We start from the raw sequence: 57,671 nt of genomic DNA, 5'->3' as shown, positions 1-57,671 counted from the left end.
CGTCGCGAAGGTGGTGACGATGGGCTGGAAGCGCAGGCCGGATATGAACAGACCGTTGACCAGCCCGCAGATCAGTCCGACCGCAATTCCCGCTCCCATGCCGGCGACGACGGCACCCGCCGTTCCGCCAAGTGCGGCAATGACGCTGACGGTGACGACATTGGCGAGCGCCACGATGCTGCCAACCGAAAGATCGATGTCTCCCGCCAGAATGACATAAGTCTGCCCGATGGCGACCAGGATCAGCGGAAGAAACGTCGTCAGGTTCGACTGCAATACGGCCGGCTGCACGAAAGATGGCTGCAGAAACGTATTCACGCCGATGAGAACGGCCAGAACGACGAGGGTTATGATCCAGGGTTGCTTGCGCAGAAAACCGGAAGAGCTCATGCGGCGTCTCCATAGGCGGCGCGGGTCATGTTTACGGATGTCATGTCGGCTCCGGTCAGCTCTGCAGAAATGCGCCCGCCATTGAACACGAGAATACGGTCGGCATATTCGAGGATTTCCGCATCTTCCGAGGAGTAGAGAAGAATGGTCGCGCCCGCGTCAGCCTGCTGCCGCATCAGCGCAAAGAGATCGGCCTTGGCGCCAAGATCGATGCCCTTGGTCGGATCGTCGAGCAGAAGCAGTTTCGGCGCGGTGGCGAGCCAGCGGGAAATGAAGATCTTCTGCTGGTTTCCGCCCGAAAGCGTGCCGATCGGCATGTCCATGCCGGCAAATTTCGTCTTCATGTCGTCGGCGACCTTCTGCACACGCGGCTTCAGCGTCGCGGGCCGGACCAGCCGCATCTTTTCGCGCACCATGAGAGCTGCAACGAGATTTTCGAAGATCGACCGGCCCTGAAGCGAGGCATCACGCCCGCGGTCGCCCGACACATAGGCAAAACCGTTGTGAACCGCCTGCGACGGCTTGCCGATAACGACGTCCCGGCCCTCGAACTGGATTTGCCCTGCGGCAAAGGGGCTGGCGCCGAAAAGGCCTTTCAGCAAGGCCGACTGGCCCTGCCCCTGCAGGCCGGCCAGACCGACGATTTCACCCGGATAGGCTTCCAGAGTGACACCGCGAACGCCCTCGCCCGCAACATCCGTCACTTTCAGGCTGGGCGCTGCATCTGCACGTCCCTGCTGACGTGCGGGTGCGGCGCGGACATCGCCGACCATATCATGCACGACGGCTTCGCGGGTGGTGGTGGCGGTATCGAGTTCAGAAATGGTCGCGCCGTTACGCATGACGGTGATGCGGTCGCAGACCGCAAAAACCTCATCGAGACGATGGGAAATCATGATGGTGGAGATGCCGTCGGCCTTCTTGGCCCTGAGGATCTCGAAAAAGCGCTGGGACTGGCGGCCATCGAGCGCCGCCGTCGCCTCATCCATGATCATGAGGCTGGCATTCTGGGCGAAGACCTTGAGGATTTCGACGAGCTGGCGCTGATCGGGCGGCAGATCGCCGACGATCACATCCGGCTCCAGTCCTTCCCCGGCAACTCCGTCAAAAAGCGCGATCAGCTTCTGCGCCTCGGCTTTCAAGGCCTTGCTGTCGACGAAAACGCCGCACTTCGGCTCGCGACCGAGAAAAATATTGTCGGCGACGGAAAGCTGCGGAATGAGGCTGAGTTCCTGGTAAAACAGTGCGATGCCGGCATTTTCAGCGTCACGCGGGCTTTTAAAGCGCACGTCCTCGCCATTGAACCTGATCGTGCCGCTGGTCGGCGCGACCGCACCCGCAACGATCTTGCAGAGCGTGCTCTTGCCGCAACCATTCGCACCCAGCAGCGCATGGATTTCACCACGGCCGACGGTCAGCCTGCCGGCCGAAAGCGCACGCACGGCGCCAAAATTCTTCGTTATGCCGGCCGCCTCCAGAGCGTTCGCCATCGCATGTCCCCGAATTGTACTTGTCATTGTGCTTCGTCACCGGCGGACACGTGAAAGACGCGATCCGCACTCGAGTTTCAGGTTCGGGCTGGCCTTCGCCGCCAGCCCGAGACTGATCTTACTTGAAGAACTCGCCAGCCTGTTCCGGCGTCACGGTTGCCGTGACGGACCAGTAGCCCGGCTTGCCTTCGGCGGACTTGATGTTGTCCGCGAGGTTGTCGTTGCTGACGAAGGGGATCGGAATATAGATGGCGTTGCCGTAAGTGCCGCCGAATACGCCGTCCTTGAATTCCTTGCCCTGCAGCTTCAGAACCGCAACGTTGAGCGCGCTGGCCATGACACCGGGAGGATTGACCGAAGCGCCGGAATTGAACTTTTCCTTTTCCCAGCGCGTCATGAAGTCCTTGCGGATTTCACCTGTTGCGGCGATGTCCTTGGTCTTGCCGGCGGCTTCGATTGCGCGCCATGCGCCATCGGCCATGCCGTCCTGCACCCACACACCGCTGATATCGGGATAGGTGGCGAGAAGGTTCTGCATGGCCTGCTGGCCCTGCGCCTGGTCCCAGCTCGCATTGGCTTCGTTCAGCACCTTGATGTCGGGATATTTCTTGAACACTTCGCGGTAGCCGGCGACGCGGGCTTCGTTGGCGGGGTTGCCGGCGATGCCGTTGATGGCGACGACGCTTCCCTTGCCCTTCAGCGAATCCGCAAGCCATTGTGCGGACTGCGCCGCCCAGGCCTTCTGGTCGATGCCGACATAGATCGCGTCCTTCGAAGACACTTCCGCGTCGGTTGCGATGACGAGAATGTTGCGCGCCTTCGCCTGAGCAAAGATCGGATCGAAGGCCGTCGGGCTGCCGGGATTGATGAGAATTGCATCAACGCCCTGGTTCATGAAATTGCGGATGTGGCCGATCTGCCCCTGCACATCGACATTGCCGCTCTGAACGACGACTTCGACCTTGACGCCCTTTTCGCCCCAAGCTTTTGCGGCAGCCTGGGCTTCCTCTATCATCTGCGTGCGCCATTCGCTGCCGACGAAAGAATTGGAAAGACCGATCTTGAAGCTCTGCTCCTGGGCGTGCACGGACGTGCCGGCCGCAAGCACCATGGCGGCGGCAGCCATCAAATGTTTAAACATGAAAATTTGCTCCTCCAAGCACGGTTTTTAACTAATGAAACCGTTTACATCGATGAATGTAACCGGTTTCATAAATGAGTCAATCCCGAGAATGATTTTTGTTGCCGGGTCTGGACGGAAGAAAAACATGGGCTGCAAGCGCCAAAAAATGCTCCCGAGACAGCGAGATAATCCTCACAACCGATCGGGGTGCGGGCATTTGGAGAAGCGCCTTCAACCTGTCCGCCTGATCCGTTTTTCACTCCCCTGTGGACAAGGAGAGAATTCCCGCATCAAATCACCGCACGATCCAAATCAGGAGAATGACCATGGAAATATTGCGCGCTGGAGCACGGGCATCCGCCAAAGGCCCCGAGGCCTGGTTCACCGGTACGGTCCGCATCGATCCGCTGTTCAACCCGTTCGATGCCGAGCGGGTGCAGGGCGCGCAGGTCACCTTCGAACCCGGCGCCCGCACCGCCTGGCACACTCATCCGCTCGGCCAGACCCTGATCGTGGTTTCCGGCCTTGGCCGGGTGCAGCGCGAGGGTGGCCCGGTGGAGGAAATCCGCCCCGGCGACACCGTCTGGTTCGCACCGGGCGAAAGGCACTGGCACGGGGCCGCACCCAATGTCGCCATGACCCATATCGCGCTTCAGGAAGTCCAGGACGGCAAGGTCGTGGACTGGATGGAGCATGTCACGGACGACCAGTACGGCAGCTGACGGAGCTAAATCGAGAGGGCGTCGCCGCCGGCCGCATGATTACCAGCGCCAGGCCGCCCCGGAACGAGCGAAATATCTCGGAAGCATGATTTAAACTTTGACTTGCATCCGCAATGGGTGAAACTTCTATCCCATTGGGAACATGGTGGAGAATCGTGATCTTACCGGGTGAAAGTTTCCTTGCCTTTGTCACCGTCAATGCGGTCGCCACTCCATGCCCGTAACAGTAAACCGGCGCGATGTGATTGCGGGATTGTCGATTGCCGGCCTGATGTTGCCGGAAGCCATCGCCTATTCGGGCATTGCCGGCGTTCCGGCCCAGCACGCCATCCTCGCCGCCATCATGGGCTGCATCGTTTACGCTTTCTTTGGCCAGAGCCGTTTTGCGGTTGTCTCGCCCACATCCTCTTCCGCGGCAATTCTGGCGGCCATGCTGGCAACGCTTTCCGTCACGCCCGCGCAGAAGATGCTGCTCGTTGCCATTACGGTTGCTCTGGTGGGCGTGCTGTTTCTTCTTGCGGCCGTCACCCGGCTCGGCGCGCTGTCGAGTGTGATCTCGCGTCCGGTGCTGCGTGGTTTTGCTTTCGGCCTCGCCATTCTCATCACGATCAAGCAATTGCCGAGCCTGTTCGGAATAAAGGAAACGACCGGAGAACCGCTGGCCATACTCCTGCAAATCCTGTCTCATCCTCAGGACTGGAACCCTGACAGCATCGCCGTCGGCGTAATTGCCCTTGCCGTGCTGCTTCTCCTGCGCAGACGTCCGGCCATTCCCGGCAGCCTCGTCGTCATCGTGGCCGGCATCGCCGTGTCGATATTGCTCAATCTTCAAAGCCGGGGGGTCGCCGTCGTCGGCGCGATTGACCTTGCCGGCATATGGGCCGGACCGTTCTCGGTTTCGCTTGACGACGTCGCCCATGTCGCCCGCTTCGCGCCGCCGCTCGTCCTCATTCTCTTTGCGGAATCCTGGGGCACGGTGCGCAGCTTTTCGCTGCGTCACGGCGAGAGCGTCGATTCCAATCGTGAACTAAGAGCGTTCGGGCTTGCCAATATTGCCAGCGCCGCCGTGCAGGGCATGCCGGTCGGCGCGGGTTTTTCCGCAGGGGCGGCAAGCGAGGCGGTCGGCCCGCAGAGCCGGCTCGCCTCGGCCATCGCTGCAATCGGCCTTGCCGCCTTCAGCCTCGTCGCGTCCGGCTGGTTCGCTTTCATTCCGCAAGCGGTTCTTGCCGCCGTCATTGCCGTGGCGCTTCTGCACGCGCTCGATCCCACACCGATCATCCGTCTCTGGCGGCTTGGCAACGATGCCTATCTGGCGCTTGCGGCTGCGGCCAGCGTGCTTGCATTCGGTGTTCTCAACGGCATGCTGGTCGCGGTCGCCCTGTCCTTCGCCGTCTTCGTTCGCCGGCTGTCGCTGCCGCACGTCATGCATCTCGGCCGGCTGGGCGACAGCCACGACTTTGTCGACATCGAACGCCACCCGGATGCGAAGGATGTGTCCGGCATGATCATCCTCAGGCCCGCGCAGCCGCTTTTCTTTGGCAATGCGGAACCGATCCTCGCCGCCGTCACCAAACGGATCGCTGCCCGGCCGGAGCTGCGGGTCGCGATCTTGAGCCTTGAGGAAACATTCGAACTGGATTCCACCGCGCTCGATGCGCTTCTGGAGTTCGATGCCTCGATGCAGCATAGCGGCATCGTGGTTTATTATGCGCGGGTGCATGACCACGTGCGGGATCTGCTGCTCGCCGGCGGCGGAAACGACATGGTTGCCCGCAGCAATTTCAGCGTCGATGATGCCGTAACGGCGGCCATGCGCCGGGAGGAGAGCCATGCCCAACAACCTTGAACCGCATCTCAGCCCGGTTGAAATCCTCTCGCTCAGGCCAACACAGATGACAGTCGGCCTTCAGGAGGTTGAAACCAAGCGCCGGCAATGGGCCGCCATCCAGGCGGAAAAGGGGGCCGAATTCCTCGGCCACCACATGGTGCCCGTCGTTGTCGGCTACAAGCAGCGCCTTTACCTTGTCGATCATCACCACCTCGCTCTGGCCTTGCACAACGAGGGGGTGAAGCATGTGCTGACAAGCATCGTTGCCGATCTTTCCCATCTCGGCAAAGAGGAATTCTGGTCGGTCATGGACCACCGCAACTTCGTCTATCCTTTCGACGCGGACGGCGTGCGCCGCCCCACCGCCGATCTTCCGAAACAGATCGTGGACCTGGAAGATGATCCTTTCCGCTCGCTGGCCGGCGCCGTTCGTGACGCCGGCGGTTTTGCCAAGATCGAGGCGCCTTTCAGCGAATTTCTCTGGGCCGACTTCCTGCGTCGCCGGGTGGGCAAAAAAGAGCTGCGGCATTCCTTCGAGGACGCCGTGGCGGAAGCACTGGTGTTGGCGCGCTCGCACGATGCGCGGCATCTGCCTGGATGGTGCGGAGCGGACCGATGATCACCCTCACCTCACTCCTCAGAGCAATTGCGGCCGCAGCCGTCGCACTTTTCCTGCTGGGGACAGCCAGCCTTGGCGCACAGGAACTGCCGCCCCCGCCAAACCGCCCGCCCCGCAACAGACGACGGAGCAGAAGGTCGATCAATTGCTGCAGCTTCTCGGGCAGGATGACGTTCGTGCGCTGCTCACGCAAAAGCTTGCGGCAACGGGTGCCGAGCCGCCGCCGCAACTGACGCCGCAGAGCCAGTTGAGCGACCTCGACCAATGGGCGAGCAAACGGCGCGAACATCTGGCCCGTATTGCAGCCGACCTGCCCGTCATGTCGGCGCAGGTGGCCGCGGCGCTGGGAAGACTTGGCGACGAGATCGGCGCCTATGGTTCCCCCATCTTTCTGCTGCATGTGCTGATCCTGTTCGGCGCAGGTATTGCCGGCGGCATCGCCACGAACCGGATCATCGTGATGCAGGCATCCCGCAAAAACGGCGCGGATATCGGCAAGGAAGCCTCGGCCGTCGTGTTCCGAAAGCTCCTGCCCGTCTTCGGTTACGGGCTCGCCATCACGACCATGTTCCTTGCCATCCAGTGGCCGCCCCTGCTGAGCGCCATTCTGTTGCCCTGGCTTGCGATGAGCGTCATTTTGCCCCTGCTTTTTGCCTTTACCGGCCTGTTGCGCCAGATCATTGGCCGGGAGGCCCATACACGGCGCGATTTCTGGATCGTGCGCTGGACATGGCTCCTGACGCTTGCCGGAATTTTCTGGGCTCTGCTGAGGACGTTGGAAAATCTCGGCGTTCCCCGCGACACGCTCGGCCTTCTATCCGCCGCCATGGTCGGTTTCCTGTTCCTGCTCGCCGGCATCTGGATCTGGCGACGCCCCGGCGGCGAGCCGGGTTCGGAACGCACAAGGGCTATCGATGTCGCGCTGATCTTCGGCCTCATCATTCTCTTCGGGCTGCGGCTCGCCGGTGCCGGCGTCCTTTTCTGGATCGGGCTTTATGCGCTTGTTCTGCCCGGCCTTGCCTCCACACTCGGCGTCGCGGCGCGAAAGCTCGCAACGGATATGGGCAGCTACGGGGAAAGCGATCTGCGCCCGGTTCTGGCCGAGCGCGGCGTGCGGCTTGTCGTCGTCGGAACCGCCATAGTGTGGCTGATCTTCCTCGTTCGCGCCCATCCGGATTCCCTGCCCGACGGCGCTTTGCTGACCTCGATCGTCGTTGGCGTCCTGCACGGGGCGCTGATCCTGCTTCTAGCCGATCTCGTCTGGATCGCCATCAAGTCGATGATCGCGCGTCGGCTGGAGCTGAGCGCACCCGCCGTTGATCCGGTGAGTGGCCATCCGGGCAGCCAGCCGCAGGACGACCGGCTTTTGACCATTCTGCCGATCCTTCGCAACATGCTCGGCATCATCATCGCGGCCGTCGCGGTCATGACGGCGCTATCAGAACTCGGCGTCAATATTGGGCCTCTCCTGGCAAGCGCCGGCATCTTCGGCATCGCCATCGGTTTCGGTTCGCAAACGCTGGTCAAGGACATCATCAGTGGCGTGTTCTACATGATCGACGACGCCTTCCGCGTCGGTGAATATATTCAGAGCGGCTCCTATCGCGGCACCGTCGAATCCTTCAGCATTCGCTCGGTCAAGCTGCGGCACCATCGCGGCCCGATCTTCACCGTGCCGTTCGGATCGCTCGGCGCCGTCGAAAACATGAGCCGCGACTGGTCGATCGACAAATTCATGGTCACCGTCGCCTTCGATACAGACATCGCCAAGGTCAAGGCCATCACCAAGGAAATCGGCAGGGCGCTCAAGGAAGACCCGGAATTCGGACCGTTCCTGATCGAGACCGTCAAGCTGAAAGGCGTCGAGCACTTCGGCGAATACGGCATGACACTCGGCTTCGGCATGATGCTGCGCGCCGGCGGGCAATCCTCGGTAGTGCGCCGCAAGGCCTATTCGATGCTGAAGGACGCCTTTGCGCAAAACGACATCCAGTTTGCCAGCATGACGGGCGCTTACCCGGCCGCGTCACGGTCGGCACGACCATCGGAGCCTGAACCGGGCGGCGAGACGGGACCCGTGGAAGAATAGAGCCCCGCATCCCGCCCCGTGTGTCAGCCCGCAAGCGAACCCTGCTGATCGGTTTCAACGCGCACCGATATGGCGTCATGGCGCCAATATTCGAGATCGCAATCGATGATGCGGCCGTGCTGGTCCTGATTGACGCGCGTGATTTTCAGGCCGTAGGCCCCTTCGCTGCAGCCGAGATGCTGGGCCGGATATCCGCGCAAGGCGACGGGGTTGATTTCAAAATAGGCCGGGCCGTAGGTGATCGCATAGCTGTCCTGATAAATCGTCGTCAGGGACCGGGTAAGATCATGCTGCAGGATGTCCGGGAAAATCTCAGCCGAAAGATAATGCTCAACGAAAAGCACCAGCCGGCCGTCGATCCTGCGCTTTCTGCGGATACGCCAGAACCGCGTGCCCGGCTCGCACCGCATCAGGGCGGCGAGCTCTTCCGGCAACGCGGCGGCTTCGGCCTCAACCAGTATCGTTTCGGCAGACCGTCCCTGCTCAGTGGCCATGCGGTGGAAGTGCGACCGGTGCAGCGGGCTATAGACCAGGCGCGGCCCGGAAACAAACCAGCCGCGCCGACTTTCCCGAAAGATCAGCCCGTCGATTTCAAGATGAAAGAGGGCCTCGCGCAGCGTGATGCGCGTGGTGGAATATCGTGCAATCAATTGCCGCTCGGAGAGAAGGCGACCATCCTTCACCACATCGCCTGCGACAATGGCCTGCCGCAATTGCTGCTCCAGTCCACCTCGCCGGCCGCCGTCGATATCCACTCGGTCGCTGTTCGCTTCTTTGCCCAACATCATCGCCCTTCGTTCAGTGGCCGTCAAAAAAATGGCGGGCGCCTTTTACATCTGCGCTGAAAACGTCATTGGCCTGTCATAGCCAACGGATAATGAGCATGCAACTGGTCTAGACCAAGGAGCAAAGCCCATGAGAAATTCGATACTCTCCCTTTCCCTTCTTACCGTTTTCACCCTTCCCCTTTCAGCTCAGGCACAGGACCTTCCGGCCCTCGAAGCCGCCGCCCGCAAGGAAGGCGCCATCTACAGCGTCGGCATGCCGGATGGCTGGGCGAACTGGAAGGACACCTGGACCCAACTGACCGAGAAATACGGCCTGAAACACGCCGATACTGACATGAGCAGCGGCGAGGAAATCGCAAAATTCGCCAATGAAGGCGCCAATGCAACAGCGGATATCGGCGATGTCGGCCTCGAATTCGGCCCGATCGCGGTGGCCCGCGGCGTTACCCAGCCTTACAAGACGACAACCTGGGACCAGGTCCCCGACTGGGCCAAGGACAAGGACGGTCATTGGGTCATCGGTTATACCGGCACGATCGCCTTCCTGATCTCCGCAGACGTCAAGAACCCGCCCGCGTCCTGGGCCGATCTGCTCAAGGGCGACTACAAGGTTTCGCTCGCCAATGTCGGTTCGGGCGCGCAGGATAATGCCGCCGTGCTGGCGGCCGCCATCGCCATGGGCGGCGGCGAAGAAAACCTCCAGCCGGGCGTCGATCTCTTCGCCAAGCTGGCTGAAAAAGGCCGTCTGCTGGCCAATGGTGCAAATCCGGCTACCATGGAAAAGGGCGAAATCCAGGTCGCACCGATGTGGGACTTCAACGCCCTCAACTATCGCGACGTCGTCGGCCGCGAGAAGTTCAAGGTCGTCATTCCTTCGGACGGCTCGGTGACCAGCGGTTACGCAACCATCATCAACAAGTTCGCCAAGCAGCCAAATGCCGCCAAGCTGGCGCGCGAATATATCCTGAGCGATGCCGGCCAGAATAATCTGGCGGTTGGTTACGCCCGTCCGATCCGCATCGACCGCATCACCCTGACGCCGCAGGCCAAGGAACGCCTGCTGCCATCGGAACAATATGCCAAGGCACGCCCGATCAATGCCGCCGTCTGGACCCAGGCCGCCGGCAAGCTGGTCAACCTCTGGCGCGCCAGCGTCGCCCCGAAGATGTAATCGGGCGCGAACGACTGCAACCGAAAGAATATTCCGCGGGCTTCAAGCCCGCGGAACGCACTGTTAAAATGCCCGGTGCCCTGACCAATCACCAGACGAGACAAAAGCGATGCACAAGACGATCTTCATCCTGCTGGATGGCCTGCGATATGCGACGGCCCGTGACTGCCTCGGCTATATGGAGGGACTGGTCGCAGCCGGAAAGGCCGCAGCCTATGCGGTGCGCAGCGAATTGCCATCAATTTCCCGACCGCTTTACGAAACGCTGATGACTGGGTTGCCGCCGGTCGCCCATGGCGTCACAAGCAATGGTGTGGTTCGCCGGTCCCGTTTTCCCAATGTTTTCTCGCTGGCAAGCGCTGCCGGGCGCTCCACCGCCGCATCCGCCTATCACTGGTATTTCGAGCTTTACAATCAGGCGCCGTTCTCTCCGGAATTCCGCCATATCGAGAATTTCGACGGCGGCATTCGCCACGGCTCGTTTTATTGGGCCGATCACTATCCAGATGACCATGTCTTTGCCGATGCGGATGGTCTGCTGCGCCGGCACAGCCCCGATTTCCTTCTTATCCACCCGATGAATATCGACAATGAAGGCCACAGGCACGGCGGCGGCACGCGGGAATATCGCAACGCCGCCCGCACTGCCGGAGATCTTTTGGCGCGTTATCTGCCGGCCTGGCAGGCGGCGGGGTACAGCATCATCATCACCAGCGATCACGGCATGAGTGACGACGGCAACCACGGCGGACCGCACGAAACCGAGGCCTTGGTGCCCTTCTATACTTTCGGCGACGGCTTCACGCTCGATCCGGACGCAACGCTCTCGCAGACGGAGATTGCCGGGCTGATCTGCACGCTCCTCGCCATTCCCGACCACGGTCTGTCCGTGCCGCAGGGATTATTGACTGTATGAGCACGCAAAATCGCCAGATGCGGCTACTGGCGGCACCCTTTCTGGTGGTGCTCGCCATTCTCGTCGTCTGGCCGCTTGCGAGTGTCGTCAGCGACAGTTTTATCGCCGGCGGCGCGCTGTCGCTCGCCAATTATCGCACCATCCTCACCGACGCCTTTTACCTGCAGTCCTTCTTGACTACGACGATCATTTCGCTCGCAAGCACGGCGGCGGGCCTCGTCCTCGGCTTTCTGGTGGCGGTGGCGTTGAGAGCAAGATCGGGCGGCACCCGCCGCACCGTCATGGCCTTTGCCAATATCGGCGCCAACTTCGCCGGCGTGCCGCTCGCCATGGCGCTCATCTTCCTCTTCGGGCTGAACGGCATGTTCACGCTTCTCCTGAAGGAATTGGGACTGATCAACGATTTCAACGTCTATTCCCTTACCGGGCTCATCATCGCCTATTGTTATTTCCAGGTGGCGCTGGCGACGCTCCTGATCACGCCGGCACTTACCGCCGTCGGTCAGGACATCGAAGAGGCGGCGGCGCTGATCGGTGTCGGAAAGCTGCGGTTCTGGCTGAAAATTGGCATGCCGACCGTCGCGCGGCAGCTCGTGGCAATCTCCATTCTGCTCTTCGCCAACGCCATGGGCACCTTCGCGACGACCTTCGCGCTCACCGGCACCAGCATCAATGTCGTCACCATCCGCATCAGCGAACTGGTATCGGGCGATATCTTCTCAGACCCCAATCTCGCCAACGCGATTGCCATATGTCTGCTGCTCGCGCTCCTCGCACCCATCACGGCAAGCCAGATACTGGCGGGAGAAAAGCGCCGATGACGCAGCGCCATTCAAGAGGATCGAGCCTGTTTCTGTGGGTCATGGCGCTGGTAATGATATCGCCGCTTCTGGCGACCATGATGAATGCGGTTGCGACCGACTGGTCCGGAACCCTGCTGCCGGCGGGTCTGACCGCCAGCAATTTCGTCACCATCCTGTCGGACCCGCGTTTCCATGCGGCCCTCCTGCGTTCCACCCTGGTTGCAGCTGCCGCCCTGACGATTGCGACGATCATCATCGTCCCCGCGGTCGTCTCCGCCCATATCTACTGGCCGGCGCTCGACCGCTGGTTCGCACGGCTGGTGATATTGCCCTACGCAGCGCCCGGCATCATTCTCGTGGTCGGTTATCTCAGGATATTTTCCGCCCCGCCGCTGCAGATCGGCGGCTCACCGCTGGTGCTGGTGCTGACCTATGTGCCCCTTTGCTTTTCGATGTTTTATATCGCGGTGAAGAACGGTTTACGCAATCTCGACATCACCGAACTTCTGGATGCCGGCCGGCTGGTTGGCGCGAGCGACCTTGCCATCCTGCGGCGCGTCGTCCTGCCCAGCATCCTGCCATCCATCGCGGTTGCGATCGTGCTCAATTTCGCGACGCTGTTCAGCGAATTCGTCTATGCCAAGATGCTGGTCGGCGGCAATTTCGAAACCCTGCAGATGTACATGTTCGCGCAGCGCAGCCTCAGCGGCCGCATCACCAGCGTCATCGTCATTCTCTATTTCCTGCTCATCCTTGCCTTTACCCTGGTCGCCTTTCTGATGGTCCGGGACACGGAGCGTGCATCATGACCTATCTTGCGATCGACAATGTCAGCGCCACCTATGGCAATGCCACCGTTCTCGACAGCATCGAGCTTGCCATCGACAAGGGCGAGATGCATGTGCTGCTCGGACCATCCGGTTGCGGCAAGACGACCTTGCTGCGCTCCATCGCCGGTCTCGTCTCGCCTTCGTCCGGTTCCATCGCGCTTGATGGCCGGCGAATCGACACATTGGCGCCGAAGGATCGCGGCATCGGCATGGTGTTTCAGCATTATGCGCTCTTTCCGAACATGACGGTGCGACAGAACCTCGCCTTTGGCCTGGAACAGCGCCGGCTGGCGAAAAGAACAATCGACGACAAGGTCTTCGCAGCACTGGAAACCGTTGCTCTCAGCGACCACGCCGACCGGCGGCCACATCAATTGTCCGGCGGCCAGAAACAACGCGTGGCGCTCGCCCGCGCGCTGGTGCTGGAACCCAAGCTGCTTCTGCTGGACGAACCGCTGTCGGCACTCGATGCGCAAATCCGCAAGCGTCTGCGCGACGAGCTGAAACGCATCCAGCGTGAAAGCGGTCTCACCAGCATCCTCGTCACCCATGATCAGGATGAGGCACTGTCACTCGGCGATCGCATATCGGTGATGAATGCAGGCCAGATCGCGCAGACCGCATCGCCGCAGGAGCTCTATTACCGGCCGGCCAATCTGTTCGTGGCCGGCTTCATCGGCGATGCCAACATCATTTCCGCCGATGACATGTCACGCATCACCGGCAGCCGCTTCGAGAGGACCGCTGTCATCCCGCCACATGCCCTGGCGATCAGAGGCACGGCGGAAGGGGCGACCGTATCTTTTACCGCGGAGGTGAAGGACATCAGTATTGTCGGCCCGACGGTGCGTTATCAGATGGATGCCTCAGGCGTTGCGCTGAAGGTCGAACATCCGAGCGCGCAGGATGCCCAATATGCGCCACCCGGCCAGCGGGTCACACTCACCGTTGCCGACCGTCAGGTTCATTACATCTGACCGGTAGAGGCCAGCCAACACCGGAATATCTTCGAAAATCATGAAAAACGATATGGCCCGAAACACACGCGCCGGTATAAAGATTCTTATCCTGTTTAACGGAAACCATGGTGACATCGGATGAATTCAGGGCGTCGCGGCGTTCTCGCATTTCTGGGCGGTCTTGTGCTGACAAGGCCTTCTCTTGGCAGGGCGGCGGGCAAGCCGCCGGCATTTGCCGAGCCCCGCTCCGAGTACAAACCGCGCCATGTCCTTTGTTTTCTCGGTGCGGAAAATGGTCTTTCCGCACTTCAGCAGAGCGCTCGCGCCGCCGTCGACACCTTTGCCGCCGATTTCAGTCTCGACGAGGACTATTCGCAGGATGAGCCGGACGACCGGATGGAGCGGTCCTTCAATGTCTGCTGGGATCGTGTCGACCCGGAGGCTTACCAGGAGGCCGATGAGGACGCCGTCGCCCGGCACGGTTCGGTTCTTTATGTGCTTGGTCCGTCCATGGATGCGAACACCGCCGTGGCGACCTCCGCGAAAGCGCTGATGTTCGCGCAGCACATGCTCGATCACGGCGCAGTCGCGGTAAAGGGTGAAAGCGCCGGCGTTGCCCATGGCGCGCGGCGGTGGAAGGAACTCTTCGAGCAGTCGCGCCGTGAAGCGGCCTCCGATGATCTGATGGCGCTTGCGAGAACATGTCGTCTGGCTTTTGCGCGCCGTCCCATCGGCGGCGATGCGGATGGAATGGGGAGCGTCGGATTTCATCTGGTCGGATTGCCCGACGTGCGGGTGCACTTCACCCGAAAAGACGAGCAGCAGCCCTCAACCAATGCCGAGCAGCTGAAGATCGCCGCGCTGATTGACGAGATCGCCGATCAGATGACGCGCGACGGCGTTGAAGCCACCCTCAAGGGTCGTCTCACCGAACTGTCCGATGACACGCGATATGAGGAAGACGAGTATAAATTCAATCCGTTCGGTGTCGCCACCGTTCAAAACTACAAGCTTTGACGCGAGGGCGATCAGGCACCCCCGCGCGGCCAGCAACGGGAAAGTGAGCCGCGAAAACTTGCCATGTGCGGACCGCCTGCCTATGAAGGAACCGTCACCGCAAGGATAATTCATACCATAGAGAATGCTGCATGAGCCTGTTTGCGAAGACCACCCACGCGGTCGCCGTCATCCTGACACTGGCCTTGCTTCCTTCCCATGTGGTGGCGCAGCAGGTGACCGTCGTGCCTCCCGGAAACCGTTCGGTCGAGCAGCCGGAAATACCTCGAACGTCGGCAATCAGGACGAAAGCGTTCTACACGACCTATGAGGAAAAATTCCGCAAGACGATCGATCTTCTGAACAGCGAACCTGCTCTTCTCGGCAAAATCAGGAAGGCTGCTATCGCCTACGGCATCGACCCTGTCCACATCGTTGGCGCGATTGTCGGCGAACATACCTTTAATGTTTCGGCCGTGGATCGCTTGCAGACCTATTATATCAAGGCCATTTCCTATGCGGAACTCGATATAAAATTCAGCTATCAGGGCGTCTCCTTGAAGTCGTTTCTCGAGCGGCCGGAGTTCCGCTCCTGCGAAACGCTCGCCACCACGTCCGAGCAATGGAGCTGCCGGGACACGGTCTGGGACGAAGATTTCCGGGGTAAGGTGGTCGACGGCGTCAGTTACGAGGCAATATCGTTCCAGCGGGCCTTCTTCCAGCCTTTCTATGCCGGACAGACTTTCGGCCTTGGTCAGATCAGCCCCTTGACGGCCCTGCAGGTGACCGACCTGGTGAACAGGACCAGCAGCCTGCCGAAACTTTCTGCGGAGAAACCGGCGGATATTTACCGCGACGTCATGGATCCCGACCGGAGCATCATCTACATCGCCGCCATTTTGCGCGACGCGATCGACGCCTATCGGGAAAAAGGCTTCGACATTTCCGGCAATCCGGGCATTACCGCCACCCTCTACAATGTCGGCCAGCCCCGGCGTCGCGCCGAACGCCTGCGCACCGCTGTGGATGCGGGCGCGAAAAACCGTCTGCCGGTCGAAAACTATTATGGATGGCTGATCAACGACCGCCTCGACATTTTGAAGAATATTCTCGACGGCAAGGCGATTGACCGACGGACGACCTCGGATATCGGCGAAAAAACCCGGTAACCGCCTGGTTTTTCTTGATGATCGGCAATCGCATAGAGAGCGCCGTACATGGCATCTTTGCACCGGATATCACCTTTTTTTGCACGCAAAGATTGCCATCCCCTGCCGACACACGGCTAAATCATGCAAAAACACTTTTCCATCCACTGAAAACCTGCTAGTTCCGGCTGCACAAGAATTGACTGATAGTGGGATAATTCCGCGATATGCCTGACGAAGGCGACAGTAGCGACGATAGTCGACACCGAACGAGGCTGGCTTGCGTAAAGCGAAGCCAGCCTCGTCCTTTCTTGTTTTCCTCAACGAAACGGGTTTCAGCCTCGGATGTTCAGTCCGGGGCTTTGCGCGTTCGCACCCGTTCCCATAAAGGCCCCTGACCATGGAATTCCTCGCAGATCCGAACATCTGGATCGGCCTCGTCACCCTTATCGTCCTCGAAGTTGTTCTCGGCATCGACAACCTCGTCTTCATTGCGATCCTCGCCGACAAGCTGCCTCCGCACCAGCGCCACAGGGCGCGGCTTATCGGCCTGTCCTTGGCGCTTATCATGCGCGTCCTGCTGCTGTTTTCGATTTCCTGGATCGTCACGCTGACAAGGCCGCTCTTCACCATCGCGGAATTCTCCTTCTCCGGACGTGATCTCATCCTCATTCTCGGTGGCGCTTTCCTTCTCGCCAAGGGAACGATGGAACTGCACGAGCGGCTGGAGGGTGACCACAAACCGAAACAGGGCAAGGTGGTCCATGCGGTCTTCTGGCAGGTCATCGTGCAGATCGTCGTGCTTGATGCCGTCTTCTCGCTGGACAGCGTCATCACCGCCGTCGGCATGGTCAATAATCTCTGGGTGATGATCACCGCCGTCTGCGTGGCCATGGCCGTGATGATGGCGGCATCGAAACCGCTGATGACATTCGTGTCGAAACATCCGACCGTGGTCATTCTCTGCCTTGGTTTTCTCCTGATGATCGGCTTCAGCCTCATCGTCGAAGGTTTCGGTTTCCACCTGCCCAAGGGTTATCTCTATGCGGCCATCGGTTTTTCCGTGCTGATCGAGGCGGCAAACCAGCTCGGCAGGCGCAACCGCGAAAAACGCATCACCGCCGGCGACATGCGCGAGAGGACCTCAGACGCCATTCTCCGGCTTCTGGGCGGCCGGGTCGGCGAACAGCCACTCGGCGACACCGCCGATGTGATTGCGGAACAGGCGGCGCGAAGCGATCTGTTCAAATCCGAGGAAAAAGACATGATCCGCGGCGTGCTGACGCTTGCCGAACGCCCTGTCGTTTCGATCATGACGCCACGGACGGAAATAGACTGGCTGGATGTCGATGCCGATCCCGACACTCTGAGAAACCGCCTGCTCGAACTCGACCATTCCCGTCTGATGCTTGCACAGGGCAGACTGGACTCCTTCCTCGGCGTCGCCGCCACAAAGGACCTGCTGCGCGATCTTCTGCGGGACGGAAGACTGAACCTCGAAAGCTCTCTGCGGCAGCCGCTTGTCGTACACGAGAGCGCCACCGCCTTGCAGGTCATGGAACAGCTCCGTAAATCGCCGCTGCAGATGGCCGTCATCATCGATGAATATGGCACGCTTCAGGGGATCACCACCCCGACGGATATTCTCGAGGCGATCGCGGGCGAATTCCCGGACGAGGGCGAGGAACTGCTGATTTCGGAAAAGGCCGAAGACGGTTCCTGGCTTATCGACGGCGCCGTCGATGTCAGAAGGGCATCCTACCTTCTCGACATTGACCTTGTGGACGATGCCGATCGCTACTCCACCGTCGCGGGCTACATCCTGTGGCGTCTCAATCGCCTTCCGGAGGTCGGTGAGCGTGTTGCCGGAGACGGGTTTGAATTCGAGATCGTTTCCCGTTCCGACAGGAACATCGAGAAAGTCCGGGCGTGGAACAATGCGCTTCATGAGGCGTGAGCCGGGGGAACCCGGAACTCAGATCGAGGAAAGTCTCTCTTCCGTCATGCCGGGCTTGACCCGGCATCCAGTCACGGCGCGCCTGCGCCGTGAGAAACAAGTCTTTTGCGATCAAGGACTTGATCGCACTGGACCCCGGATCTAGTCCGGGGTGACGGGGTGCGGATACTACGGCTTTGCCAAACGCATGAGTCCTGCTGAACCTAATCAGCAGTCGCCGCCATCTTCAATGCGCGGCATCGATCATGGTAATCCACCCGGCGGCACGGCGGGCGGCATCCGCAAGCACGGGCTTCGGCGCCTTGTACCATTCGTTTTCCGGCAATTCGCGCTTCACGCGAACGAAGCTGATGGCATCGTCGAGCGTCGGGAATTCCACCGGCAGCGTCAGGTGCAGAAAGAGCGCAACGACGGCGACGGAGCGCGAACGGCCGCCGCGGCAATTGATCAGCACGTTGCCGCGCTCCCGCCGGGGATAAGACGGCTTGTCCGGCAGAATCTGTTCCAGCGCCGCCCGCAGGATGTAATGGGCCGCAACCATCTGGGTATCGGGATTTCCATCGCCGTCGATCAGGCCGATCTTGTAATAGCGGATTTCACCCGGCCCATAGACACTGCCTTCATGATCGGAAACGATCTGCGGCTGTTCCACGAAATTGAAATCCAGATTGACGGCGCAATTGACGACAGTGGTGATGCCGTTATCGCGCAGAAGCTTGAGATCACTGGCGCCTTCCTTGCCCGAGATGAAGAGATCGACGCCATAAAGCGGATGCCGCTCATAGATGCGACTGAGCTTCGGCAACTCGCCGGTTTCCTGTTCTCGGGATAGGGTCTTTTTCGGTTGCGGCATGTCATGTCTCCATCGGCGCCGATATGGCCGCCGTCATGTCTTTGCTTGTTCAGGCGTTGGCAGCTGTCTGGCTTTGCCGGATCGCTGCTTTGGCGATGCGGTTTTCGGATATGGACCGCGCCACCCGCTGCAATGTCGGGTAATTCGCCCCCTCGCCCGTGGCGATATAACCAGGGCAGAGAAAATCGGCAGAACCCTCCGCCACCTTGCCGAGCGTCAGCGGCTCATAGGTTCCGCCGGCATTCTTCAGAATGAGGATGGCTGCGGCCACATCCCAGGCATTGACGCCGAAACCGGTAGCCGCATCCGTCCAGCCCGCCGCAACATGGGCGATGCTGAGCGCGGCGCTGCCAGGCCGGCGCAATGTCGAGAAGGTCTCGACAAGAGCACCGAAATTGGCAAGCGCCGCTTCCCGCCCATCCAGCCGGAAATCTCGCGAGACAGGATAACCGGTGATCAATGTCGCCCGGGTCTCGTCTGCAACACTGCGGGAGCGCAGCTTGTCTCCGTCCAGATAGGAAGCCTCAAGATTGGCGGAAAACATCTGGTCCGCCACGGGATCATAGACCACGCCGGCAACGGCCTCGCCGTTAATGACGGCGGCAATCGATACGCACCAGAAGGCAAGGCCGCGTGCGAAATTCGCCGTGCCGTCGATGGGATCGACATACCATTGCACATCACCGCTGCCGCTCTGCCCGCCCTCTTCGCCCATGATCGCCGAATTGGGTTCCCGTTCGAGAATGACGGCGCGGATCGTGGCTTCGGCGCGTTTGTCGTGAATGGTGACGATATCGTGGAGATCGACCTTGTAGTCCACGGCCATGTCCGATCGGAATGCCGTCAGCAGCGGATCGCGCACGGCACGCGCCGCCGCCTCGGCTATTTTCATCAGCCGCACCGAGCGGGAAAGCGCCTCCTCGTTTTCAGGTTTATGTTCGGTCGAAGAAGGGCTTTGCATCGGCATATCCAGTCTGTTCGTTCTCAAAGGAGGGACCGGCGCGGCGGGGGCCGCGCCAGCCGGGATCATTTCCTGTAATTGACGCGCCAGACATCCTGCCATTCCTCGCGACGATCGAAATCGTTGAGGCCAGTGGCGGAATCATAACCCATCAGCTTGTCGGCAACCTTCATCAGTCCCGAAGGCTCGTCAGCCGGCATCTTGATGTCGATGTTGGTCGGCAGCTTGCCGTCCTTCATCTGCGGGGCGATGCCCTCTTCCGTCAGGACGTAATGGATGAAGAGCTTCGCCATGTTCGGACTTTTGGTCTTCGACGCGATCAGCCCAAGCTTGATGTAGGTCCAGCCAACCCATGGATCGAGACCGGTGCAGAGGCCAAGCTTGTAGCCCTTGTCGGCATTATCTCGGAACTTGGCCGAGCTGAGCAGGCCGAAGAAGGGCTGCTTCTGGCCGGGCGCACCGACGGCTTCCGCCACGGGGTCGTCACCATCGGTGGCAAGCGGGCCGTTCTGCGCCAGCGCCTTGATCCAGGCTGCCGCGGCGTCCTTGTCGATATCCTTGCCGAAATGCGCCTTGTAGGCGGCCGCCACCTTTTCATTGCCATGGGCTTCGAGCTGGTTGAACCAGTCCGTATAGGTGCTCTTGCTCAAGGGATCGACCATGGCGACCTTGCCTTTCCATTTCGGCTCGGTCAGTTCCCAGATGTTGCTCACCGGGCATTTGTCATAGGCTTCCGTATTATAGGCCCAGACATTGGCGTTGGTGGAGATTGCCAGCGGGTTCTGGAACTGCGCCGGGATCTTCGCCACCATGTCGCCCGGTAGATAATTCTCGACAAAACCCGCCGGCAGAAGCTGCGCGAGTGCCGATGGCGCATCGGTAATCAGCACCACATCGCCCTGCACGTTGCCGGACTGGCTTTCGCGGATGATCATTTCCAGCTGGCTGTTGGCGGACACCTTCACGCCTGTCGCCTTCAGCCCGTATTTGGCGCTGAACTTGTCGGCCATCTCCACGATCTTGCCGGTGCTGTCGTAGATATTGATCGGCTTTTCCTGCTTCGCTGCCGCCAAGATCGCATCGAGATCGAAGGTTTCTTCGGCCGTGGCACTCATTGCGGACAAGCCTGCAACGACAGTCGCTATCGCCGTCATCGATAAAAATCTGCTTCTTCTCATCGTTCCCCTCCCAAGGAAAAGGCAAGGCAGGCTCGCGCCCGCCCTGCCGTTATTTTTTGTAGTTCACACGCCAGAAATCCTGCCAGCCTTCGCGCTTGTCGAGATCGTCGGCCGCCGTTGCAGCATCGAAAGCCATCAGCTCGTCGAGATGATCGGCGACCTTCGAGGGTTCATCTGCCGGCAGGGCGATTTTCGTGTTGCCGGAAATCTTGCCGTCCACCGTCTGCGGCGCGATGCCCTCTTGCGTCATCAGGTAATGCAGGAAAAGCTTTGCCGCATTCGGACTTTTGGTCTGCCCGGCAATCAGGCCGAAGCCGGGATAGAGGAAGCCGGAAAACGGCTTTACGCCGCTGCAAAGACCGAGCTTCAGCCCCTTGGCCTCATTGTCACGATATTTCGCCGCCGAGGTGATGACGAAGAAGGGATCGGTCTGCCCCGGAGCGCCCGCCGCATCGGCAACCGTGCTCGAATCTGTCAACAAGGGAGCGTTTTCGGCAAAGGCCTTCACCCAGGCGGCCGTCGCGCTTTTTTCAGCCGTTTCCAGCTTCTTGCCGTAAAGGTCCTCATAGGCCTTGGCGACATCGGCATCGTGATGGGTTTCGATCTGGTTGAACCAGTCGGCATAAAGCGGCTTGTCGAAGAGATCGAGCATGGCAAGCTTGCCCTTCCAACGCGGCTCCGTCAGCTGCCAGATATTGGTGACCGGGCATTTGTCGTATTTCTCGGTATTATAGGTCCACACATGCGGATCCGAGACGACCACCAGCGGATCGCGCAGCTTTTGCGGAATATCACCTTCCATATCCGGCGGAGACCAACTGGTGGCGATGCCTTCCGGCAGGAGTTCCCCCATGGCGGAGGCGACATCCGTTGCGACGCTGACATCGCCGACGACATTACCGGCGTGATGTTCGCGGATCATCAGCTCGACCTGCGTTGCCTCGTTCACTTTCTTGCCGCTCGCCTGCACGCCATATTTGGCTGTGAAGGCCTGCGCGGTGTCGACGATCTTGCCGGTCACCGCATAGACGGTAATCGGTTTCTCCTTCTTCGCAGCGTCGATAAGCGCATCGAGATTGAAGGCGTCCTGCGCATGGGTAGCGCCGCCAAGCGAAAGCGAGAAGATGAGGCTGAGTGCGGAGGCGGCCATCCGCCACCGCCCGCCGCCATATCGGTTCTTGGTCATGATAGTCACTGCGTCGTTCCCCCGTTATTTTTTGTAGTTCACGCGCCAGAAGTCCTGCCAGGTTTCGCGTGCATCCCAGTCTTCAAGGCTGGTGGCCATGCTGTAGGGCAGAACGCGATCAAGCACGGCGCCAATGCCGGAAGGCTCGTCGGCGGGCAGTTTCACGTCTTTATTGGTGGACATCTTGCCGTCGATCGCCTGTGGCGCGATGCCTTCCGCGGTCATGACATAGTGAATGAAGAGCTTTGCCGCATTCGGGCTATTGGTGCCCTTGGTGATCAGGCCGACGCCCGGATAAAGCCAGCCGATCCACGGCTTCAGCTCCTTGCAGAGGCCGAGTTTCATACCCTTGTCGGCATTGTCGCGGAACTTCGCCGAGCTGATGAGGCCCATGAATGGCTCCTTCTGGCCGGGCGTACCAACGGCCTCGGCCGCCGCCGCATCGGCATCGGTCAGAAGCGGCGCGTTGGCGGCCAGCGCCTTCACCCAGGCCGCCGTCGCACTTGCCTCTGCGGTCTCCAGCTCCTTGCCGTAAAGCGCCTTATAGGCGGCCTTCACCTCGCCATCGCCATGCGCTGCCATCTGGTTGAACCAGTCGACATAGGAGGCCTTGCCGAGCGGATCCTGCATCGCCACCTTGCCCTTCCACTTCGGGTCGGTCAGTTCCCAGATGTTGGAAACCGGGCATTTGTCGAAAAGCTCGGTATTGTAAGCCCAGACATTGGCGCTGGTGACGACGGTAAGCGGATCCTGATATTCCGGCGGAATATTGCCGGCGAGATCCGGCGGCAGCCAGCTTTCGACAAAGCCCATTGGAATAAGCTGTGCCATCGCCGCCGGAGCATCGCTGATGATCGAAACGTCACCCTGAATATTGTTGGCCCGCGCCTCGCGAATGACCATTTCCAGCTGAGCGGACGCCTTTACCTTCGCGCCCTCCGCGCCAACGCCATATTTGGCGGCGAAATTCTTCGCCATTTCCACGATCTTGCCCGTGCTGTCATAGACGGTGATCGGCTTTTCCTTTTTGGCAGCCTCGATCAGGGCATTGAGGTCGAAAGGCTCCCCCGCCTTCGCCACGCCGCCAAGCGTTGCGGCAATTGCCGTTGCACATAGGAGACGGCAAAGGCCGCCCGTCATTTTCCGCTTCATACTGCTCCTCCTTCAGCAAGCGATTGTCAGTTTTTTCGTCGTTTTCAGTTGTAGGAACTGCTCCTCAGCACCGTATCCGCCTCGGTGATCCGCTGCCCCTTGGCGTCGAAGACATGCAGGGCCTCCGGCGGCACGTGGAAAAACACGCGGTCGCCGCTGTCGATGCGCGGCAGGGCATGGGTGGTCAGGAACAGCGTGTGGTTCTCGCTCCTCAATTCGAGAATCCAGCTGCCACCTGTGGGAAGCACGCCCGTCACCGTCATTTCTCCAAAGAAGCTGCCCTGTGGCACATCCTCCCGCCTTGCCGCATAACCCATCGCCTCCGGCCGCATGCCGACCGAGGCAATGCCGCGCAGTTGCGGATAACGCGTTGTGAAATAGACCTCCGCATTGTCGGCGATATCGGACACGCCGGGCTGGCCGAAGGTCAGGATATTGATCGGCGGACTGCCGACAAATTCGGCGACGAAGCGGTTGGCCGGGCGGTCGTAAATATCGTTCGGCGTGCCCATCTGCTGCAGCGTGCCCTCGTTCATGACGGCGATGGTCGTGGCAAGCGTCATGGCCTCCCACTGGTCATGCGTCACGAAAACGATGGTGGTCTTGAACTCCTTGTGCAGCCGCTTCAGCTCGGCGCGCATTTCCAGCCGAAGCCGGGCATCGAGGTTGGACAGCGGCTCATCCAGAAGCAGCACACCCGGATTGACGGCAAGCATGCGGGCAAGCGCCACACGCTGCTGCTGCCCGCCGGAAAGCTGCGAGGGATAACGGTCGCGATACTTGGCGATGTCGAGCGCCTGCATGACGCGCTCGACGCGCGCCTCCCGCTCGGCTTTCGGCAGCTTGCGCAGACGCAGGCCGAAATCCGTGTTGCGTTCGATGGTCAGATGCGGCCAGAGCGCGTAGCTCTGGAAGACAAGTCCCATTTCGCGCTTTTCCGGCGGCACGAAGATGCCGTCGTTGACAGAGTCTATCACCCTGTCGCCGACACGGATTTCACCGCCGGAGAGGTTTTCAAGACCCGCGATCATGCGCAGCGTCGTGGTCTTGCCGCAGCCGGAAGGGCCGAGCAGGCACATGAATTCGCCGTCGCGGATTTCGAGATCGAGATCGGAAACCGCATTTGCGGAATTCACGCCGTAGTTCTTCTGCGCCCCGCGCAGGTTGATGGTAGGCATCAGCTTCCAAGTCCTTCTGCAAGATTTGTGCGGGTCAGCTTCTGGGCCAACAGGGTACCGAAATAGGCAATGCCGGCGATGATCAGCACCACGGCGTTGGCGGCCTGTGTATAGTGGTAATCGACCAGTCGCAGCGAATAGGTGGTCAGGACATCCGTGCTCGGCACGGCGAGGATCACGAACAGGCTCAGGCCCTTGATGCCCGAGATGAAGGGCAGGAGAACCCCCGTCACCAGCGATCCCTTCTGGATCGGAATGACGATCGAGATCATGCGGCGGAACCAGCCGGCACCGGCAATCTGCGCCGCCTCCTCCGGGTCCTTTCCAAGCTGTGTCATGGCCGAAATGCCGGCACGCGAGGCATAGGGCATCTGGTCGGCAATCAGTGCGAGGATAAGGATCGTCACCGTGCCGTAGAGTGCCGGCATCGGCCCGCGCGGAACCGCAAACAGCGAGAGATAGGCGGCAGCAAAGGCGATGCCGGGCACGAGATAGGGCAGGAACGTGACCTGACGCAGATAGACCGAGAGCGCCCGCACCGGCGTACGGATGACGACATAACCGACCAGCAGGCCGAGGACACCCGATGTGAGCGAGGCAAGGCCGACGATCATCATCGTGTTTTTCGCCGCCGCCCAGAGATCGGGGCTCAGAAGAACGCCGGTCTGCAAGGCCACCGTGTTGAGATTGCTACCAATCCAGTAATCGAGCGTGAAATTGTCGAACGTGAATTTGGCCGGCATCTTCATGACGGTCGAGAGGGCGAGTGTAAGCAAAGGCAGGCCGACGCTGAGAATGAAGACAGCCGCCGCAAAGCCCGTTGCCGGAAGACGCATTCTGCCGAGACGGCTTTGCCGGTTCATGGAACCCTTGGAGCCGATCGTCACGAAACGCCGGGCTTCGCGAACGAGGCGGGCGTCGATCATCAGCGTGATGATGCCGATGAGCATGATCGAGGCCGCAACGACACCGGCAACACCGGTCTGGCGCGAGGCAATGCTGCGGAACAGCGAGGTAGACAGCACCTCGAACTTCACGGGAAGGCCGAGAACATAGGGTACGCCGAATTCACCGAGGCACTTTGCAAAGATCAGCACCATGGAAGAGAGCAGCGCCGGGCGCATCAGCGGCAGGATGACCTGCAAAGCCACCTGATACCGATGGGCGCCGAGAATGCGGGCCGAATCCTCCAGCTGAGAGTCGAAACGGCGCAGCGCCGAGCCGAACAGCAGGATGACGAAGGGTGTGTAATGCAGGGCAAGGATGATGGTGATCGGGAAGCGCCCATAGGCCACCCAGTCCGGCGGCGTCAGGCCCATCGCCTCGAACCAGCCCGGCTGGCCACCGACGGTGCGGTTCTTGAACAGCGTCGTCCAGGCGAGAGCGAAGGTCCAGGCGGGCAGCATATAGGGTACGATCAGCGCGGTCGCGAACCAGCGGCGACCGAACATGTCCGTGCGGCTGATAAGCCAGGCAAGCACCGTGCCGATAACCAGTGAAAGCGCAATCGCCCCCAAAGCAACGGTGAGTGTGTTGAAGAGCGGATGCCAGAAAAGATCCGTTGCGACGGGCGAGAAGAACGCCCTGTCGAGATAATAAAGCGTGAGGTCACCGACATCCTTGCCGAGACGCCGTTCGTGGCCGAACTGGACCCGGACGGCATCGAGCACAATCGAGATGATCGGAACGACGATCAGATAGGTGAAAAGCAACGCCGTCAGCACGCCGATGAGCGTCGTCGGCTCCCTGAGCGCGACCTTGACGCGATATCGCCAGGCCTGCCATGCCGAAGGCGCGGTCGCCGGGGGACGCCCCAGTGCCTCCGCCTTCGTTGATTCGCTTAAAAGAGCCATTATTCCTCCCCATATGGCCGCAACATTGCTCCGACACGCGGGCAAGCATCTGCCTGCGCGCAACCTGCGATACAGGCGGCGCGTGCGTCGAACATGAGCAATGTGTCAATGCTTCAGCAGCGGGCGTCCGGCCCGCAAGCAACGATGATCCAGCTCCTCCCGGAAACATCGCCGGCAAGCAAAACGTAGAATAAAAATTCCATATAATGCTTGACCTTGGAATGCATGATCCATCCTAAACGATATTTTGTCAACGAAAAAATGCACACGCGATCATTGATTTATATCTTTGTTTTTAAACGGTTTTGTTTATCAAGTTTTGCATATTTTTATATCGGCTGGCGCACAATCGTCTTTTCCCACGGAATGGAAATGGAAAGGACGATATATTTGCAGGAGAAAGCGAGCATCGCCCCTGCCTGAGCAGGAGCGCTTCGCATCTGAAATATTTCGATTGGAATGGTCGATGCCCTATAGCCTGTGTTATCAGACATACGGTTTGGCAACGGGGGAGTTGAATGGCGAGAGGGTTCGTGACGGCCGAAGAGGTTGCGAAAAAGGCTGGTGTCTCGCGCTCCGCCGTGTCGCGCACATTCACCCCCGGCGGCAGCGTATCGAAGGCCGTCCGGCGCAAGGTGCTGAAAGCCGCGCATGAACTTGGCTACCGCGTCAACCGTCTGGCCCAGGGCCTCAACAATGACCGCTCCAATCTCATCGGGGTAGTCGGCGCCAATCTCAGCTCGCCGTTTATTTCAAAACAGCTCGATCTTCTCAGCATCGGCCTTCTGCGTCGCGGTTTGCAATGCCTGCTGCTGAACGCGGCCGATGCACGCAAGGATATCGCGCCGCTGATCGAGCTGCTTTTCGAGTTTCGCGCCCAGGCCATCGTCGTTCTCTCCGGTGAGCCGCCCGCTTCTATCGTCGACGAATGCATCGCCAATGGCGTGCGTCTCATCCTCATCAACCAGCGCCTCGACCGCACCGATACCAACATGGTGCTGAGCGATGATTCCCACGGCGCCGATCTCGCCGCCATGCGGCTTGTGGCGGCAAAATGCAGGAAGGTCGCGGTCGTTTCCAGCGGCAGCCAGACACCGGCACAGTTGCGCCGCGCGGCCGCCTTTACCCAGCGCATGACAATTGAGGGCATCGAAGTCGTTCCATGGTCGGGCGGGCCGACAAGTTATGACAGCGGTTATCAGGCCGGTTGCGAATTGCTGAAGGACAAGACAATAGACGGCGCCTTCTGCGTGACCGATCTGCTTGCTCTCGGTTTCATGGATGCAGCCCGGCTGGAAATGGGCCGCCGGGTGCCGGAAGACGTGTCGATCGTCGGTTTCGACGACATTCCGCAGGCGGGCTGGAAAAGCTATCAGCTGACGACCGTTGCCCAATCCTTCGACGCGCTGACAGAGAAGGTCCTGACCGCGCTTGACAGCGACGAGCCCGAGACCCGGCTTCAGGTCGTGCCCGTTGAGATGGTCGAGCGGATCACCGCGCGCTAACCCGCCTGCTTGATCCGGCTTTCGATCAGGAGACCGCTTTCATCGAGAATAGGATGGGCGACGGCGGCGATATGGGCGTTGATGCGTTTCAGATCGCGCAGCATGTCGAGATGCACGGAGCTTGTCTGGATGCTGTCGGCCCGGCCATCGCGCAGGCGCTGGAGATGGCGCTCCGATGACTGTTTTTCCAGCCGGCGCACATCTTCCTTCACCTCCACCAGCCGGCGGGCAAGGTCGGCATTGCGGGTGGCGAAAACCGATTGCGCCATGCGGATATTGTCGAGCGTGATGGAGAAAAGGCGCTCCAGCTCGCTTTTGCCGTCATCGGAAAATCTCAGACCAAGATTGATCTTCTTGACGATTTCCGGGCGTATACCCTTCTCGATGATATCGCCGATATGTTCGAGATTGATGGCATATTCGACGATATCCATCGCGCGTCGCTGGTCCTTTTGACACAATCCATCCTGGCCATCCTGGCCCACCTTCGAGACATAGACCTTGATGGCATGCTGGATACTATCGACCCGGCCTTCCAGCGTGCTGATATCATTGAGTTTCGAAAGATCGCTGTCGTGCATGGCGTCACTTGCCTGACGTAGCATGCGCTCGATCAGATCGCCGACCAGCATGACCTCGCGGCTTGCGCCGGCAAGAGCCGCAACCGGCTGCCCCAGATCATGACTGTCGAGATAGCTGCGGCTAGTTTCGGTTCCCTCTTTTTCCGGCAGCAGTGCGGTCGTCACCCGCAGCAGCAGCGGCGATAGCGGCCATGCGATCACGGCAACCGCCAGATTAAAGAGAAGATGCGCGTCGACCGCTAGATTGGCGTGCGAGAAAGGCGACATGTCGAGCAGTGCCGCGCCGTATCCGGCAAGCGGCAGGGCTGCGACACAGCCGGTAGTCCGGACGATGAGGTTGCCAAGCGCCACCCGGCGCGCCGCGACCGGCGCCTTCAGCGTCGCCAGCACCGGCGGAACCGCACCGCCGAGATTGGCACCGAGCACCAGCACGATGACGAGGCTTGTTTCGATGCCGCCGCTTGCGGCAAGCGACAGGATGAGGACGACGATGGCAAGGCTCGATGATGCCAGCACGGCCAGCACCGCGGAAAAGATCAACGCGACCGGCCAGGCATTGCCGAGCATGGAAATGAAGAGGTTAAGCGCCGGCGACTGCCTGATGGGATCCGTCGCCGCAGAAAGAAGATGCAGGGAAAGCAACATCAGGCCGACACCGGCAAGGGCAGCGCCCGCACCCTGCCGTTGCACCGACTTTCCACGCAACAGGACGACCCCGGCAAGGATCAGCATCGGCGACAGCCAGCCAAGACCGAGTGCGACAATCCACGCGGTCGTCGCAGTACCCACATTTGCGCCGAGCAGCACGATTTGCGCCATCGCCGGTGCGATCAAGTCTTTTTCAACGAAGGAGGCAACCATCAGCGCCGTGGCTGTCGAACTCTGCAGGGCGATCGTCGCCACGAGGCCGGCGATGAAGGAGCGAAACCCACCCCGTGTACCGGCGGCAAGCCCGATGCGAAGCTTGGCGCCGAAGGCACGCGACATTCCGTCCTTGATCTGCCCAAGGCCGAAAAGCAGCAGCGCCACTGCACCGAACAGATTGATGCTGACAACGACCGATTCCACTAGATCACCTCACCTCGCCTGTCCTGCCTGCCGCCGCTCTTCCCCGAGGAGCCATCGATCTGCCCCGTTCACATCGTCGATTGCGGCGAAAAAACCTTCGGATCACACCGCAATGGATTGACGTTGTGGTGTGAGACGGAGTTCCAGATGCCGCGAACCGCCTTCGGCACGCTCTAGAAACAGCCCGAGGGCACCGAAGAAGATTTCGATAAAACTCTTGACCGAACCGTCGTGGTGATCGGGCTCACGGCCAAAACGATCCGCCAGCATCCGGTAAAGGGAAAGCCGTTGAGGCGCGATATGCGCAAGCGCCAGCCCCGCGCCCTGACGCAGGCAATACCATTCGGCAATAAGTTCGAACATCGGCAGATCGAAGCACAGCTCGGCATCAAGCGAGGCAAGGCTCGTTTCTCCCAGCAGGCCGATAACCTCGGATACGGTTTTATCCGCAATCGCCGCCACGATCCCGGCTGGCCACTCCTTGGTGAAATAACGGTGCCTGATCAGCGCGCGTTTGTGGCCAAGCAGGAAATCACCGTAATTGCCCGCCGCAAACGCCCGGTCCTCGTCCTCACCGGCCAGTGCGGTTTCCTGCGCATACCCCCGGCAAATGCGGCTGTTTATCGGCAGGGAGGCCATTTCCACCGTCTCGACGGACATCTCGTGCTGCGCGGGATGCACAATCTTGAAGGCGGGCGGAAAGGCGACCAGAGACGGCACGGCGATATTGGTGAGCGAGGTTTCGCCCTCCCCGCGCCGGGTCGCACCTTCCACATGCAGGTGCCCGCTGAAATGAACTTTAAGCCCGGCCTCGATCAGCGCATCCTCAACCGCTTTGCGTGGTGTGCGGCGCACGACATTGGTTTCGCCGAACAGCGCGCTCTCGGCACCGCTTGCGCCATCGAAGGGATCGAGCGCCGGATAGTGGGAAAAGCCGAGCAAAGTCTTGCCAAGCGCCTGCGCCCGCTCCCGCACATCGGCAATCCAGCCGATGATGAAGGGTTTGCAGCGCAAAAGCGCGTTCCAGCCACCGGAAGTACTATCGGTAAAGGCAGCTTCCTCCCCCGTCTCGAAAGTGCCGTCGAGCGGTTCGAAAATATTGGCGTCGATCATGAGCAGCCAGAGACCCGGCTCCGGCTCAACCAGATAGGATGCATCCATCAACCGGTAGACATTGCGTCCATCGGGCGAGCGCACCTCGTAGAGACGGTCTTCCGCCGCATCGGAAAGCCCGAACGGTGTTTCCCAATGCAGATAGTCCGGCTGGCGGAAATATCCGAAAGCCGCCATCGGGCCAAGGCCAACGGGGTAGCCTTCGCAATACATCCGGTCGCTGATCACGACCCGATCACCGGCCCGCCGCGCATCGCTTGAAACGGAAAGGCATTTGCCGTTCTCCGTCAGAAATTCCTTGGTATGATGCCGGCCACGCGGGCCGAAAATATCGTGGTTGCCGGGCAAAGCATAAAAGGCGGTGCCATGGGCATCGCGATGGTGCTCCAGAATGCCCTTCAATGTCTCGGATGTCGCCCGCTGGCCATCGTCGGTATAATCACCAAGCAGCACCACATGGCGGATGCCCCGCTGCTGCACTTCTTCGAGTGCAGCATGCAGCGCATCGGCGCTTTCGTTGAAAACACGGGTGGATTCGCGCGTATCCGACCAGCTGCGCATGGTGATGCGCTCACCACCGATCTCTATGCCGGGGAAACCGAAATCAGCCGCCGTGTCATGAAAATGGGCATCGGCAATGACGGCGACGGAGGGAAGCGTGCGTTTCAGCATGATTGAACAGTCTTTCTGCCATCGACCATATCAATCCAGTCGGAAGCACGGCGGGCTGCGGCATAGAGCATCGGTTTCGGCGTCTCGAACCATTCATCCGGGCGCAATTCCCGCTTCGTGCGGATCACGGCCAGTGCATCGTCAAGTGTGGGATAGAGATGCGGCTGCTGCTTGTGCAGGAAGAGCGCGACCAATGACACGGACCGGCTGCGGCCGCTGCGGCAATTGACGAGCACATTGCCACCATCGGGGAAGGGATAGGTTTCCCGCTTCGGCATGGTCTGGCGAAGCGCACCGTCGAGGATGTAGTAGGCCCCCAGCATCATGGTGTCGGGGCTGCCTTCGCCATCGATGAGACCGAGCTTGTAATAGCGGATATCGCCATAACCCACGGCACGCCTGTCGCCCTCTTCCGCCGTCGCCTGCACGAGATTGATATCCAGATTGACGGCGCAATTAACGACGGTGGTAATGCCGTGCCGGCCGAGGAGCCCGAGATCGCTCGCACCATCGCTGCCGCCGATATAAAGCGTAGCGTTATGCGGGCCGAGCCCTTCCGCAATCAGGCTGATCGCAGGCCGGGCATAAACGGGTCCATCCATGTCATTCCTCCACATACATCAAGCACCCTTCACGGACGGGTGCCCGTCTAAATTCAGGCCGATAGGGCCCGCTGCCGATCCGAAGGCTGCCGCTCTGCCAAGGGTATCTTCGATGCCTGGCTGACGCCGTTCGCAACGCCACTGGCTGCGGCCAGCACCGGCCCGCCACCTTCAAGACTACCGATCTCCAGGAAAGGGCAGACGTCGCCGCCAGCTTCGCTGACGAGTAGCAGTCCCGCAAGACAATCCCATGAATTCATGTGCAATTCGAGATATGCATCGGAGCGACCATCGGCCACATAGGCAAGAGCCAGCGCACCGGAACCGGCACGACGGACATTGGCGCCCATATCCAGTAGGTTCTTGACGACATCGAGATAGGTGGCATTCGCGATACGGGTCGACCAGCCCATTTCGATCGAGGCCGCATCGAAACGCTGCGTTTCAGCAACCCGGATGGGCTGTCCGTTGCGCGTTGCCCCCTCTCCGCGCCGGGCGAAATAGAGCTCATCGAGAGCCGGATTGTAGATCGCGCCGAATTCGGTTTGCCCGTTTTCGACATAAGCGATGGAGATGCAGAAATGCGGAATGCCGCGGGCGAAATTCGCGGTGCCGTCCACGGGATCAACGACCCAGACGCGATCACCGATCACACCGCCGCCCTCTTCACCGAAAAAACTGTCCTCGGGAAAGCAGGCCGAGATCGCACCGCGAATATGCGCTTCGGATGCCGCATCCGTCACCGTCAGAAAGTCCTGCGGACCCTTCATCGAGAAGCTGCGTGTCGCCTCGCCCTCAAAGCCTTTCAGCACCAGCTCCCCGGCGGAAAGAATAACGCTACGGCACAGTTCGGCACGGGCTGCCAACGTATCCGGATAGGGCATCGAGTCCATGCGAAATAACCATCTCTATAAAGGTTGAACACGCGTTCATATTGCACACGTGTTCAGTCTTTTCAAGCGTGATTTTTAGGCGGGCCGCCTGTAGGGTTTCATAGCAGCCAGCCGTGCGTCCCGACAATCGGTTTGCCACAACATCCACCATGCGCGATGGAACGGTTTTGCCTTGCGGGAGTTCATCTCTGGCAACCCCAAGCAGGAGGAAGAAAAGTGGATCACACCAATCACGTACGCCTCGTTAAAACGGAACTGACCCCGTCCGTTCTGGAAGGTGCCACAGTTTATGGCGCAGATGACCACAAGGTCGGCAAGGTCGATCATGTCCATGGCGTTGGCGCTGGCAGCACCGCAATCATCGACGTTGGCGGCTTTCTCGGCATCGGCGCAAAGCCCGTCGCAGTCCCGCTCAGCGACTTGGATTTCATGCGCGACGAGGATGGCGATGTCCACGCGGTCACCTCATGGACCAAGGACCAGCTCAAGGAGATGCCTGAGCACCGCCATTAATCTTTAAAAAACGCCCGGCTGCCAGCCGGGCGTTTTTCTTTGTCTTACCGGGCTACCCCGTTGTCACCCCCAATCTAGCCGAAGGCCCGATTGTTCTGCCGAGAGATGGAACGCTTCAGCGTATCGAGCATTTTCATGGCGCTTAAAAAATCGCGCGCAATGTAGTTCAAGGGGACAGTGATTGAACAACCAGATACAGGCCACTCCGCTGAGCATCGACGACGTCACCGTCATCGATGACGAGAAGGTCAAAAAGGCGGTCACGGCAGCCGCTCTCGGCAATGCGATGGAGTGGTTCGATTTTGGCGTCTACGGCTTCGTCGCCTACGCCGTCGGCAAGGTCTTTTTCCCGGATGCTGCCCCCGCCGTTCAAACCGTGGCGGCGCTCGCAACTTTCTCCGTGCCCTTCCTTATCCGCCCATTGGGGGCGTATTTTTTGGCGCCATGGGTGACAAATTCGGGCGTCAAAAAGTCCTCTCCCTGACGATCATCATCATGGCCGCGAGCACTTTCTGCATCGGCCTCATCCCCGGTTATGCCACCATCGGCATATGGGCACCCATTCTGTTGCTGTTATGCAAGCTCGCCCAGGGGTTTTCCGTCGGCGGCGAATATACCGGTGCCGCCATTTTCGTAGCGGAATACGCGCCTGACCGGAAACGCGGCTACCTTGGAAGCTGGCTCGACTTCGGCTCCATCGCCGGCTTCGTGCTTGGCGCGGGCTCGTCGTGCTCCTCAGCACCGCAATGGGCGAAGCCAAGTTCCTCGACTGGGGCTGGCGCATTCCGTTCTTTCTGGCAGCACCCCTCGGGTTGATCGGGCTTTATCTCCGCCACGCGGCGGAAGAGACGCCCGCCTTCACCGAACGCCTGCATCGCGCCGAAGAAGAAGACCGGCAGTCGCTGAGAGAGCGACCCATGGTTCCCATCGCCGAGATTGTCAGCCAACATTCCCGGTCGCTGGCAATATGTATCGGCATGGTCCTCGTGACCAACGTGACCTATTATATGCTGCTCACCTACATGCCTACATATCTGTCAAAAACGCTGAATTACAGCGAGGACCATGGCGTCCTCATCATCATCGCGGTGATGGTCGGCATGCTGTTCGTCCAGCCCGCCATCGGGCTTTTGAGCGACCGCATCGGGCGCAGGCCGTTTCTGGCGGTTGGCAGCACCGCGATCCTGTTTCTCTCGCTGCCGGCATTTCATCTGATCGCCAGCGGACAGGTTGTTCAGATTTTCTTCGGACTGCTCATCCTCGCGGTCGCACTCAATTGCCTGATCGGGATCATGGCATCCACCCTGCCGGCTCTTTTCCCGGCCCGCATCCGCTACAGCGCTCTGGCTATCGCGTTCAATATCTCGATCATCGTGGCCGGGCTGACGCCGACACTCACCGCATGGCTGGTGGAGGTCACGGAAAATATCTATATGCCGGCCTATTATCTCATGGTGGCGGCCGTCTTCGGCATCGCAACGACGTTTTTCCTCAAGGAAACCGCCAACCGGCCGCTTTATGGTGACACACCGAATGCGTCGAGCCGAAAGGAAGCCAAATCGCTTCTGGCAGAGCAATATCTGCACATCGAGAAAAGCGTCGAGGAGATAGACGACGAGCTGCTCAAGCTTGAGGAACAAAAGGAAATTCTTCAGGCAAAACGCAATCAGCTGGTTGGTAAGCACCCGGATCTGACCTGAGCGGGATATCCAGTCCTGAGACAGGATGCGCGGCAATACATTTGCACCCCGCGCATCCCCTAAACGTCAGACGGCGAGGAACCCGCCATCGATGGGCAACACCGCGCCGGAAATCATGCTGCTATCATCTGACAGAAGCAGTGCGATGCTCTGTGCCACGTCTTCAGCCTCGGCAAAGCGCTGCAGCGGATGGCGAACCATCATCGGTGCGCTCTTGGCCGGATCGTTCCATGCTTCGGCAGCCAGTTCAGTCAGCGTGATGGTGGGTGCGACAGCGTTGACGCGGATGCCATGCGGCCCAAGTTCCTTGGCGAGAACGCGGGTCGCGCCTTCAAGCCCGGCCTTCGACGCGGCGTAGCAGAGATGATCCTGAAAACCGCGATGACCGGCAATCGAGGTGATGTTGACGATTGCGCCGCCGCCACCCTTTGCAACGCGGGCGCGGGCGAATTCCTGGCAGGTGACGAGTGCCGCGCGCAGGTTGATGCCGAGCACGGCCTCATACCCTTCGTCGCTCATATCAAGCACGCTTTCGAGTACGTTGATGCCCGCGCTGTTGATGAGAAAATCGCACGGACCCGCCTCGACCATCGCGGCCCGCGTCGCCGCCACATCGGCGAGATCGACACGGATCGAGCGGCCGCCGATTTCGCTTTTCAGGCTGTCGAGATCGGACTGCGTCCGGCTGATCGCCACGACGTCAGCGCCACGCGCAGCCATGAGGATGGCGCAGGCGCGGCCGATGCCCTTGCCTGCGCCGGTGATGATGACGGATTTTCCGGAAAACTGCATGGAATCCTCGTTATTTTGCGGCCAATACGGCCGGATGATCTAAGCTTGTGACGCGGTTCAGGAATGGCTGGCGGAGCGAATGGCACGCGCCGCATCCTGCAAGGCCAGAAATGCGTCGTAACGCGACTGGTGAACCTTTTGAAAAGAAGGGTCAGGCACCGCACAGCTGGCGATCCGCGACATGGCGGGCATCGCCGCCATCAGGTCCGGATAGGTTCCCGCAGCAACCGCGCCAAGCATCGCAGATCCGAGAAGCACCGGTTCTTCGCATTCGGTCAGTTCGACGGGAAGCCCCGTTGCGTCCGCCAGCAATTGCCGGGCAAGCGGATGAGCGCCTGCCCCGCCGCTGACGCTGACTGTTTCCACCGGCGCGCCGTTGCGGGCCTGCGTCTCGATGATCTGGCGAAGTCCGTAACCAAGGCCGAGAAGGCCCGCCACATAAAGCGCGACGAGGGAATCCACACCGGTCTCCATGCCATAACCGGCAATGACCGCGCGGGCATGGGGATCGGCGAAGGGGGCACGGTTACCGAGAAACTCCGGCACCACATGAAAATCCTCGGCGATCCCGACTGCGGCGGAAGCGGATGCGGCAAGGGCAAGAGCGCGGTCGGCAAGCCATACCGGCAAAGCTTTGCCTTCCTTTCCGGCAAGCGCCTTTGCCTCGGCAAAGGCCGGGTGCAATTGCACCAGATAATCGATGGCGGCACCGGCGGCGGACTGGCCGCCTTCATTGAGCCATGCGCCGGGAACCATGGCGGAATAATAGGGGCCCCAGACACCCGGCACGAAGGCGGGTTCGGCGGTGGTCGTCATGGTGCAGGAAGAGGTGCCGAAGACATAACCGAGGCATCGCGATGCATCACCGCCCGCAGCCACCGTGCCAACGCCACCGGCATGCGCATCGATCAGGCCTGCGGCAACGGCGGTCCCCGCAACCAGCCCCATGGCTTCTGCGGCTTCTTCCGTCAAGCCGTTGCCCAGCGCCGTGCCCGGATGGACGACGCTTTCACCGATACGGCGGAAACCCTGCTCCGCCAGATCGCCAAGCCCGATGCGGGTAAAATATTCCGCGTCCCACCGCTCCTCATGGGCGAGATAAGTCCATTTGCAGGTGACGGTGCAAGCGGAGCGATCGAGCGCGCCTGAGGCTTTCCAGGTGAGGAAGTCCGTCAGGTCGAAGAAGTGCTCGGCGCGAGTATAGATGTCCGGCCTGTTTTCGCGGAGCCACAGCAGCTTGGGCGTCTGCATTTCCGGGGAAATCCGGCCACCGACATATTTCAGAACGGCATGTTCGCCGGCATTGATCCGCTCCGCCTGTTCGACGGCGCGGTGATCCATCCAGACGATGATATCGCGTTCGGGATGATCCGGCGCGCCGACCGGAAGGGTCTCACCATCAGGCCCGCGCACGACGAGTGAGCAGGTGGCATCGAAACCGATGCCAACCACGGATGAAGCATCTATGGCAGCCTGCGAAACGCTTTCCCGCACGCTGTCGCAAACGGCCTTCCAAACCTCACCGCTCGATTGTTCGGCGATGCCGCCGTCCTCACGGTGCATCGTGATCGGGCGCTTGGCGGTGGCCAGAAGCCTGCCCGCCACATCAAAGACACCGGCACGGGCAGAGCCGGTACCGACATCAACGCCAATCAGGTAGGAAGCCATTTGCGATACTCCTTGCGGCAGGCGGTTACACGCGATCGAAGTTGGTGGGCAGCACCAGCATGTCACGGATGGTGACGGTGCGCTTGCGGGTCAACATATAGACCACCGCATCGGCCACTTCACTCGCATCGATAAGGCTGCCCGATTCCTTGGCCTTGCGGAGGTTTTCTTCCGGCCAGTCTGCCAGAAGTGCGGAAACGACGGGGCCGGGAGAGACCTGCGCGACGCGAACGCCGTGGGGGATCATCTGGCGGCGCATGCCCTGTACGAAGCTGGTGATTGCCCATTTCGAACCCGAATAGACCGGCTCCCAATAGGTCGGGAAATGTCCGGCGATCGAGCAGGTCACGACGATGTCGCCGGTCTTGCGCTCCGACATATGCGGGACGACGGCCTGCACGTTCTTCATGACCGCATTGACGTTGAGGTTCAGCATCTTGTCGATGGCTTCCGGCGTCGTTTCGGTGAGGTCACCACCAATATAGGTGCCGGCATTGCAATAGAGGATGTCGATATGATCGACCTTCTCCAGAATTTCCGGGATCATGGCATTGCAGCTGTCGGCATCGAGAAGGTTCGTCACCTGCGGGATGGCACGTTCGCCGAGCTTGCCGGCGAGTTCATTCAAGGCTTTCTCGTTCCAGTCGACCATGACCACGGTCGCGCCCTGTTCCAACAGGGCTTCAGTGGTGGCCAGCCCGATACCGGATGCGGCGCCGGTTATGACTGCGATCTTGCCTTGCAGCGATTCAGACATTTAATTCTCCTGCGTTTTTAAAGATGTTTCGAGCCGGCTCAGCGCCATTCGCGCCCGATATAGATGGCAAGCAGGATGATGGCGCCCTTGATGACATCCTGCAGATAGGGGTTGATACCCACGAGATTGAGACCGTTATTGAGGATGCCGAGCAGCACCGCACCGATAAGCGTGCCGAGGATCAGGCCCCTGCCGCCTGCAATCGCCGTGCCGCCGAGAACAACCGCCGCAATGGCGTCGAGCTCAAAACCGACACCTGCGTTGGGCTGACCGCTCATCAGGCGGCCGGTGAGGATGAGCGCGGCAAAAGCTGCCGTGACGCCCGAGATGCCATAGACCGCGAGCTTGACGCGCTGGGTCTTCACACCCGAAAGACGGGCCGCCAGTTCATTTCCGCCAAGTGCATAGACATGGCGACCGAAAGCCGTGCGCTGCAACAGCACCCAGGCCACGGCATAAATCACCACCATGATAACGACTGGCACCGGAACGACGCCGATGCGGCCGACGCCGAACCAGGAAATCCAGCTCGGAATACCGCTGACCGGGTAACCGCCGGAATAGATGAGGCCGAGACCGCGCGCCATTCCCATGGTGGCGAGCGTCACGATGATGGCGGGCATCTTCCCCCAGGCGACAAGCGCCCCGTTGAAGATACCGATGCCGAGACCGATGAAAAGGCCAGCCGGCAAAGCAACCGCGGGCGACAGGCCGGTATTTACCATCAGGCCGGCCGACAGCGTGCCGACAAGCGCCATGACCGCGCCGACCGAAAGGTCGATGCCACCGGTGAGGATGACGAAGGTCATGCCGACGGCGAGGATGCCAACGACGGAAACCTGCCGCAGCACGTTCATGATGTTGTTTACGCTGAAAAAATTGTCGCTCGCAAGCCCCATCAGGATCGATACGACAATCAGGCCCGCCAAAGGCAGGGCGAGCGGTGAGCGCAAGAGGTTGCCCAAACCAAAACCGCTCGTTTTTGCGGCAACGCCGGTGTTTGCATCAAGCGACATGTTCAACCCTCCCGGTGGTGGCATTTGTCATTATTGTTTCCGAATTGATGTCTTCGCCTTCAACGGTGGCGACGATGCCGCCGGAACGGAACACGCAGACGCGGTCCGACATGCCGATCACTTCCGGCAGCTCCGAAGAGATCATGATGATCGAATGGCCCTTGGCGGCAAATTCGCGCATGAGCGCATAGATTTCCGCTTTCGCGCCGACATCGATACCGCGTGTCGGTTCGTCGAAGATCAGTACCCGCATGTCATGGTTCAGCCAGCGGGCGATGACGATCTTCTGCTGGTTGCCGCCGGAGAGCGTGTCGACGCGGGCAAAGGGCCCCTGCGCCTTGACCTGCACCTGCGCCATGGCCTTCTTGGTGTATTCCAGCTCTTTTTTCAGGTCGATGAACCAGTGAGCCTTCGGATACTTGCGATAGTTGTTGAGCGAAATGTTCTGCAGGATGGAGAAGCTGGTGATCAGCCCTTCTTCCTTGCGGCTTTCCGGAAGCAGGCCGATGCCGCGCGCCAGCGCCTCATCCGGTCCGGAAAAACGCGTGTCCACGCCATCCACCTTCACCTTGCGGCGGGAAGCGGAATGTGCACCCAGCATGGCGAGTGCCGTTTCCGTGCGACCGGAACCGACAAGACCGGCAAAGCCGAGTATTTCGCCTTCCCGTAGAGAGAAACGCGAGACCGGGCCGCCTCTTTTCAGCTGAAGCTCTTCCACCTCGATGACGTTGCGCGCGGAGGCATCAATCTTCGGTTTCGGCGGGAAGCTCGCCTCGATGCGTCGGCCGACCATCATTTCCACCAGACGGTCATTATCGACCTCGGAGGTGAGGCAGGAACCGATGAGTTCGCCATCGCGAAGGACCGTGATGCGGTCGCAGATCTCGAATATTTCCTCAAGATGATGGGAAATGAAGATGATCGCGACACCCTGACGCCGCAACTCGCGCATGACCTTGAAAAGATGCTCGGTCTCTGACGGGGTGAGCGTCGCCGTCGGCTCGTCGAGAACGAGAATGCGCGCATCCAGCGACAGCGCCTTGGCGATTTCGACAAATTGCTGCTGGGCAACGGAAAGGCGGTGCACCGGCACATCGAGCGGGACGTCGACAGCCAGACGGCTCATGATTTCGGCGGCCCGCTTGCGCATGGCGCCTTTGTTCAACAGGCGCAGCGGCCCGCGAATTTCGCGGGCAAGAAACATGTTTTCCACGGCATTGAGATAGGGGATCAGGCTGAATTCCTGAAACACGATGCCGATACCGGCGGCAATCGCCTCGTCATAATTGGCAAAACGGCGATCCGTTCCGTCGATACGGATCGTTCCCTCCGAAGGCTGCAAAATGCCGCAGAGGATCTTCATCAGCGTCGATTTACCCGCGCCGTTCTCTCCCAGAAGCGCATGCACCTCGCCGGGGCGCGCCTGAAGGTCGACACCGCGCAGAACCTCGATCTTGCCGAAGCTTTTTCTTATTCCATTCAGTTCCAGCATTTCACCCTCCTCGATGGTCGGGACTTGTCCCGCCCCACACAAGGTGGGGACGGGACCTGGGAGGAATTCTTACCAGCTGAAATCGCCGGCGTTCTTGCTGTCAACGACCATGACGTCGATCGGCACTTCCTTCGGAACGACGCGGGCGCCCCACTTCTGGGCAAGCGCCATGGCAAGACCAACGCGCACCTGATCACGCGGGAACTGCGCGGTGGTTTCGATGAAAGGGCCACCGTCGGCAATTGCCTTCACAGCTTCCGGAGCACCGTCTACCGAGGTCAGCTTGATGTCCTTCCCAGAACCCTGGATCGCAGCAAGCGCGCCCATTGCACCGCCATCGTTGACCGAGAAGATGCCGGCGAGGTTCGGACGCGACTGGATCATGTTTTCGACGACACCCAGGGCAACGGAGCGGTCCTGACGGCCGTTCTGCGTGTCAACAAGCTTGATCTCCGGGAATTCTGCAAGCGCTGCCTTGCAACCTTCGACGCGCTGCAGGATCGGCACGACAGGAATACCGTCGAGGATAGCGACCTCACCCTTGCCGCCAAGGGCATCGCCGAGATACTTGCACGACTGGTAACCCGCGTCGCGGTTCTTGGAGCCGACGAAAGTGTCGACCGGGCCGTTGGCGTTGGCGTCAACCGCAACAACCGTCACGCCGGCAGCCTTGGCCGCATGCACGGCGGCTTCGATGCCGGCGCTGTCGGTCGGGTTCAGAAGCAGGATGTCGATCTTCTGCTGAAGCATGTCTTCAACGTCGGAAATCTGCTTTGCCACATCGTGACCGGCGTCCGTGACGACAACGTCGGCACCGATGCTTGCCGCGGCTTCCTTCAGCGCTTCCTGCATCGACACGAAATAGGGGTTGTTCAGCTCCTGGAACGTCATGCCGATCTTCAGCTTTTCCTGCGCCAGCGCCGGAGCGGCCATCATTGCAACTGCGGCTGTCGCCATCAGGAATTTCGATTTCATTCTCATTGTAACTTCCTCCCGTTTGGAAAGTTTGGGCAATAAGGGCCCGTTTCCGGACAGTCCTCTGTCCGAATTGGTGAAAAATCTGCGATGTACCGGTGGTTTAATCCGCCATGACCGCCGCCTTCTGGGCCGCGAATATGGTCCGGAACCTCGATGGCGACATTCCCTTCAACTTCAGGAAATGCCGGTTGAAATTCGAAAGGTTGGAAAAGCCCACATCATAGCAGACTTCCGCCACCTTCACGTCCTGATCCGCCAGAAGCATCTGGCAGGCGAGATCGATGCGCAATTGATTGCGATAGCGCACCAGCGTCGTGCCCGTATGACGCTTGAAGGCGCGGGAAAAGGCGCTCGGGCTCTGGCCCACCATGTCGGCGAGATCGATTTCCTCGACCTGTTCGGTCAGGTGCTGGCGCAGATGCGACAAAGCGCGGTTGATGCCGCTGTCACCAATGCCGGTCAGATCAAGCTCATAACTCAGGCTCGCCAGAACCTCGGGCGCAGGCGCACTGACCAGCAGGTCGAGAATTTCCCAGAAAAGCGCCAGACGCGTCAGGCCCTGGGCCTCGATCAACCGAAGGATCAGCGGGCGAACACGATCGCTCGTCTCGTCGTCAAACAGAATGCCGCGGCGGCTGCGGTCCAGCAGGGCACGCACCACGTCCATCTCGGACATGGACGCGCAGGCATCCTCGATAAAGGTCTCCGGAAACTGGATCACGAGAGAGCGCGTCGGAACGATCTCGTCCGGCTCGATCTCGCTGATCCAGTTCTGGGGAGATTGGGACCGGTCATGATGAGCTGACCGGGGCCGAAGCGACCAACGAAATCGCCGATATAAAACGTGCCCGATGTCGCCACGACCAGATGAATTTCATACTCAGGATGGTAATGCCAGCGCACGGTACGGAACGGATAGCCATGCCGCCAGGCGGCGAAGGATTCGCCCTTGCGGATGTGCACCAGTTCCAGATCGGGCTGCATCAATATTCCTCCCTTCAGTCACGTCCGCCGCATTCACGGAGAAAGCCATTCCTCTTTATGGCCCGTCCCTAAGCGTTGGCGGAGAGCATATGGCCTGCCGCGCAGAGTTCCACATCATGCCGGGGAAATTGCTGATACTTTTTTGACTGTTTTTTGTCGAGAATTGAATAGTACGCTGCGGATGCTGCAAACAAAGCCGGCGGTTGCGCCGATTTTCCTGCGCAATTTTGCGTGATACGCCCATATAATGCGCATGAGGGAAAGGGATGTGATGAATTTTTAGAGCGCGATCCACCGATCACCAGCAGTTCGCGCTCATACTTTTCCGCAGGATATCTGCCGCTCGATCATCAGCGGCCGATTGCCCGGAACAGCTTATTGCGGCATCAGGATTTGCAATTTCACATCCGTTTCCCTTGCCTCCACCGCGCGATCAAAACCGGCGATGCTGTCTTCGAAAGGAATGGTCGCGGAGATCAAAGGCTTCAGATCGACCTTGCCCGAGGCGATGAGGGCAACCGCACGGTCATAAACATTGGCGTAGCGGAAAACCGTCTCCACCCGAAGCTCCTTGGCCTGCAGGCCGACAATATCGACCGGAACGGGATCGACGGGCATGCCGACGAGGACGATCGCGCCACCGGGACGCGCCAGTTTCGCCATGCCCAGTATGGCGGGTGCAGCACCGGAGCATTCAAAAACGATGTCGCAGCCCCAGCCGTCCGTTGCAGCTGCAACCGCTTCGGCGAGGTTGTGCTCGCGGATATTGACGGTTTCGATGCCATCATAGGCGGCAATGATATCCAGCTTCGGCTGGGCAAGGTCGGCGACGATCACCTTGGCGCAGCCACCCGCGAGCGCAGCCAGCGCCACCATCATGCCGATCGGGCCGGCACCGGTGACAACGGCGATATCGCCGGGCTGGATGCGCGCTCTCAGCGCCGCCTGCATGCCGATGGCGAAGGGTTCAACCATGGCGCCCTCGGCAAATGAAACATTGTCAGGCAGCTTGTAGGTAAAGGCTGCGGGATGAATGACTTCCGGCGTCAGGCAACCATGGACAGGAGGGGTCGCCCAGAAGCTGACGGCCGGATCGACATTGTATATGCCAAGCTTGGACGCGCGCGAGGTCGGGTCGGGAATGCCCGGCTCCATGCAGACACGGTCGCCCGCCTTCAGATGCGTCACCTCGGCACCGGTTTCGATCACCGTTCCAGACGCTTCATGGCCGAGCACCATGGGTGCGTTGACGACGAAATGGCCGATTTTGCCATGGGTATAATAATGGACGTCCGAGCCGCAGATCCCGACCGTGTGCGTGCGGATGCGCACATCCTTCGGTCCGAGCTTGCCGGCAATGTCAAACTCCCTGAGCGAGAGCTTTCCTTTTTCTTCGAGCACCAGTGCTTTCATCTCATCCTCCGTCGTTTGCGATGCGCTTTCGCAGCGAATTCAAACAGCGTGATGCGGTGCAACTTCGGCAAAAGTAAACAGAAATCAGCCGGATCAGCCGGTTTTTCTTCAAGGAGGAAAAACTGTATCGAGGAGCCCGGAATTTCTCATCATCCGCGATGCTCTGCCGCTTTTTCAGAAATTGAAGGACGACGTGATTCGCTCGCCACACCCCGATCGCTCTGGCTCACAGCACACGAAACAGGTTCGCGGAAACATTCACATCCTCTCACCGGGCAACTGGCTTGCCTGTTTCACCCAGTCGATGAATTGCGCTTCATCGAATGCACCCTCGTGAATATCGAGGTAACGAACTTTCTGTTGTTTGGAAGTGCCCGGCGGCATCGGCTGCAAAGATGCGCCGTCGAAGAAGGTAACCTTGACGTATTTCGTAAAACAATGAAGGGCGAGAAACCAGACATCCCCTTCTCTCCCATAAAAAGGCGAGTTCCACTTCACCGCCTTGCGCACGCCAGGAACAGTGCTCTCGATCAACGCGTCGATCCGGGCTCCGACAGCGCTTTTCCACTCGGGCATGGCCGCGATATAGGCCTGCACCGGCGCATTACCATAACCCTTGGCAATCTGGGGATTGCCGCCCGAAAGAAGCTTCGGCGCCGCATCCGCCGGCTCGGTCTTCGCGATACCGGCAGCTTTGTTCGACTTCCTGTCGACCATCACGTCCACCTCGTAGCGTTCGTGTTCATTGACGATCTCGCCGGCCGGGTGGGCCAGCGTGAACAGCAAATGTACACACGGTCGTCAAGACGAGCCAGTAGAGAATGAGGCCACGGCCCTATGCAACCAGCACGAAGTGCCCTTCACCGGCCTCTTCGTAAACGCGCTTCGGCGGCACGTAATCGGCGGGACGGAACGGGCTTTTGATCTCCTCATTGGAGATCCGCCGCGTCTGCCGGCGAGATGGATCGGCAATCGGCACCGCTGCCATCAGGCGTTTGGTATAGTCGTGCTGGGGATTTTCAAACACCGACTGGCGCGAACCGATTTCGACGATCTCGCCGAGATACATGACGGCGACACGGTGGCTGATGCGCTCCACAACGGCCATATCATGGCTGATGAAGAGATAACCGAGGCCGAATTTTTCCTGCAGGTCGAGCATCAGGTTGATGACCTGCGCCTTTACCGAAACGTCGAGCGCGGAAACGGATTCGTCGGCGATCAGGAGCTTCGGTTCCAGTGCCAGAGCACGCGCAATGCAGACGCGCTGGCGTTGGCCGCCGGAGAATTCGTGCGGAAAACGATCCGCCATCGAGGCGGAAAGGCCGACCCGTTCCAGGAGATTGCCGACACGCTCGCGCGCCTGCGCAGCGCTCGCCAGCCCATGGGTGACGATGGGTTCGGCGATCGCCTGGCCGATGCGGATGCGCGGGTTGAGGCTTTCGAACGGATCCTGGAAGATCATCTGTGCTTCACGGCGAATATCGGCAAGCTCACCCTTGCCGGCTTTAAGCACATCCTTGCCGCCGATGCTGACCTTACCGGAGACGGGATCCGTCAGCCGGATGATCGAGCGGCCGGTGGTGGACTTGCCGCAACCGGATTCGCCGACAAGCGAGAGGGTTTCGCCCTGCCGCAACTCCAGCGAGACGCCCTCGACAGCGTGAATGCGGCCGATCGTCTTGCGCAGGAAACCCTGCTTGATCGGGAAGCGCGTGATCAGATTGTCGACCTTGAGGATCGGCGGCGTATCCCGCTTGACCGTATCCTCCGTGGGCTTGACGGGCTCGATCTCGCCGGTCGCCATGTCCACGCGCGGGAAGCGCAGCGGCCGGTCCATGCCGGTCATCGAACCGAGCTGCGGCACAGCGGAAAGGAGCGCACGCGTATAGGGGTGGCTGGCGCCGGCAAATAGATCATGCGTCGTGCCGGTTTCAACCTGCTCGCCGCGGAACATCACCACCGTGCGGTCGGAGATTTCGGCGACAACACCCATGTCGTGGGTGATGAAGAGAACCGACATGCCCTCCTCTTCCTGCAGGGTCTTGATCAGTTCGAGGATCTGCGCCTGAATGGTGACATCGAGCGCCGTCGTCGGCTCATCGGCAATCAGCAGCTTCGGGTCACAGGCAAGTGCGATGGCGATGACGACGCGCTGGCGCATGCCGCCGGAAAAATTCATCGGATATTCGTTGAGACGCGATTTTGCTGATGGAATGCGTACTTTCTCCAGCAGCCGTACGGCTTCGGCTTCCGCCTGCGCATGCGACATGCCGCGGTGCTGCACCAGAACTTCGGTGATCTGCTGGCCGATCTTCAGGACCGGATTGAGCGATGTCATCGGTTCCTGAAAGATCATGCCAATGCGGTTGCCGCGGATTTTCTGCATGGCCTCGAGCGGGAGAGACAGGAGATCCTTGCCCTCGAAATCGATACGGCCGGTCACCCGCGAATTGCCGGGCGACAGAAGCCGCATGATCGACATGGCTGTGACGCTCTTGCCGGAACCGGATTCACCGACGACGGCGACGGTCTCCTTCGCATTGATGTCGAAGCTGACATCGTTGACGACATTGCGCCATTCACCGCCGACGCGGAAGGCCGTGTTGAGGTTTGAAATCGACAGGATCGGATTGGTCATTGGTGCGGTCATGGCATCAGCCCTCCCGTCGCGGATTGAGAATGTCGCGCAGGGCATCGCCGATCAGGTTGATCGCGACGATGAGCAACAGCAGGACAAGGCCCGGAAAGAAGCTGATCCAGTAGTCACCGGAAAGCAGATATTCGAACCCGTTCGAGATCAACAGACCGAGCGACGGCTCCGTCACCGGCAGGCCGATGCCGAGGAAGGACAGGGTCGCTTCCAGCATGATGGCATAGGCGACACGCATGGTGGCGACAACGATCAGCGGCGGCAGGCAATTGGGCAGAATATGCCGGAAGAGAATGCTGCGATCCGGCAGCGCCATCGAGCGGGCCGCGTCCACATAGGCGCGCTTGCGCTCCACCAGCGCGGAGCCGCGGATTGTGCGTGCATAATAGGCCCATTGCGTGACCACCAGCGCCAGAATGATCTTGTCGACGCCCTGGCCGAGAATGGCGAGGAAGATCAGCGCGATCAGAATGGCCGGGAAGCTGAGCTGGATGTCAACGATACGCATCAGGATGGAATCCAGCCGGCCGCCGGCATAGGCGCTGATAAGGCCGATGGACGCACCGATGACGAGTGCGATCGCCGCACTCGAAAGGCCGACGAGAATACTGGTTCGCAGGCCATAGAGAATGGCGCTGAACAGGTCGCGGCCCTGTGTATCGGTGCCGATCAGATAGGTCAGGCCCGACATGCTTTTCGAAAGCGGCGGCAGGCGGCCGTCCATAATGTCGAGCTGAGCGAGATCGTAAGGGTTCTGCGGCGCGATCATCGGCGCGAAAACGGCGGCGAGAATAAAGACCGTCACCAGCACGATGCCGATCAAGGCGAGCTTGTCATGCAGCAGCGCATAAACGACTTCCCGGCCCGGCGAACGGGAGATCGCGCGGGTATCGGTGTTTGCGGCGGCGTGAACGGAAACAGTCGGGGACTTGCTGTCGGTCATCACGAATTCCCCTCAAGACGGACGCGGGGGTCGACCAAGGAATAAAGAATGTCGACCAGAAGATTGATGACGCTGAACATCACGACGGTGATCATCAGATAGGCGAGGATGACGGGGCGATCGAGAACGCCGATGGCGTCGATGATCAGCTTGCCCATGCCCGGCCACGCGAAGATCGTTTCGGTGACGACGGCGAAGGCAATCAGCGAGCCGAGTTCGAGGCCGATAACGGTAATCAGCGGGATCAGCGTGTTCTTCATGACATGCACGGTAACGATACGGCGCTCCGTCAGACCCTTGGCCCGGGCGAAACGGACAAAATCCAGCTGCATGGTTTCCATCACGCCAGCGCGGGTGAGACGGATGACGAGCGAAATCTTGAACAGCGCCAGACTGAAGGCCGGCAGCAGAAGATGCGACAGGCCGTCCAGCGTGAAGAGGCTGAGCGGTACGCCGAGCACGGACACGGTATCGCCCCGACCTGATGCCGGCAGCCAGCCCAGATAGACGCTGAAGAACATGATCATGACAAGACCGATCCAGAAGGTCGGCAGGCTGAAGCCGAGGATGGAGAAGGTCATGATCGACCTGGAGATAAGGCCCTTCGGCTTCAGGCCGGCATAAACGCCGAGCGGAATGCCGATGACGAGCGCCATGAACAGCGCAACAAAGGCAAGTTCCAGTGTGGCGGGCATGCGGTTCAGGATCAGCGTCAGCGCCGGCTGGTTGAACACGAAGGAATTGCCAAGATCGCCCGAGAGCGCGCGGGTCAGGAACAACCAGTATTGTTCCCAGACCGGCTTGTCGAGACCGAAGGACTGGATGACCTGCAGCCTTTCAGCCGGAGTCGCGGTCGGGCTCAGCAACACGTCGACCGGATTGCCGACGAGGTAGAGGCCGGCAAAGACCAGAACCGACATGACGAGAAGGGTGAGCACGGTCTGCATCGACCGGCTTAGGATATATCCGCTCATGATCTTGAGCCTCCCGGTGTTTGTCCGCCGAGCGCTTCGCCGCCATGACGGGCGATGCGCTCGATCAGCAATTCGATGAAACCGGTCTCGTCAATATCGGTGACGACGGTGGCATTGGCCGCCCGGTCCATCTTCCTGTAGAAATCGGCATAGGTATAACCCATTGTCAGGCCTGTGACCTGCACACCGACAAAAGCTTCGCAACTGGTGAAGAGTTCAGGGCGGATCAGCCACGCAATCGTGGTCGCATCGTGGATCGGCCCGCCCGGGCGACCGAAGCGTTTGACGTCGCTACGGTCGAAGGTGGAGAACAGGTTGAAGAGCGCGCCACCCGCTTCGCCGCCGGCGCGGAATCTTTCAAAATGTTCGGCCGTGAACAGCGCCTTGAACGTCATGTCGAGCGGCATCAGCACGATCGGCACACCAGACTGGAAGACGATCTCGGCGGCATGCGGGTCGGCGTAGATGTTGAACTCCGCCCATGGCGTGCGGTGGCCGAGCGCGGTAAAGGCACCGCCCATGGCAACGATCCGGCCGATGCCGCGCGCGACATCCGGATGCTGGACGAGCGCCAGCCCAATATTGGTCATCGGCCCGATGGCGCAGATGGTGATCTGTTCGCCGGCATCCACTGCCGCACGTGCGGTTCGCACGATGAACTGCACCGCATTTTCTTCTTCCGGCACGACCCCGCCGGCCTTGACCAGCGCGTCATCGAAAGCGCCGATGCGGGCATATTTGCCAAGCACCTGCTCGCGCACCAGCGGTCCGCTGGCGCCGGCATAGACCGGCACGCCGCGCCTGCCGCTCAGGCCCACCAGCTTGCAGGCATTGACGACGGTGTCGTGCAGCGGCACGTTGCCGGCAACGATGGACAGGCCCAGAACCTCGATCTCCGGCGAGGCGAGCGCCATCAGGATGGCGGCGGCGTCATCGACGCCGGGATCCGCATCGATGATGACCTTATGCGCTTTCATGCCACCACCTTTTCGGCGTAACGCGACAGCCGTTCCAGGAAGAAGGCGATGACGCCCTCGGCATCAACCCTGGTGACAATGTCGGCATTGGGTTCAAGACCGCTCTTGCCGTACCAGTCGGCAATCGTCTGTCCCATGCAGAGTTCGCTTTCATATTCGACGAAGACCCGCGCCTTCTGCGTTTCGAACAGATGCGGCGCAAGGATATAGGCCATGACGAGCGGATCATGCAGCGGGCCGCCGCGCGAACCGTAGCGGGGAACGTCATTGCGGTCCCAGAAGGCCATCAGCTCGGCAAGCGTCTGCGAAATGCGACCGCTGACGCGTGAAAACTCGGTGACATGTTCCGGCTTCAGCATCACCTGATGGGTGGCATCAAGCGCCAGCGCCACAATCGGGATGCCGCTTGAAAACACAACATGCACGGCGTGCGGATCGGCCAGAACATTGTATTCCGAGGTCATCGTGCGATTGCCAGGTTCGCGATAGGCGCCGCCCATCATCACGATACGCTCGATGCCCTCGGCGATCTGCGGCTTCATGCGCAACGCGACTGCGACATTGGTCATCGGGCCAAGGCAGCAGAGCGTGATACGCTCGCCCTTTTCAGCCGCCCCGCCCAGCGCTTCGATCAGGAAATCGACGGCGGACATGGTTTCCACCTTTTTGGCAGGCTCGGGCAGAACGGTGTTTCCGAGCCCGGTCTTGCCGTGGAACTGGCCATGGATCGGCTCACGCAGCATCGGGCGGAAACAGCCGGCATAGACCGGGATATCGGTTCGTCCACCAAGCTCGCAGACCTGCAGGGCATTGCGCACCGTCCGCTCCAGCGGCTGGTTGCCACAGACCGGCGTGATGCCAAGGATCTTAAGTTCCGGCGACACGAATGCGGTGAGGAGCGCAATGGTGTCATCGATACCGGGATCACAATCGACGATGATCGAAATCGGCTTCATTCTCAAATGCCTTCAATGTGTGGTGTGGGATGGGAAAAAACTCAGAGCGCGCCGACATCGCGCAGCACGTCGGCGATCTCCGCCCGCGCGGCTTCACTGAGCGGCAACTGCGGATGGATCGGCGCCCCAACGGCGAAACCCTGCAGCTCAAGCGCCGTCTTGATACAGGCGGCAATCGAATATTTCGCGAAGATCTCGTTGACCTTCCACATCGGCCGCTGCATCTCCATCGCCAGCATCCAGTTTCCAGCCCTTGCGGCTTCATAGAGCGCTATGCTCTGCCGGGGTACGATGCAGGCGGGTCCCGCCATCCAGCCCACCCCGCCGATCATCATCACGCAGACCGGAATATGCGCGGAGGCGGCAAAGACCTGCATCCGTCCACGGGTTCGTTCGATGATGGAAAGCAGGCGGCCAGTATTGGTCGAGGCGTCCTTGATGTAGCTGACATTATCGATATGGCTCAGCCGCTCGATCACCGGGAGAGAGAGATCGGAACGCTGGAACTGCGGATTGGTGTAGAGCACCACCGGCCGCCCTTTGGCCGCTTTCGCAATTGCGGTGAAGTAAGCTTCCACACCCTCGTCGCTGACAGGGAAATAGGCTTCGAGAATGGCCAGAATGCCATCCGCCCCCGCTTCCACCATATATTCGGTCTGAGCCACCGCATCGGCGGTCGAGGTCGACGCCACGCCGGCGACAACGGGGACTCGGCCGCGATTGGCCGAAATCACCGTGTCGACGACGCAGCGTCTCTGCTCCTGGGAGAGATAGGCAAATTCGCCGGTGCTACCGAGCGGCGCGAGGCCGTGAACGCCCTCGCCGATCAGATGATCCACCAGATCCGTCAGCACACCTTGCATCACCTTGCCGGATGCATCGACCGGCGAGACGAGATAGGGAAATACACCGCTGAAAGACATGGCGGATCGCTCCTTTTTTCGGATCAGTTCGGCTTCACGTAGTAGGGAAGCGTGTAGCCGTCCGAACGGCCGGCATAGCTGATGTCGCTCTTCACCGCCCATGTATTCGCCAGATAAAAGACCGGGATGACGCCGAGATCGCCCATGGCGACTTCGGTTGCCTTGCGCAGCAGTTCCTCGCGCTTGGCATCGTCAAGCGTCGCGCGCGCCTCATTCAGATCCTTGTCGAATTCCGGGTTGGAATAACGGCCGCGATTGCCCTGCCCCGCCTTCTCGCCATAGGTTTCGAGGATAGGCCCAAGCACGCCGGAGGCTTCGCCGGTTTCGACAGCGGCGCCACCCATGATGAAGCTGAATTCGAGGTTCGAGGCACGGGTGAAATAAACGCTGCCCGGCAGGGTCGCGACTTCGGTTTTGACACCGACGCGGCTGAAGAACTGGCCGATTGCCTGCGCGACCTTGCTATCGTTCGGATAACGGTCGTTCGAGGCGTGGAAGGTTAGCTGGAAACCGTCGGGATAACCGGCCTTTGCCAACAGTTCCTTGGCCTTGTTCGGGTCATAAGCATCGACCTTGATTGCCGGATCGTAACCGAAATAACCTTCGGGAACGACCTGACCGGCCGGAACGCCCTGTCCATCCATGATGCGGTCAACAAGTGCTTCACGGTTGATCGACAGGGACAGGGCACGGCGTACTTCCGGCTTCAGAAGCGGGTTCTTGCCATCCGACCCCTTGGCGAAAGGCGATTCCTCTCGGGCCTGATCCATGTGGAGATACATGATGCGGTTGCCGGCAATATTGACAACCTTCAGCTTGTCGGATGCCTCAAGCCGGCGGGTATCGGCCGTCGGAATGCTTTCGATCATATCGACATCGCCCGAAAGCATGGCGGCAACGCGCGCGCTCGGGTTCTTGAAGACGCGGAACGTCACCTTGTCCCAGGCGGCCTTTTCGCCCCAGTATTCGTCGTTTTTCGCCACCACCACATTATCGTCCGGCGACCAGGAAACGAACTTGAACGGACCGGTGCCGATGACGCCCTTGCCGGAGTTCATCTCGCCCGTCGTCACCTTTTCCATTTCGGCCGGCAGAATGGCGATACGGCTGAGGTTGTTGAGCAGCAGCGGCGTCGGGCCGGCCGTGGTGATGCGTACGGTGAGGGGATCGACGGCGGTCACCTCGGTGATCGCCTTCACATAGGCCGCAAACGAGCTTGGGCTGTTGGTCGAGGCCAGCGGAATGCGCTTGATGCTGGCGACCACGTCCTCGGCGGTAAAATCGCTGCCGTCGTGGAATTTCACGCCTTCGCGCAGCTTGAATTCCCAAGTCTTGTCATCGACGACTTTCCAGGAAGTGGCGAGTGCGGGCTGTATCTGCTGCTTCTCGTCCTGGTTGACGAGGCCATCGAAAATATTGCGCGCCATCGCGCTGTTCGGGCCGACGACGTAAAATTGCGGATCCATGGACGTTGTCGAAGCGGAAAGACCAACGGTGAGGTCCTTTGCCTGACCTGCGAGCGGCATGGCGAAAACAGACGCTGCCAATGCGGCTGCGACAGCAGAAAACTTCATGGTGAGGACTCCTCCGGGTTGTTCCAGCGCGCACTCTCCCGCGCGATCAAGAGGAGTTAACGCTTCTTTATGGAAAAGAAAAATTGCATTTGGTACAGAGTTCATGCCTGAATGTTATGGGAGGAGCAAAGGTTGCGATTAAAACCACGGCAGGTCGAAGCTTTTCGTAGCGTCATGATGACCGGTGGCATCACGGCTGCGGCGGAAGCCATGAACGTGACGCAGCCGGCGGTCAGCCGGTTGATCCGCGATCTCGAAGACATCGTACAGATGACCCTGTTCGAAAGAGCGGGCGCCCGGCTGATGCCGACTGCCGAAGCGACAAAACTCTATCGCGAGGTGGAGCGCCTCTATCTCGGGCTTGACCAGATCGGGCAGGCCGCCGCCGACATCCGGCTGCACAAGAATACAGTCCTGCGCATCGCCAGCGTCACATCGCTGGTGCGGCCATATCTGCATCAGGCGATCATCGACACGATCGGCGACCGGCCGGATATTCCACTGGTGATCGACGTTGAGAATAGCCGCTACATCTGGGACATGGTCGAGCAGAACCGTTATGATCTCGGCCTCGTCTTTAGTTCTCCACGGATGGTCGAAAAGAATGCCGTCCGCCTCCACAGCGCCGGCGCGGTCGCCGCCATGGCGCCGGGCCATGAGCTGGCCGGACGCAGCGTCATAACGCCGGCCGACCTCATGGATGAACGGGTGCTTATTCCGGGCAGAAACTCACCATTGAGGCTTTCCCTCGACAGGGCCTTTTCGCGTGAAGATCACCAGCCTGTCAGCACGATGGAAACATCCATGCTGAACTGCTGCCATTTCGCAGCAGCCGGCATGGGGATCGGCATCGTTGACAATACCAGCCTCCGCTCCGCCGGGGCCGAGGTTGTTGCAATTCCGTTCGAGCCGAGGATCGAAGTCTCCTATTTCGCGATCCGCCCGAGCGGCGGCCAGAGGATTGCCATTCTCGACGAAATCGTCGGGCGAATGCAGGAGATGCTGCGAGCGGAATGAATGAAACCGCAGACCGCACGGTCATCGGCCCATGCCCTCCGGCATTTGCTCCGCTCAAATGATGCCGCGGCTGCTCAGCCTTTCCTGATCCGCAATCCTTCCAGAAAGGCCCGGAAGCTTTGCACGGCTCGTCTGGACGTCGTTTCGGGGTCGTCGGAGTTCGCGATCCACTGGGCGGCACTGCTGCTCGCCGCATTGATGAAACGGGCGCATGCTTCAGGATCAATGTCGCCGATAGTCCCCTCCTGTTTCAGCGCATCGAGGCTTCGTGCAACGGCTGAGATACAGCCATTGGCATTTGGCCAGCGGGAGGGGTCACCCAGCACGGCCGGTCCGTCGCGGAACATGATACGCTGGATTTCAGGCTCCAGAGCCATGCGGACATAGCCGACATTCTCCTCGATGAAGCCCTCCCATCGCGTCTCGGCCCTTGAAGAGATGTCACAGAGCCTCTTCGTCATTTCGGCATCGATTTCACCCACGACCGCCAGCAACAGGCCTTTTTTATCGCCGAAGTGGTGATAAAGCGCACCGCGGGTCAGTCCCGCTTCGGCCGTGAAGTCGTCCATGGACGCGTCGGCATATCCGATGCTGCCAAACGCCTTGCGGCCGGCGGCCAGAAGCTTCGCCCGCGTCTCGGCAATCATTTCGCTGCGGGCTTGCGCATTTTTTCTCCTTGCTCGACATACGCCACGTATATTAGTTGACATACGTCGCGTATGCAATTATCTAATTTACATACGCCACGTATGTGTGTGGTGGATACTCCCTAAACAAGGTCCATCCCGATGTCTAATCCATACAGAGAAATTTTCCGGGCTCCCGGCGCCAGAGGCTTTTCCGCCGCAGGTTTCTTCGCCCGCCTTCCGATTGCGATGGCCCCGATCGGCATCGTCGCCATGCTGTCCCAGACCCATGGCGAATACTGGCTTGCCGGTGCCGTTTCGGCGACCTTCGCGCTGACCAATGCGGCCGTTGCGCCGCAGATTTCCCGTCTGGTGGATCGCAGGGGCCAGAGCCGCGTCCTCATCCCGGCCACCATCCTATCGGTGATCGCCTTTGCGATCTTGATCATTGCCACGAACCAGAAGTGGCCCGTCTGGACACTGTTTCTTTCGGCCTTCCTCGCCGCCGCCATGCCGAGCATTCCGGCGATGATGCGCGCCCGCTGGACGGAGATTTTCCGTGACAGGCCAGAGCTTAACACGGCCTTCGCCTTTGAATCCGCCGCAGACGAGCTGGTCTACATTTCCGGCGCATCGCTTTCCGTCGGCCTTGCGGTCTCGCTCTTTCCGGAAGCCGGCATGATGATCAGCACCACCTTCCTTGCGCTCGGCACCTTTGCCTTCCTTCTGCAAAGATCAACGGAACCCAAGGTGCGCCCGATTGAAAGCGGAGGCAGGCAGCGTTCCGCGATCTTCCTGCGTCCCGTCCAGATCATTACACTTGCCCTGATCTTCGTCGGTTCGACCTTTGCCACGGCCGAGGTGAGCGCCGTTGCCATCACCAAGGCACTCGGCCAGCCTGAAGCTGCGAGCCTCGTCATCGGCGTCTATGCCATTGGTTCGTTCGTCGTCGGCCTGCTACTTGGCGCGATCAACCCCAAAATACCGCTGCATCGCCAGTTGCTGATTGCCGTCAGCGTCCTTGCGCTGACGGCTCTACCGCTGCTCTTTGCAACCACGGCAGTAGCCCTGCTGGCCTTCGCCGTGTTCCTCAGCGGTGTTGCAATCTCCCCCATCTTCATCACCGCATTCGGCCTGATCGAACGCCGCGTGCCGGAATCGATGCTGACGGAAGGCGTGACCTGGGTGATGACCGGCATCGGTATCGGCATGGCGCTCGGCGCCTTCATCTCCGGCTGGGTGATCGACAATTTCGGCCCGGGCAATGGCTTCTGGGTGTCGGTTGCCGCAAGCCTGTCGACAGTCACCATCATCGCCCTCGGTCAGCGCAGCCTCTCCGCAGAGGGCAGGCACGCCGACACGATATCCGTGGCGCAGCCTGCCGAGTAATGCCCTCAATCATGGACTGCCGCGATCCTCGCGGCAGCTCGTCTCAAGCCGAGCCTGCCGGTGTTTCATTGGACGGTTATCCGCCTCATCCAGACCATGACAGCCACCGCGCCGCCATCTGCATGCCCCTTCGCGCGTTCGCCGAGATAGCTGGCGCGCCCGAGGCGCGGCGTCATATCCTTCGTCGCTTCCGCTCCAGCCTCACCGGCTGCGACCGCTTCGCCCCACGCAACCTCGACGGACTGCCCCTCGGCCAGCCTGTCACGGAAAGTGGTGGCGGCGGGATGAAGGGCATCCACCATCGTTCTGTCACCGGGTTTTGCGCCGCCAAGCTCGGAAACAGCTTCAACCGCAGCGACAAACGCCTCCGCCAGCTCTTTTGCCGTCGGTGCATCTGAGCCCGCAAGATGCCGGGCGGCCCGCATGAGGCCCGTTGCGTAGAATGGGCCTGAGCTACCGCCGATCGCCTTCCTCATGGCATCACCCATCGCCGACAGCCCGCTCGAGACATCCGCGAAGGCCTGAGCCGGAAGCGCGAGGACCGCTTCGGCGCCACGCTTCATGCTGGTGCCGAGATCGCCGTCGCCTGTAACGCTGTCGAGGTCCGTCAGCTGCTGTTCAGCGGCAATCAGGGCCTTTGCGACATCTTCCGCCACCTGCCGAAGACGCGCGCCTGCGGCGGTCATTTCCCGGTCTGGCTGGGCTTCAACCGGGAGTATGGACGAGGCAAGCATGCTATGTCTGTTTACAGCACCACCGCGTGGCCAGGCGGTCGCATCCGTTGTCGCGTCGATGAGTTCGAGAGCCCGGTCATCAACCTGCATGATGGAAAGCGAAAAGCCCGGCATGTCCAGCGCCGACAGGAATGTGCCCGCCCACGCACGCTCGACGCTTACCCCTTTCGCCTCGAGAGTGCTGAGCGCCGAACGGGCAACAATCGACAGCTCCATTGGCGGCGTCGAGCCCAAACCATTGACCAGCAGCACGACGCGATCTCCGCTCTTCAGCTTTCCGTCGGCCTCGATCGTGTTCAGCACAAGCGATGTCAGATCATCCGCAGAAGCGATCTCCATTCTGCGGACACCCTGTTCGCCGTGAATGCCGAGACCGACCTCGATCTCCCGCTCGCCAAGCGTAAAACCGGGTTTCCCGACAGCCGGCAGGGTGCATGAACCGAGCGAAATTCCCATCGACGAGAGCCCGGCCGCAGCCCCTCGCGCCACCTGCGCAACTTCGCTTAGAGGCAACCCAAGCTCGGCTGCAGCACCGGCCAACTTGTGCACCAGCACCGTTCCGGCAATGCCACGGCGGCGGTCGACGGGCACGGTGTCTTTCAACGCCACATCGTCGGCGACGACAACGATCTCGACGGGAATTCCTTCCGCCCGGGCAAGCTCTGCCGCAAGGCCGAAATTAAGCCGGTCACCCGTGTAGTTCTTGACGATGACCAGCGCACCCGCCGGCCCCGCAGAAGCCCTGATTCCCGCCAGCACGGCATCGGTGCTCGGGGAGGTGAAGACGTCTCCGGCCACGGCAGCCGTCAACATGCCGGCCCCGACGTAACCCGCATGCGCCGGTTCATGGCCGCTGCCGCCACCCGAAAGCACCGCGACCTTTCGCTGATCCGCTTCCGGAAGTCCCGACCGTATCACCACATTCTCGTCGGCAAGAAGGATGCTGGCCGGGCTGAGAGCCACGACGC

General features: G+C 60.3%; 49 protein-coding genes and 2 pseudogenes (2 of these 51 running past the window's edge). 18 read left to right on the top strand and 33 right to left on the bottom strand.

All coding sequences use genetic code 11. The annotated features are described in order from the left end of the window. The 3 genes from G3A56_RS23775 to G3A56_RS23765 form a co-directional block, all read right to left on the bottom strand. Positions 1-390, bottom strand: partial view of an ABC transporter permease gene (locus G3A56_RS23775; protein WP_082184949.1) — the 5' portion only. 555 nt of this gene lie to the left of the window's left edge; only the first 390 of its 945 coding nucleotides appear in the window; its start codon is at positions 388-390; the stop codon falls past the left edge of the window. Continuing rightward, positions 387-1,880, bottom strand: a complete 1,494-nt coding sequence (locus G3A56_RS23770) for a sugar ABC transporter ATP-binding protein (protein WP_082184950.1) — start codon at positions 1,878-1,880, stop codon at positions 387-389. The genes G3A56_RS23775 and G3A56_RS23770 overlap by 4 nt, the downstream gene beginning before the upstream one ends. 118 nt (positions 1,881-1,998) lie before the next feature. Continuing rightward, a complete protein-coding gene (locus G3A56_RS23765; RefSeq protein ID WP_003498934.1) occupies positions 1,999-3,021 on the bottom strand; it encodes a substrate-binding domain-containing protein in 1,023 nt (340 codons plus the stop codon). Positions 3,022-3,329: 308 nt separating this feature from the next. On the opposite strand from G3A56_RS23765, the gene G3A56_RS23760 reads away from it, so the two are divergent. The 4 genes from G3A56_RS23760 (at position 3,330) to G3A56_RS23745 (ending at position 8,261) form a co-directional block, all read left to right on the top strand. Continuing rightward, complete coding sequence (locus G3A56_RS23760; RefSeq protein WP_082184951.1) at positions 3,330-3,725, top strand: (R)-mandelonitrile lyase; 396 nt, start codon at positions 3,330-3,332, stop codon at positions 3,723-3,725. A gap of 214 nt (positions 3,726-3,939) precedes the next feature. Next, positions 3,940-5,571, top strand: coding sequence for a SulP family inorganic anion transporter (locus G3A56_RS23755; protein WP_082184952.1), 1,632 nt, complete (start codon positions 3,940-3,942; stop codon positions 5,569-5,571). Continuing rightward, positions 5,555-6,172, top strand: coding sequence for a ParB-like protein (locus tag G3A56_RS23750; protein ID WP_082184953.1), 618 nt, complete (start codon positions 5,555-5,557; stop codon positions 6,170-6,172). The genes G3A56_RS23755 and G3A56_RS23750 overlap by 17 nt, the downstream gene beginning before the upstream one ends. 145 nt (positions 6,173-6,317) lie before the next feature. Next, positions 6,318-8,261: a mechanosensitive ion channel family protein gene (locus G3A56_RS23745; protein WP_246231423.1), complete on the top strand. Its 1,944-nt coding sequence runs from the start codon at positions 6,318-6,320 to the stop codon at positions 8,259-8,261. Between the two features lie 23 nt (positions 8,262-8,284). On the opposite strand, the gene G3A56_RS23740 is transcribed toward G3A56_RS23745, so the two are convergent. Beyond that, positions 8,285-9,049: a UTRA domain-containing protein gene (locus G3A56_RS23740; RefSeq protein WP_246231422.1), complete on the bottom strand. Its 765-nt coding sequence runs from the start codon at positions 9,047-9,049 to the stop codon at positions 8,285-8,287. 127 nt (positions 9,050-9,176) lie between these two features. On the opposite strand from G3A56_RS23740, the gene G3A56_RS23735 reads away from it, so the two are divergent. From G3A56_RS23735 to G3A56_RS23700, 8 genes are all read left to right on the top strand, one after another. Next, the gene (locus tag G3A56_RS23735; protein ID WP_082184955.1) at positions 9,177-10,220 is read left to right on the top strand and encodes an ABC transporter substrate-binding protein; all 1,044 of its coding nucleotides are present in this window, start codon (positions 9,177-9,179) and stop codon (positions 10,218-10,220) included. 109 nt (positions 10,221-10,329) lie between these two features. Beyond that, entirely contained in the window at positions 10,330-11,136 is an 807-nt protein-coding gene (locus tag G3A56_RS23730; RefSeq protein ID WP_082184956.1) for an alkaline phosphatase family protein, read from the top strand. Continuing rightward, a complete protein-coding gene (locus tag G3A56_RS23725; protein WP_082184957.1) occupies positions 11,133-11,957 on the top strand; it encodes an ABC transporter permease in 825 nt (274 codons plus the stop codon). The genes G3A56_RS23730 and G3A56_RS23725 overlap by 4 nt, the downstream gene beginning before the upstream one ends. Then, positions 11,954-12,748: an ABC transporter permease gene (locus G3A56_RS23720; protein ID WP_003498916.1), complete on the top strand. Its 795-nt coding sequence runs from the start codon at positions 11,954-11,956 to the stop codon at positions 12,746-12,748. The genes G3A56_RS23725 and G3A56_RS23720 overlap by 4 nt, the downstream gene beginning before the upstream one ends. Further along, positions 12,745-13,746 (top strand): ABC transporter ATP-binding protein, encoded by a 1,002-nt coding sequence (locus G3A56_RS23715; RefSeq protein WP_082184958.1) that lies wholly within the window; start codon positions 12,745-12,747, stop codon positions 13,744-13,746. The genes G3A56_RS23720 and G3A56_RS23715 overlap by 4 nt, the downstream gene beginning before the upstream one ends. A 120-nt stretch (positions 13,747-13,866) precedes the next feature. Beyond that, the gene (locus G3A56_RS23710) at positions 13,867-14,745 is read left to right on the top strand and encodes a hypothetical protein (protein WP_082184959.1); all 879 of its coding nucleotides are present in this window, start codon (positions 13,867-13,869) and stop codon (positions 14,743-14,745) included. 131 nt (positions 14,746-14,876) lie between these two features. Then, positions 14,877-15,893 (top strand): DUF1402 family protein, encoded by a 1,017-nt coding sequence (locus G3A56_RS23705; RefSeq protein WP_082184960.1) that lies wholly within the window; start codon positions 14,877-14,879, stop codon positions 15,891-15,893. 379 nt (positions 15,894-16,272) lie between these two features. Beyond that, the gene (locus G3A56_RS23700) at positions 16,273-17,829 is read left to right on the top strand and encodes a TerC family protein (RefSeq protein WP_035226915.1); all 1,557 of its coding nucleotides are present in this window, start codon (positions 16,273-16,275) and stop codon (positions 17,827-17,829) included. Between the two features lie 226 nt (positions 17,830-18,055). On the opposite strand, the gene G3A56_RS23695 is transcribed toward G3A56_RS23700, so the two are convergent. The 7 genes from G3A56_RS23695 to G3A56_RS23665 all read right to left on the bottom strand — a co-directional run bounded on the left by G3A56_RS23695 (position 18,056) and on the right by G3A56_RS23665 (position 26,190). Then, on the bottom strand, positions 18,056-18,682 hold the full coding sequence (locus tag G3A56_RS23695) for a dual specificity protein phosphatase family protein (RefSeq protein WP_082184961.1): 627 nt from the start codon (positions 18,680-18,682) through the stop codon (positions 18,056-18,058). A 49-nt stretch (positions 18,683-18,731) separates the two neighbouring features. Further along, positions 18,732-19,649: an inositol monophosphatase family protein gene (locus tag G3A56_RS23690; protein WP_080839661.1), complete on the bottom strand. Its 918-nt coding sequence runs from the start codon at positions 19,647-19,649 to the stop codon at positions 18,732-18,734. Between the two features lie 59 nt (positions 19,650-19,708). Further along, on the bottom strand, positions 19,709-20,797 hold the full coding sequence (locus tag G3A56_RS23685) for an ABC transporter substrate-binding protein (protein ID WP_082184962.1): 1,089 nt from the start codon (positions 20,795-20,797) through the stop codon (positions 19,709-19,711). 73 nt (positions 20,798-20,870) lie between these two features. Next, a complete protein-coding gene (locus tag G3A56_RS23680) occupies positions 20,871-22,007 on the bottom strand; it encodes an ABC transporter substrate-binding protein (protein WP_175414397.1) in 1,137 nt (378 codons plus the stop codon). A gap of 24 nt (positions 22,008-22,031) precedes the next feature. Beyond that, positions 22,032-23,159 (bottom strand): ABC transporter substrate-binding protein, encoded by a 1,128-nt coding sequence (locus G3A56_RS23675; protein WP_082184963.1) that lies wholly within the window; start codon positions 23,157-23,159, stop codon positions 22,032-22,034. A 44-nt stretch (positions 23,160-23,203) separates the two neighbouring features. Next, a complete protein-coding gene (locus tag G3A56_RS23670) occupies positions 23,204-24,337 on the bottom strand; it encodes an ABC transporter ATP-binding protein (RefSeq protein ID WP_082184964.1) in 1,134 nt (377 codons plus the stop codon). Next, positions 24,337-26,190, bottom strand: coding sequence for an ABC transporter permease (locus tag G3A56_RS23665; protein ID WP_082184965.1), 1,854 nt, complete (start codon positions 26,188-26,190; stop codon positions 24,337-24,339). The genes G3A56_RS23670 and G3A56_RS23665 overlap by 1 nt, the downstream gene beginning before the upstream one ends. Before the next feature lie 518 nt (positions 26,191-26,708). Between G3A56_RS23665 and G3A56_RS23660 the strand changes: the two genes are divergently transcribed. Continuing rightward, on the top strand, positions 26,709-27,695 hold the full coding sequence (locus tag G3A56_RS23660) for a LacI family DNA-binding transcriptional regulator (RefSeq protein WP_035243119.1): 987 nt from the start codon (positions 26,709-26,711) through the stop codon (positions 27,693-27,695). On the opposite strand, the gene G3A56_RS23655 is transcribed toward G3A56_RS23660, so the two are convergent. The 4 genes from G3A56_RS23655 to G3A56_RS23640 all read right to left on the bottom strand — a co-directional run bounded on the left by G3A56_RS23655 (position 27,692) and on the right by G3A56_RS23640 (position 32,624). Further along, positions 27,692-29,344 carry a Na/Pi cotransporter family protein gene (locus G3A56_RS23655; protein ID WP_082184966.1) on the bottom strand — a complete coding sequence of 551 codons (1,653 nt, stop codon included), beginning with the start codon at positions 29,342-29,344 and terminating at the stop codon, positions 27,692-27,694. The two genes, G3A56_RS23660 and G3A56_RS23655, sit on opposite strands and share 4 nt — an antisense overlap. Positions 29,345-29,446: 102 nt before the next feature. After that, a complete protein-coding gene (locus G3A56_RS23650) occupies positions 29,447-31,129 on the bottom strand; it encodes a metallophosphoesterase family protein (RefSeq protein WP_082184967.1) in 1,683 nt (560 codons plus the stop codon). After that, a complete protein-coding gene (locus tag G3A56_RS23645; RefSeq protein WP_082184968.1) occupies positions 31,123-31,731 on the bottom strand; it encodes a dual specificity protein phosphatase family protein in 609 nt (202 codons plus the stop codon). The genes G3A56_RS23650 and G3A56_RS23645 overlap by 7 nt, the downstream gene beginning before the upstream one ends. Positions 31,732-31,784: 53 nt before the next feature. Further along, positions 31,785-32,624, bottom strand: coding sequence for an inositol monophosphatase family protein (locus G3A56_RS23640; protein WP_082184969.1), 840 nt, complete (start codon positions 32,622-32,624; stop codon positions 31,785-31,787). A 216-nt stretch (positions 32,625-32,840) separates the two neighbouring features. Between G3A56_RS23640 and G3A56_RS23635 the strand changes: the two genes are divergently transcribed. From G3A56_RS23635 to G3A56_RS29685, 3 genes and pseudogenes are all read left to right on the top strand, one after another. Beyond that, positions 32,841-33,137: a PRC-barrel domain-containing protein gene (locus G3A56_RS23635; RefSeq protein WP_003498884.1), complete on the top strand. Its 297-nt coding sequence runs from the start codon at positions 32,841-32,843 to the stop codon at positions 33,135-33,137. Between the two features lie 286 nt (positions 33,138-33,423). Next, positions 33,424-33,953 (top strand): annotated as a pseudogene (locus G3A56_RS29690) (MFS transporter). Next, entirely contained in the window at positions 33,866-34,837 is a 972-nt protein-coding gene (locus tag G3A56_RS29685; RefSeq protein WP_425503378.1) for an MFS transporter, read from the top strand. Before G3A56_RS29690 ends, G3A56_RS29685 begins: the two are co-directional and overlap by 88 nt. Positions 34,838-34,903: 66 nt before the next feature. On the opposite strand, the gene G3A56_RS23625 is transcribed toward G3A56_RS29685, so the two are convergent. From G3A56_RS23625 to G3A56_RS23550, 16 genes and pseudogenes are all read right to left on the bottom strand, one after another. Then, a complete protein-coding gene (locus G3A56_RS23625; protein ID WP_003498880.1) occupies positions 34,904-35,629 on the bottom strand; it encodes an SDR family oxidoreductase in 726 nt (241 codons plus the stop codon). A 57-nt stretch (positions 35,630-35,686) separates the two neighbouring features. Next, positions 35,687-37,297 (bottom strand): FGGY-family carbohydrate kinase, encoded by a 1,611-nt coding sequence (locus G3A56_RS23620; protein ID WP_082184970.1) that lies wholly within the window; start codon positions 37,295-37,297, stop codon positions 35,687-35,689. Positions 37,298-37,322: 25 nt separating this feature from the next. Further along, positions 37,323-38,054, bottom strand: a complete 732-nt coding sequence (locus G3A56_RS23615) for an SDR family oxidoreductase (protein WP_082184971.1) — start codon at positions 38,052-38,054, stop codon at positions 37,323-37,325. Positions 38,055-38,092: 38 nt separating this feature from the next. Further along, entirely contained in the window at positions 38,093-39,070 is a 978-nt protein-coding gene (locus G3A56_RS23610; RefSeq protein ID WP_003498875.1) for an ABC transporter permease, read from the bottom strand. Further along, positions 39,060-40,562: a sugar ABC transporter ATP-binding protein gene (locus G3A56_RS23605; RefSeq protein ID WP_003498873.1), complete on the bottom strand. Its 1,503-nt coding sequence runs from the start codon at positions 40,560-40,562 to the stop codon at positions 39,060-39,062. The genes G3A56_RS23610 and G3A56_RS23605 overlap by 11 nt, the downstream gene beginning before the upstream one ends. 69 nt (positions 40,563-40,631) lie before the next feature. Continuing rightward, complete coding sequence (locus G3A56_RS23600) at positions 40,632-41,543, bottom strand: ABC transporter substrate-binding protein (RefSeq protein ID WP_080600415.1); 912 nt, start codon at positions 41,541-41,543, stop codon at positions 40,632-40,634. Between the two features lie 97 nt (positions 41,544-41,640). Beyond that, a pseudogene (locus tag G3A56_RS23595) lies at positions 41,641-42,524 on the bottom strand (helix-turn-helix domain-containing protein). A gap of 375 nt (positions 42,525-42,899) precedes the next feature. Then, positions 42,900-43,937: an NAD(P)-dependent alcohol dehydrogenase gene (locus G3A56_RS23590; protein WP_082184973.1), complete on the bottom strand. Its 1,038-nt coding sequence runs from the start codon at positions 43,935-43,937 to the stop codon at positions 42,900-42,902. Between the two features lie 258 nt (positions 43,938-44,195). Next, positions 44,196-44,654, bottom strand: coding sequence for a DUF1801 domain-containing protein (locus tag G3A56_RS23585; RefSeq protein ID WP_082185992.1), 459 nt, complete (start codon positions 44,652-44,654; stop codon positions 44,196-44,198). A gap of 118 nt (positions 44,655-44,772) precedes the next feature. Beyond that, positions 44,773-46,578: an ABC transporter ATP-binding protein gene (locus tag G3A56_RS23580; protein ID WP_082185993.1), complete on the bottom strand. Its 1,806-nt coding sequence runs from the start codon at positions 46,576-46,578 to the stop codon at positions 44,773-44,775. Between the two features lie 16 nt (positions 46,579-46,594). Further along, on the bottom strand, positions 46,595-47,533 hold the full coding sequence (locus G3A56_RS23575; RefSeq protein WP_082184974.1) for an ABC transporter permease: 939 nt from the start codon (positions 47,531-47,533) through the stop codon (positions 46,595-46,597). Next, a complete protein-coding gene (locus tag G3A56_RS23570) occupies positions 47,533-48,507 on the bottom strand; it encodes an ABC transporter permease (RefSeq protein ID WP_164056846.1) in 975 nt (324 codons plus the stop codon). Before G3A56_RS23570 ends, G3A56_RS23575 begins: the two co-directional genes overlap by 1 nt. Beyond that, the gene (locus G3A56_RS23565; RefSeq protein ID WP_082184975.1) at positions 48,504-49,484 is read right to left on the bottom strand and encodes a nucleoside hydrolase; all 981 of its coding nucleotides are present in this window, start codon (positions 49,482-49,484) and stop codon (positions 48,504-48,506) included. Before G3A56_RS23565 ends, G3A56_RS23570 begins: the two co-directional genes overlap by 4 nt. Further along, positions 49,481-50,440 (bottom strand): nucleoside hydrolase, encoded by a 960-nt coding sequence (locus G3A56_RS23560; RefSeq protein WP_082184976.1) that lies wholly within the window; start codon positions 50,438-50,440, stop codon positions 49,481-49,483. Before G3A56_RS23560 ends, G3A56_RS23565 begins: the two co-directional genes overlap by 4 nt. Before the next feature lie 41 nt (positions 50,441-50,481). Further along, entirely contained in the window at positions 50,482-51,363 is an 882-nt protein-coding gene (locus G3A56_RS23555) for a dihydrodipicolinate synthase family protein (protein WP_080839622.1), read from the bottom strand. A gap of 23 nt (positions 51,364-51,386) precedes the next feature. Beyond that, entirely contained in the window at positions 51,387-52,937 is a 1,551-nt protein-coding gene (locus G3A56_RS23550) for an ABC transporter substrate-binding protein (protein WP_082184977.1), read from the bottom strand. Between the two features lie 132 nt (positions 52,938-53,069). On the opposite strand from G3A56_RS23550, the gene G3A56_RS23545 reads away from it, so the two are divergent. Next, positions 53,070-53,954, top strand: a complete 885-nt coding sequence (locus tag G3A56_RS23545; protein WP_035243114.1) for a LysR substrate-binding domain-containing protein — start codon at positions 53,070-53,072, stop codon at positions 53,952-53,954. Between the two features lie 74 nt (positions 53,955-54,028). Here the strand turns inward: G3A56_RS23545 and G3A56_RS23540 are convergent, their stop codons facing one another. Beyond that, positions 54,029-54,601 (bottom strand): TetR/AcrR family transcriptional regulator, encoded by a 573-nt coding sequence (locus tag G3A56_RS23540; RefSeq protein WP_080600456.1) that lies wholly within the window; start codon positions 54,599-54,601, stop codon positions 54,029-54,031. Positions 54,602-54,742: 141 nt separating this feature from the next. Here G3A56_RS23540 and G3A56_RS23535 point away from each other — a divergent pair, with 141 nt between their 5' ends. Then, the gene (locus G3A56_RS23535; protein ID WP_082184978.1) at positions 54,743-55,969 is read left to right on the top strand and encodes an MFS transporter; all 1,227 of its coding nucleotides are present in this window, start codon (positions 54,743-54,745) and stop codon (positions 55,967-55,969) included. Positions 55,970-56,034: 65 nt separating this feature from the next. Here the strand turns inward: G3A56_RS23535 and dhaL are convergent, their stop codons facing one another. Beyond that, positions 56,035-57,671, bottom strand: the 3' portion of a protein-coding gene (dhaL, locus tag G3A56_RS23530; protein ID WP_082184979.1) for a dihydroxyacetone kinase subunit DhaL. It continues 52 nt past the right edge of the window; 1,637 of the gene's 1,689 nt are visible here — the last part of the coding sequence; its start codon lies beyond the right edge, outside the window — the gene reads right to left on this strand; its stop codon occupies positions 56,035-56,037.

The sequence above is a fragment of the Rhizobium oryzihabitans genome, from assembly GCF_010669145.1.
Classification (GTDB): Bacteria; Pseudomonadota; Alphaproteobacteria; order Rhizobiales; family Rhizobiaceae; genus Agrobacterium; species Agrobacterium oryzihabitans.
Note: the sequence above shows the minus strand (reverse complement) of the source record. Positions and strands in the feature narration are given on the sequence as shown.

Bases quoted from the DNA above. Each gene is read 5' to 3' on its own strand.
- G3A56_RS23685 (WP_082184962.1), bottom strand. From the start codon at position 20,797: ATGACGGCGATAGCGACTGTCGTTGCAGGCTTGTCCGCAATGAGTGCC.
- G3A56_RS23735 (WP_082184955.1), top strand. From the start codon at position 9,177: ATGAGAAATTCGATACTCTCCCTTTCCCTTCTTACCGTTTTCACCCTT.
- G3A56_RS23590 (WP_082184973.1), bottom strand. From the start codon at position 43,937: ATGAAAGCACTGGTGCTCGAAGAAAAAGGAAAGCTCTCGCTCAGGGAG.
- G3A56_RS23770 (WP_082184950.1), bottom strand. From the start codon at position 1,880: ATGGCGAACGCTCTGGAGGCGGCCGGCATAACGAAGAATTTTGGCGCC.
- G3A56_RS23560 (WP_082184976.1), bottom strand. From the start codon at position 50,440: ATGAAGCCGATTTCGATCATCGTCGATTGTGATCCCGGTATCGATGAC.
- G3A56_RS23760 (WP_082184951.1), top strand. From the start codon at position 3,330: ATGGAAATATTGCGCGCTGGAGCACGGGCATCCGCCAAAGGCCCCGAG.
- G3A56_RS23540 (WP_080600456.1), bottom strand. From the start codon at position 54,601: ATGATTGCCGAGACGCGGGCGAAGCTTCTGGCCGCCGGCCGCAAGGCG.
- G3A56_RS23695 (WP_082184961.1), bottom strand. From the start codon at position 18,682: ATGCCGCAACCGAAAAAGACCCTATCCCGAGAACAGGAAACCGGCGAG.
- G3A56_RS23565 (WP_082184975.1), bottom strand. From the start codon at position 49,484: ATGAAAGCGCATAAGGTCATCATCGATGCGGATCCCGGCGTCGATGAC.
- G3A56_RS23725 (WP_082184957.1), top strand. From the start codon at position 11,133: ATGAGCACGCAAAATCGCCAGATGCGGCTACTGGCGGCACCCTTTCTG.
- G3A56_RS23535 (WP_082184978.1), top strand. From the start codon at position 54,743: ATGTCTAATCCATACAGAGAAATTTTCCGGGCTCCCGGCGCCAGAGGC.
- G3A56_RS23665 (WP_082184965.1), bottom strand. From the start codon at position 26,190: ATGGCTCTTTTAAGCGAATCAACGAAGGCGGAGGCACTGGGGCGTCCC.
- G3A56_RS23660 (WP_035243119.1), top strand. From the start codon at position 26,709: ATGGCGAGAGGGTTCGTGACGGCCGAAGAGGTTGCGAAAAAGGCTGGT.
- G3A56_RS23765 (WP_003498934.1), bottom strand. From the start codon at position 3,021: ATGTTTAAACATTTGATGGCTGCCGCCGCCATGGTGCTTGCGGCCGGC.
- G3A56_RS23755 (WP_082184952.1), top strand. From the start codon at position 3,940: ATGCCCGTAACAGTAAACCGGCGCGATGTGATTGCGGGATTGTCGATT.
- G3A56_RS23550 (WP_082184977.1), bottom strand. From the start codon at position 52,937: ATGAAGTTTTCTGCTGTCGCAGCCGCATTGGCAGCGTCTGTTTTCGCC.
- G3A56_RS23710 (WP_082184959.1), top strand. From the start codon at position 13,867: ATGAATTCAGGGCGTCGCGGCGTTCTCGCATTTCTGGGCGGTCTTGTG.
- G3A56_RS23740 (WP_246231422.1), bottom strand. From the start codon at position 9,049: ATGATGTTGGGCAAAGAAGCGAACAGCGACCGAGTGGATATCGACGGC.
- G3A56_RS23620 (WP_082184970.1), bottom strand. From the start codon at position 37,297: ATGGCTTCCTACCTGATTGGCGTTGATGTCGGTACCGGCTCTGCCCGT.
- G3A56_RS23555 (WP_080839622.1), bottom strand. From the start codon at position 51,363: ATGTCTTTCAGCGGTGTATTTCCCTATCTCGTCTCGCCGGTCGATGCA.
- G3A56_RS23670 (WP_082184964.1), bottom strand. From the start codon at position 24,337: ATGCCTACCATCAACCTGCGCGGGGCGCAGAAGAACTACGGCGTGAAT.
- G3A56_RS23650 (WP_082184967.1), bottom strand. From the start codon at position 31,129: ATGCTGAAACGCACGCTTCCCTCCGTCGCCGTCATTGCCGATGCCCAT.
- G3A56_RS23750 (WP_082184953.1), top strand. From the start codon at position 5,555: ATGCCCAACAACCTTGAACCGCATCTCAGCCCGGTTGAAATCCTCTCG.
- G3A56_RS23700 (WP_035226915.1), top strand. From the start codon at position 16,273: ATGGAATTCCTCGCAGATCCGAACATCTGGATCGGCCTCGTCACCCTT.
- G3A56_RS23675 (WP_082184963.1), bottom strand. From the start codon at position 23,159: ATGAAGCGGAAAATGACGGGCGGCCTTTGCCGTCTCCTATGTGCAACG.
- G3A56_RS23610 (WP_003498875.1), bottom strand. From the start codon at position 39,070: ATGTCGCTTGATGCAAACACCGGCGTTGCCGCAAAAACGAGCGGTTTT.
- G3A56_RS23575 (WP_082184974.1), bottom strand. From the start codon at position 47,533: ATGACCGACAGCAAGTCCCCGACTGTTTCCGTTCACGCCGCCGCAAAC.
- G3A56_RS23605 (WP_003498873.1), bottom strand. From the start codon at position 40,562: ATGCTGGAACTGAATGGAATAAGAAAAAGCTTCGGCAAGATCGAGGTT.
- G3A56_RS23625 (WP_003498880.1), bottom strand. From the start codon at position 35,629: ATGCAGTTTTCCGGAAAATCCGTCATCATCACCGGCGCAGGCAAGGGC.
- G3A56_RS23715 (WP_082184958.1), top strand. From the start codon at position 12,745: ATGACCTATCTTGCGATCGACAATGTCAGCGCCACCTATGGCAATGCC.
- G3A56_RS23690 (WP_080839661.1), bottom strand. From the start codon at position 19,649: ATGCCGATGCAAAGCCCTTCTTCGACCGAACATAAACCTGAAAACGAG.
- G3A56_RS23580 (WP_082185993.1), bottom strand. From the start codon at position 46,578: ATGACCAATCCGATCCTGTCGATTTCAAACCTCAACACGGCCTTCCGC.
- G3A56_RS23640 (WP_082184969.1), bottom strand. From the start codon at position 32,624: ATGGACTCGATGCCCTATCCGGATACGTTGGCAGCCCGTGCCGAACTG.
- G3A56_RS23570 (WP_164056846.1), bottom strand. From the start codon at position 48,507: ATGAGCGGATATATCCTAAGCCGGTCGATGCAGACCGTGCTCACCCTT.
- G3A56_RS23585 (WP_082185992.1), bottom strand. From the start codon at position 44,654: ATGGTCGACAGGAAGTCGAACAAAGCTGCCGGTATCGCGAAGACCGAG.
- G3A56_RS23615 (WP_082184971.1), bottom strand. From the start codon at position 38,054: ATGTCTGAATCGCTGCAAGGCAAGATCGCAGTCATAACCGGCGCCGCA.
- G3A56_RS23730 (WP_082184956.1), top strand. From the start codon at position 10,330: ATGCACAAGACGATCTTCATCCTGCTGGATGGCCTGCGATATGCGACG.
- G3A56_RS23680 (WP_175414397.1), bottom strand. From the start codon at position 22,007: ATGACCAAGAACCGATATGGCGGCGGGCGGTGGCGGATGGCCGCCTCC.
- G3A56_RS23720 (WP_003498916.1), top strand. From the start codon at position 11,954: ATGACGCAGCGCCATTCAAGAGGATCGAGCCTGTTTCTGTGGGTCATG.
- G3A56_RS23645 (WP_082184968.1), bottom strand. From the start codon at position 31,731: ATGGATGGACCCGTTTATGCCCGGCCTGCGATCAGCCTGATTGCGGAA.
- G3A56_RS23600 (WP_080600415.1), bottom strand. From the start codon at position 41,543: ATGAGAATGAAATCGAAATTCCTGATGGCGACAGCCGCAGTTGCAATG.
- G3A56_RS23705 (WP_082184960.1), top strand. From the start codon at position 14,877: ATGAGCCTGTTTGCGAAGACCACCCACGCGGTCGCCGTCATCCTGACA.